Below are 57671 nucleotides of genomic sequence, written 5' to 3' on the forward strand. Positions count from 1 at the left end.
CAGATATCAATTGGCTCATCGCCCGGCAACGTATCGGTGGCCACGCTGCCCGCCGCCTGGATGATTTCATCGATATCGCCGTCAGCTTCAATCCCAATCAACAGTACCGGCTGTTCATCCGCTTGCTCTTTAATCGAACAGAGGAACGCGCGCCGTACCGGCTTCAGGGTTTTGAACAACGTGGTCAGGGAATCGATCATCTGCGCTGGTGGTTCGGCCACTTCAGAGAGCAGCAGCGTTTCGCCCCCTTCCAGCACTTCCTGGGTACTGAGCGGGTTACCCTCTTCACCAATCAGATGGCTGATTTCACGCGGCGTGAACTCTTTCCCGGTCGGCAGTTTCGCATTAAGGAACAGCGTCTGGCCCAGCGTCATTTCGAACAGCGTGCGTACCGGCATCACCACGAACGCCTGTTCGTCTTCAACGGCGGTCTGTAGCGCTTCCAGCGAGGTAAAGAACGGGATCACCGAGGTGCCGTCGTCTTTCTCCCAGTGCAGCAGATCCAGCGCGCTGTCTTCAACAACCTGCTCACCTTCCGCCGCGGTTCCTGGCACCCAGACGGTGGATTCCAGCAGCGTGCGGAAAAATGCCGGACGGTGGGCGGGCTCGGTCGCCGCCTGTTCCAGCAGGGTTTCTAATTCGTTTTTGGTTTCGGACATAACAATTCCAGATGTCGAATTTTCCCCTCACCCCGGCCCTCTCCCTCAAGGGAGAGGGAGCAAACCATCCCCTCTCCCCGTGGGAGAGGGTTAGGGTGAGGGCAAAAAGCATTACTCAGCCGTCAGCAGGTTCGCCACGGTACGCACGCCCAGGCCGGTCGCGCCCGCAGACCACTGCTCAACTGCCGCTTTACGGTAGGTTGCGGAGCAGTCGATATGCAGCCAGCCTTCGTGATAGTTCTCAACGAAGTGGGACAGGAAGCCTGCTGCGGTGCTTGCACCCGCCGGGTATGCCGCGCTCGCGGTGTTGTTCAGTTCGGCAAAATTTGACGGCAGCTGGCTGCGGTGGAACTCCGCCAGCGGCAGACGCCAGAACGGTTCGTTTTCTGCCGCAGCACTTGCCAGCAGGCGGGCCGCCAGCTTGTCGTCAAAGCTGAACAGCGCATGGTAGTCGTTACCCAGCGCCGTTTTTGCCGCGCCGGTCAGGGTGGCCATATCGATAATCAACTCTGGCTTCTGGGCAGAAGCGTCGATCAGGCCATCAGCCAGCACCAGACGGCCTTCTGCATCGGTGTTCATCACTTCAACATTTTTGCCGTTGCGGTAGCGAATGATGTCGCCGAGCTTGAAGGCATTACCGCTTACCATGTTGTCAGCGCAGCACAGGTACAGCTTCACGCGTTTTTTCAGGCCACGGGTAATCGCAAACGCCAGCGCACCAGTGATGGTTGCCGCCCCGCCCATGTCGGATTTCATGGAGTCCATGAACGCGCTCTGCTTCAGGCTGTAGCCACCGGTATCGAAGGTGATACCTTTCCCGACCAGGCAGGCAAATACTGGCGCGTCTTTATCGCCGGTTGGGTTGTAGTCCAGCGCCAGCAGCACCGGTGGACGCTCAGAGCCACGACCCACGGTGTGAATGCCCATGTAGTTCTGCTCGCGCAGGTCTTCACCTTTGGTGATGCGATAAGACATGTTGTCGCCGGCCACGCCGCACAACAGGTCAACGGCGCGCTGTGCCAGCTGTTCCGGCCCCAGCTCTTCTGCCGGTGCGTTAATGGTGTCACGTACCCAGTCGATAATGGTCAGGCGGCTTTCCAGCTCTTTTTGACCGGCTTCGTCAAGGTTGGCCCACTCAATTTTACGGGTGCCTTTTGGCCCTTTATAACCGGCCCAGAACGCCCAGCTGCGGTCGGTGTCCCAGCCCTCGCCTGCCAGAGAGACATGCTTAATGCCGAGCCCATCAATTTTACGCGCGGCGCGCTGGATCAGGCCCAGATCGTCGTTGCCCGTCAGGTGCAGGGTAATACCGTCGTTGTTGATACTGTAAGTGGCTTTTTCGCCCCAACGCGCATCGGCGGGTTGCGTAGAGAGCGTAATCTTCATCGCTTCGGTCATTTTATTTATCCTTATTAGCAAACGGGCCGCCTGAAGGCAGCCCGTTACGTGATTTACTCTGCTTCATCTAACCAGACTAACAGAATCGCCTCCAGAATTTTTTCATTGGATGCGTTGGGATCGTCGTCAAAATCCTCTAAATCGCAGATCCACTGATGCATATCGGTGAAGCGTACGGTTTTTGGATCGAGATCCGGGTTAGCGTCGTAGAGCGCTTCGCCGATTTCACGGCTGTCTGTCCACTTCAGTCCCATATTAATGCTCGCGTGCGTGGTTGATGGTGTAGCGTGGGAACTCCACGACCAGATCTTCGTCGGTCACCGCTGCCTGGCAGCTTAAGCGGCTGTCGGGCTCCAGACCCCATGCTTTATCCAGCATGTCATCTTCGTCTTCGGTGCTCTCGGCAAGCGAGTCGAAACCTTCACGCACGATGCAGTGGCATGTTGTGCAGGCACAGGATTTTTCACAGGCGTGTTCCACTTCGATACCTGCACGCAGGGCAACATCGAGAATGGTTTCACCGGTCTTCGCTTCCAGAACAGCGCCATCCGGACAGAGGTCCGCATGAGGCAAAATAACAATCTTTGGCATATTAAACCTCGTCCACGGACTGGCCTTTCAGCGCGACGCGGACAGATTTGTCCATGCGGCGAGCAGCAAAGTCCTGGGTTTGTTTATCAACGTTTTTAATGGCTTCTTCTATTGCATCAGCGTCATTGCCCTGGGCGACCACGCTTAAGTGCGCAGCAGCCTCGTCAATCACCTGACGCTCAGCGGCGCTTAACAGCGCGGCATCGGCAGCGAGCGCGCCGTTCAGGCTTTCCAGCACGCGTGCGGCTTCCACTTTTTGTTCGGCCAGCATACGCGCCTTCACATCCTGCTCGGCGTAGCTCATTGAGTCCTGAATCATGGAGGCGATTTCGCCATCGGTCAGGCCGTAGGACGGCTTCACCTGAATGGACGATTCGACACCAGTCGATTTTTCCATCGCCGTGACGCTCAGCAGGCCGTCTGCATCCACCTGGAAGGTGACGCGAATATGCGCCCCGCCCGCAGGCAGCGCCGGAATGCCCCGCAGCGCAAAGCGCGCCAGCGAGCGGCAGTCCTGCACCAGTTCGCGTTCGCCCTGCATCACGTGAATGGACATGGCCGTCTGACCGTCTTTAAAGGTAGTGAACTCCTGCGCACGTGCCACCGGAATGGTGGTGTTGCGCGGAATGACTTTCTCCACCAGTCCGCCCATGGTCTCTAACCCCAGCGACAGCGGGATAACGTCCAGCAGCAGCATTTCACTGTCCGGCTTGTTGCCGACCAGAATATCCGCCTGAATCGCCGCGCCCACGGCAACCACTTTGTCCGGGTCAATGGAGGTCAGCGGCGTGCGGCCAAAAAATTCGCCTACACGCTCACGCACCAACGGTACGCGGGTGGAACCACCCACCATGACCACTTCCAGCACTTCATCCGCCTCAACGCCGGCATCTTTCAGCGCACGACGGCAGGCTAACAGCGTGCGTTTCACCAGGGGGGCGATCAGATCGTTAAACTGTTCACGGGCAATCTCACCCTGCCAGCCCGCCACGTTCACACTGACTGACTCAGCATCGCTTAGCGCAATTTTGGCCTCGATGGCCGCATCCAGCAGTTCACGCTGTACGCGCGCATCGCTGCGATCGCTGATACCCGCCTGCTCGCGAATGTAATCCGCCAGCAGATGGTCAAAGTCATCGCCGCCCAGCGCGGAGTCCCCGCCGGTCGCCAGCACTTCAAACACCCCACGGCTTAAGCGCAGGATCGAGATATCAAAGGTACCGCCGCCGAGATCGTAAACCGCAATCACCCCTTCCTGACCGGAGTCGAGGCCGTAGGCAATCGCTGCCGCTGTCGGTTCGTTCAGCAGGCGCAGCACGTGCAGGCCCGCCAGACGCGCGGCGTCTTTGGTGCCCTGACGCTGTGCGTCATCAAAGTAAGCCGGAACGGTAATCACCACACCGTCTAAATCGCCGCCGAGCGTTGCCGTCGCACGCTCCGCCAACGCTTTTAGGATGTCAGCGGATACGCGAATTGGGTTCAGCAGCCCGGCCGCAGTCGCAATCATCGGCAGGCCGTTTTCACTGGCCTGCAGCTGATACGGCAGATGGGGGTAACGGGTCTGAATATCGGCCAGCGAGCGGCCCATCATCCGCTTAACGGAGCTGATGGTATTCGCCGGATCGCGCGCGGCGTTAGCGCGGGCATCAAAGCCCACCGCGTGGCCCTGCTGCTGGTAGTGGACCACGGAAGGCAGCAGATGGCGGCCCTGCTCGTCAGCCAGCGTCTCCGCCTGGCCGCTACGCACGGTTGCCACGAGGGAATTGGTGGTGCCGAGATCAATACCCACCGCCAGACGACGCTGGTGCGGTGCGGCACTTAAGCCAGGCTCACTAATTTGTAATAAGGCCATAATTGCTTCCGAAATTAAAAATCGAGCAGCTTTTCTTCGAGTTGTTCAGCACTGCTTCGCAGTTTATCGAGAAAACGGAGTTTGCGCACAGTGTCTGCCGCCACGTCCCAGGTCTCGTTGTTCAGTTGTGCCACCATCTGCTGATGGCGGGTATCAAACATGCCCTTCACGCGCGTGATGAACCCTTCCAGACGCGCTTCGTCTTTGGCCTGTTCAATCTCATCCAGCTCTTCGCGAAGCGTAAGCTGTTCCATCAGAAACGCCGTGTCGCGTACGGTGTGTTGTTCGCTCGCCAGATCAAAGCCGTGGAGCGAAAGCAGATATTCTGCACGCGCCAGCGGATGGCGCAGCGTCTGCCAGGCCTGGTTGATGGTCGCGGATTGCGACACCGCAGCCAGTTGTTCAGCCTGAGTACCGCTGGCGAATTTGTCCGGATGATACTGACGCTGCAGGTCCTGAAAACGGATCGTCAGCGCCTGGAGATCAATCGGGTATTGAGTGGGTAAACCGAAGAGAGTGAAGTAATCCATAACAATCTCAGGGGTAGCCTGTTAGAACAAACCCCACGCGTAGCGAATAAAGCCACGGTGGGGTTTCGGATGACGCGCGATTAAACGTGGAAGCTTTCGCCGCAACCACACTCGTCTTTGACGTTCGGGTTCGTGAATTTGAACCCTTCGTTCAGGCCTTCTTTTACAAAGTCCAGCTGAGTGCCGTTGAGGAATTGCAGGCTTTTGCCATCGACCACCACCTTCACGCCCTTGTCTTCAAACACAGTGTCATCGGACGCTGGTTCGTCAACAAACTCCAGTACGTAAGCCATACCAGAACAGCCGGAGGTACGTACGCCCAGTCGCAGGCCAAAGCCTTTACCACGGTTCGCCAGAAAAGAGCTTACTCGCGCGGCAGCGCTGTCGCTAAGGGTAATCGACATACTCAAACCTCAATTATTTTGCTTCACGTTTGCTTTTGTAATCCGCAATGGCGGCTTTGATCGCGTCTTCTGCCAGGATAGAACAGTGAATTTTCACCGGTGGCAGTTCGAGTTCTTCAGCAATATCCGTGTTCTTGATTGCCTGTGCTTCGTCCAGAGACTTGCCCTTCACCCACTCGGTGACCAGGGAGCTGGAGGCGATAGCGGAACCGCAGCCGTAGGTCTTGAAGCGCGCGTCTTCAATGATACCTTCATTGTTGACTTTAATCTGCAACTTCATCACGTCGCCACAAGCTGGCGCGCCAACCATACCGCTACCTACGCTCTCGTCGCTGTTGTCAAAAGAGCCAACGTTGCGCGGGTTCTCGTAATGATCGATTACTTTTTCGCTGTATGCCATGATTGAATTCTCCTTATGTACCGATTAGTGATGTGACCATTCAATGCTGTTCAGATCCACGCCCTGCTTGAACATTTCCCACAGTGGAGAAAGGTCACGCAGACGGCCGATGGAGTTGCGAACCAGCTTGATGGTGTAGTCAATCTCTTCTTCGGTAGTGAAACGACCTAAAGAGAAACGGATAGAGCTGTGTGCCAGCTCGTCAGTCATACCCAGCGCGCGCAGCACGTAGGATGGCTCAAGGCTTGCAGATGTACAGGCAGAACCGGAAGAGACCGCCAGGTCTTTCAGCGCCATGATCAGCGATTCGCCTTCAACATAGTTGAAGCTCACGTTGAGGATGTTGGGTGCGCCCTGCTCGAGATCGCCGTTCAGATACACTTCTTCCATATCTTTCACGCCGTCCCACAGACGGTTACGGAGCGTGCGCAGGCGCGCCATCTCGGTTTCCATCTCTTCTTTCGCAATGCGGTAAGCTTCGCCCATGCCCACAATCTGGTGAACAGGCAGCGTACCGGAACGCATGCCGCGCTCGTGTCCGCCACCGTGCATCTGCGCTTCAATGCGGATACGTGGTTTACGACGAACATACAGCGCGCCAATGCCTTTCGGGCCATAGATTTTGTGGCCGGAGAAGGACATCAGGTCGACTTTCAGCTGGCTCAGGTCGATAGGCAGTTTGCCCACGCTCTGGGTCGCATCAACGTGATAGATGATGCCGCGCGCACGGCACATTTCGCCGATGGTCGCAATATCCTGCACCACGCCGATTTCGTTGTTTACATGCATGATGGAAACCAGGATGGTGTCATCACGCATCGCCGCTTCGAGCTCTTTCAGGTCAATAATACCGTTGCTCTGTGGCGCCAGGTAAGTGACTTCAAAGCCTTCACGCTCGAGCTGACGGCAGGTGTCCAGCACAGCTTTATGTTCGGTTTTGCTGGTGATGATGTGCTTGCCTTTTTTCTGATAAAAGTTGGCTGCACCTTTGATCGCCAGGTTGTCGGATTCGGTCGCACCGGAGGTGAACACAATCTCACGCGGGTCGGCACCCACAAGGTCAGCAATCTGATTACGGGCGATATCCACCGCCTCTTCAGCATGCCAGCCAAAACGGTGTGAACGGGAAGCTGGGTTACCAAAGTTTCCGTCCAGGGTCAGACACTGCATCATTTTCTCGGCAACACGCGGGTCCACCGGCGTGGTTGCGGAGTAGTCGAGATAAATCGGTAATTTCATTGCTCTATAAACTCCGTACATCGCTTCAATGCAAGGAATCAGGCAACCGGCTGGATGTACGACCGAGTACACGGGGCAGCTTCGCCCCGGCCTGATTCTGAAATACTTATCTTTTTATTACGCGCGTAATTTAACGTCGATAGCGTCCTGCGCGCGGGTGCTGCGTTGAGATTCCTGGCTGTGCTGACGGCCCGATACATCCAGAACTTCCTGGTTATTCACCAGTTCACCAAGGGTGATGTTGTTCAGGAAGCCGGTCAGGCGATCGCTCAGATCGCGCCACAGCGCGTGGGTCAGGCACTTATCGCCGCCCTGGCAGCCACCTTTCCCCTGGCAACGGGTCGCGTCAACGGATTCGTCAACCGCACTAATGACTTCGCCAACCGCAATACTGCCCGCGTCTTTACCCAGCAGATAACCGCCGCCTGGGCCACGAACGCTGGAAACCAGTCCATTTTTACGCAGTCTGGAGAACAGCTGTTCCAGATAAGAGAGGGAGATCCCTTGTCGTTCAGAAATATCAGCCAACGGAACCGGGCCCGCTTCGGAGTTGAGCGCAACGTCCAGCATCGCGGTTACGGCATAACGCCCTTTAGATGTCAGTCTCATGTCTTACTTAACCTCAAACTCGCCCCTGCCCGGGGTTTTTTATAGTAAAATGGGGTATTGCATAGCAGGGCCAAGTCTGACATTCCTGACTAAATTGGTCAACTATTTACTTGACTGTTTTAGTCAGGTATTTAACCTTCCGTGCCGTATTCTTTTGCCCGGCGGCGCTGCGCTTGCACGGGCCTACGGGTTTTGTAGGCCGGGTAAGCGCAGCGCCACCCGGCGAACAGACGACACTACTCTTTATTCTTCTGCTCAATCGACGCCAGAATCCCACGCAGGATGTTCAGCTCCTGGCTTTCCGGGCGCGCACGGGTGAACAGGCGACGCAGCTTATTCATCACCTGCCCCGGATGGCCTTCGCGGATAAAACCGGTAGAGAGCAGCGTCTGCTCCAGGTGACCATAGAAGCGCTCCAGATCGTCCACCAGCGGATAGGCGGTCTCTTCTTTCGGTTCTGCCACTTTCTCCTGGGTCGCCAGCCAGGCCATCCGCACTTCGTAGGCAATGACCTGTACCGCCATCGCCAGGTTCAGCGAGCTGTATTCCGGGTTCGCCGCAATCGCGACGTGGTAATGGCACTTCTGCAGTTCGTCATTGGTCAGGCCGACGCGCTCACGCCCAAACACCAGCGCCACAGGCGCCTGTTCCGCTTCTGAGACACTTTTCAGGCCGCATTCGCGCGGGTCCAGCATTGGCCACGGCAGCGTACGGGAACGCGCGCTGGTACCGACGACCAGACTGCAACCCGCCAGCGCTTCGTCCAGGGTATCAACAATTTGCGCGTTGCCAATCACGTCGCTGGCACCGGCGGCCAGTGCGATGGCCTGAGAGTCCGGTTTCACCAGCGGATTAACCAGCCACAGATTCGTTAAGCCCATGGTTTTCATAGCGCGGGCAACGGAGCCCATATTGCCGGTATGCGATGTTTCGACCAGCACGATTCGAATGTTTTGCAGCATAGTTTTGGATGTCTGAATTCAGTGTCTAAAGAATATTCGGGCATATTATCATAAACGAGAGACATATTCCGATCCCGCTGCTATACTCTGCGCCGATTTTCCTGTTCTTTAACATCCAGTGAGAGAGACCGATGCATCCGATGCTGACCATCGCCGTGCGCGCAGCGCGCAAGGCGGGTAATGTAATTGCCAAACACTACGAAACGCCAGACTCCGTAGAAACCAGCCAGAAAGGCAGCAATGATTTCGTGACTAACGTCGATAAAGCCGCAGAAGCGATTATTATCGAAACGATCCGCAAATCTTACCCACAGCACACCATCATCACCGAAGAAAGCGGTGAACATGAAGGTACCGATCAGGATGTTCAATGGGTTATCGATCCACTGGATGGCACCACCAACTTCGTTAAACGCCTGCCACACTTCTCTGTGTCTATCGCAGTACGCATTAAAGGCCGTACTGAAGTTGCCGTTGTTTATGATCCAATGCGTAACGAACTGTTCACCGCTACCCGCGGTCAGGGCGCGCAGCTGAACGGTTACCGTCTGCGCTGCAGCAATGCACGCGATCTGGACGGCACCATTCTGGCGACCGGTTTCCCGTTCAAGGCGAAACAGCACGCAACCACCTACATGAATATCCTCGGCAAACTGTTCACCGAATGCGCGGACTTCCGTCGCACCGGCTCTGCCGCGTTGGATCTGGCCTACGTGGCGACCGGCCGCGTTGACGGTTACTTCGAACTGGCGCTGAAGCCGTGGGACTTTGCTGCGGGCGAGCTGATCGCGCGTGAAGCAGGCGCACTGGTATGCGATTTCACCGGCGGCCATAACTATATGTCTACCGGCAACATCGTTGCAGGTAACCCACGCGTTGTTAAAGCCATGCTGGCAAACATGCGTGATGAACTGAGCGATGCGCTGAAGCGTTAATCCCGGTAATTCCCTCTCCCTGTGGGAGAGGGTCAGGGTGAGGACATCAGACCGCACCCTACTAAAACGGTCGCAATCCCCTTCCCACCGGCACCGCACTCATCCACATCGTCACCGCCGCTACCAGCAGAATCATCCCGCCCGCCAGCGCGAGCGTCGTCCAGCCTACCTGTCGCCACAGCACCGGCGTTTTATTGCCGCTGAGTTTTACCGCCAGTTGACGGAAGCTGTGAACCAGTAATGCCAGTGACGAAATGGTCAGGGACGTTCCTGCCGCCATAGCCAGCGCAGAGAGCACGCCCCAGCCGAATACGCCAATCACTTTGCTGAACAGCAGCACCATGATCGCGCCTGAACATGGTCGCATCCCCATTGAAAGAACAATCATCACCCGCGCACGCCAGTCGTCGCCGCTCTGCAACTGCGCCTGCGTAGGCAGATGCTGATGTCCGCAGCCGCAGTGGGCATCATGAACATGATGTGGCGTAAAGGATTTGAAGGTTGGCTTTTGCAGCAGGACGCGCAATTTTTTCAGCGCCCGCCAGCAGAGGATCACCCCCAGCACGCCCACCAGCGCATAACTTCCCTTCTCCAGCCAGAAACTGCTCAGGTGCAGCTGACGAGCGGGAAGCTGTAACAGCGAGAGGACGACCACTACCAGCCCGATAGCGACGCAGCCCTGCAGAAGCGAAGAGGCCAGCGTCAGACCGATGCTCGATTTCAGCTTCGAGGGATGCGTGGCAAGCCAGGTAGTGATCACAATCTTGCCGTGCCCCGGCCCCAGCGCATGCAGCACCCCGTAGACAAAACTGAATGCCAGCAGGGAACCACCTGCTTTTGTTGGGTTATCCGCCACCGCCTTGAGTAGCCCGCTCATCTGCTGGTTAACGTCACGCTGCCAGAGAATGCTTTTCATCATAACCTGCGGCCAGGCCTGCCATAACCACAGCGCGCCGCACACGGCCAGCAATAAAAAGAGCGCCAGCGGCCAGAGATGGAGCCAGCGACGTGGTTTGCGGGCGGAAGAGGCGATCACTGACATTGTAACGTCACCTGCTGTGCAAACTGTTTACCCAGTTCCATATCTTCAGGAGGGGCATCCTCTTTATCCAGAGAGACGGCGAAGTTGAGCGTCTCTTCGCTGGGTTTTGGCGTATGAACAGCGAGTTTGCAGGATTTTTGCAGGGTAGTCGGTAGCGTCACGTCACTCTCCTTCGCATAGCTCATATCGACGTAATAGGTGGGGTCGAAGGTGGAAAAGGTATACGTCTGTCCTGACAGCGGCTGAGGATGCGCCAGCGGGAGAACAAACGTCAGCACCGCCTGATGACCGTCGCGCGACATGCCGTACTCCGTCGGGCGATTCATAAACTTCACCTTTTGTCCGTTATGCCAGAACTCGGTGAAGTAGTGCTGTCCCAGCACGTTGGCCATGACCTCCGCCGCCAGCTTTTTCCAAATCTCATCGCCTGGCTTTGCATTTCCCGCGTCATACAAGAGATCGGCCGAGGTGATTTCATCCATCGTCCAGCGCATTTTCAGGCCGCTCAACTGGGTTCCGTCAGTCACCAGCTCGGTTTTGAGACTGATAAAACTGTGAGGATGCGCGCCGGCGGTGAAAGTGATAACCGCCAAAAATAACGCCATCGCGCTGTGTTTAACTGTTTGCATCAATTCCTCACGTCAAAAATTCTGTGATGTTCGCCAGCAATCCTGAGTGAAAGGGCTGCCGGTACGCTTTTCAGCGTCGATCCTTTAGCTATTCTTACCAGACATTCACACTGGATACCCAACAGATGATGACAACGCTTGAAATTCCATCTGTGCTTTCCAGTTCGCAGCGCCGCTGCCAGGTGCTTTTGATGCTTTACCTGCCCGATGCTGCCGTCACCGCACAGAGCATAATCGCAACCAACGGCGTGGACGACGCCATGGCACGGCAAGATATAGCCGAGACGCGCGATGAAATCCAGCGCTATCACCGGCTGGACATTGTCACGCACCATGACGGCAGCTACCGGATTGAAGGCTCGGTCCTGAATCAGCGTTTATGTCTGCTGCACTGGCTGCGCAGGGCGCTCCGCCTGTGCCCACATTTTGTTTCGCAACAGTTTACCCCGGCGCTTAAAACCGCGCTTAAACAGCAGGGCATCGCGCGTCCGCTTTATGACGATACGAATCTGCGGGCGTTGATCAGCTTCTGTTCCCGAAAGCTACAGCGCCCCTTTGACTGCCGTGACGTGCAGTTTTTACAGCTCTTCTTGCAGTATTGTTTGATCCAGCATCACCTGGGCAATACGCCGCAGTTTTCCCCCGTTCAGCGCAACTGGACACAGTCGCGAGGGGAATACTTTACGGCGCAGGAAATTGTGCGTCACTGGAAACGCCGCGTGCCGCAGGGCACCCACAGCGACGAACAACTGTTCCTCGCGCTGCTGTTTATGATGCTGCGCACGCCCGATCCGGTGCTCGATAAACATCAGCAGGATCAGCGTCTGCGCCGGGCCATCGTGCGGATGATTGCCCGTTTTCGCGCCCAGACAGGAATGAACTTCAGCGATGAACAAGGGCTGACCGATCAGCTCTACGTTCATCTGGCACAGGCGCTGGACCGGTCGCTGTTTGAGATCGGCATCGACAACAGCCTGCCAGAAGAGATCCACCGCCTTTACCCCCGTCTGTTACGCACCACCAAGGAGGCGTTGTTTGAGCTGGAGGCGGAGTTTGGCCTGCGTTTTTCTGATGAAGAGATGAGTCTGGTGGCGGTGATTTTTGGCGCCTGGCTGATGCAGGAGACCGATCTGCACGAAAAACAGGTGGTGTTATTAACCGGAGAGGACAAATCCTGTGAAGAGGTGATTGAACAGCAGCTGCGCGAACTAACGTTGCTGCCGCTCAATATTCGTTATCTGACGCTGCAGGCTTTTCAGAAAGAGGGGGCTCCGCGCGAAGCGGCGCTGGTTATTACTCCTTACCCCACCGCCCTGCCCCTGTTCTCGCCGCCGCTGATCCACGCCGTGGAATCGCTAAACGCACAGCAGCAAGAACATATTCGCGCTATGCTGGAATCGTAGTCAGGCGCGCGCGGCCACTTTCGGGCGAATAAACATCGCCGGTAGCGCGACCAGTGCCATTACCCAGAATACGCCGTGTCCCAGATGTTGATACAGGAAGCCCGCAAAGACCGTCATCACGGCAATGCTGCCGCCCATCGCCACCGCAGAATAGACCGCCTGCAAGCGAATCACATCCCCGCCTTCACGCGCGGCGATATAGCGCATGGCCGCCAGATGGCAGACGGTAAAGGTGCCGCAGTGCAGAATTTGCGCCACGATCAGCCAGGGCAGTTCGGTCGTCCAGCCCATAATGCCCCACCGCGCCACGCCACACACGGCGGAGAGCAGCAGCAGGTCGCGCGCGCCGAAGCGGCGAAACAGTTTCTTGCTGAGCGCAAAGATAATCACTTCGGCCACCACGCCAAGCGACCACAGGTAGCCCACGGCAGAGGCAGAGTAACCGGCGCCCTGCCAGTAAATGGCGCTGAAGCCGTAATACGCCGCGTGCGCCCCCTGAAGCAGGCAGACGCAGGCCAGAAAACGCCAGCTTTGCGCCACCAGGCTTCGCCAGGCGGGCCAGCCTGCGCTTTCCTGATGGCGGCTTTCGCCTTGCGGCATGACTGACGGTCGCAGCAGCATGCCCAGCAACATCGAGGCGATACCGATGCTTAGCAGGGCAAGAATGGCGCGGTAATCGTAAAGACTGACCAGTTTCCCCACCAGCGCAGAGCCAATCACAAACGCAATGGAGCCCCACAGGCGCACGCGGCCGTAGTCCATGGTGATCTGCTTTTGCCAGGTGTTTGCCAGGGCGTCCGTCAGGGGAACCAGCGGGGAGAAGAACAGGTTAAAGCCGACCATCACCACCATCAGCCAGGCAAACTGATGGCTGACCCAGAAGCAGGCCACAAAGACCAGCGTTAACAAGGCAAGAATACGCACCGCTTTGATGAGTAAGGAGGGATCGCTGACGCGCGGTGCAATCAGCAGGCTGCCAAGGAAACGCGCCACCAGCCCCGCCCCCAGCAGGACACCGATGGTTTCCGGAGTAAGGCCAATTCCCTTGAGCCAGACGCTCCAGAAAGGCAGAAAAATACCGTAACTAAAGAAATAGGTGAAATAGCTGAGCGCCAGCCAGCGCGTGGAATGCAAGACCATGAATCCCTCCCGAAATGGAGGCCATAGTCTGGCGAGAATATAAAAATTAAGCAAGTAGATAGCCTGCTACAAATTAACGAAAAATTAACATTCAGTGCAGTCGTCTGGCTTATGGCAGGGAACGAAAATGTGTATTACGTTTAAATTACTCCACTTGCAGAGGTTTTCTGCCATGAACTCACTTCGCTATTTCGATTTCGGTCAGTCACGCCACCTGTTGTTGTTGATTGCCCGTATCGCGCTTGTCGTACTCTTTATTATCTTCGGCTATCCAAAACTGACGGGGTTTAACGGCACCGTACAATATATGACGTCGCTTGGCGCGCCAATGCCCATGCTGGCGGCCATTATCGCCGTGGTGATGGAAGTCCCTGCCGCCATCCTGATCGTGCTGGGCTTTTTCACCCGACCTCTCGCCGTATTGTTTGTGTTCTACACGCTGGGCACGGCAGTTATTGGTCACCATTACTGGGACATGACCGGGGATGCGGTTGTGCCGAATATGATTAATTTCTACAAGAACGTCAGTATTGCTGGCGCATTTATCCTGCTGGCGATTGTGGGACCGGGAGCAATATCCCTCGACCGACGTTAAGACATAAAAAAAGGCCGCAAACGCGGCCTTTTTATTTCTGCTAAGCAGAAGAATTATGCGTATACCGGGAAGCGCGCGCAGATATCCAGAACTTTCGCTTTTACGCGCTCAATAACCGCTTCGTCATTGATGTTGTCCAGAACGTCACACATCCAGCCAGCCAGCTCTTTCACTTCCGCTTCTTTGAAACCGCGGCGAGTAACAGCCGGAGAACCGATACGGATACCGGAGGTCACGAACGGACTCTTCGGATCGTTTGGTACGCTGTTTTTGTTCACGGTGATGTTGGCGCGGCCCAGGGCGGCGTCAGCTTCTTTACCGGTCAGGTTCTTATCAACCAGATCCAGCAGGAACAGGTGGTTTTCAGTACCGCCGGACACCACTTTGTAACCACGGTTCAGGAACACTTCCACCATCGCTTTGGCGTTTTTGGCAACCTGCTGCTGATAGACTTTGAACTCTGGCTCCATCGCTTCTTTCAGCGCGACGGCTTTTGCCGCGATCACGTGCATCAGCGGGCCGCCCTGTGCGCTTGGGAACACAGCGGAGTTCAGTTTTTTGTACAGCTCTTCATCGCCGCCTTTCGCCAGGATCAGGCCACCGCGTGGACCCGCCAGGGTTTTGTGCGTGGTGGTGGTCACAACGTGAGCATGAGGAACCGGGTTCGGGTAAACGCCCGCGGCGATAAGACCGGCAACGTGCGCCATATCCACGAACAGGTAAGCACCGATGCTGTCTGCGATTTCACGCATTTTTGCCCAGTCAACAATACCGGAGTAAGCAGAGAAACCACCGATGATCATCTTCGGCTTGTGCTCTTTAGCCTGCTTCGCCATGTCTTCGTAGTCAATTTTGCCTGACTCATCAATACCGTAAGGGATGATGTTGTACAGTTTGCCAGAGAAGTTTACCGGGGAGCCGTGAGTCAGGTGACCGCCCTGCGCCAGGTTCATACCCAGAACGGTATCGCCCGGCTGCAGCAGCGCGGTGTAGACCGCGAAGTTTGCCTGAGAGCCGGAGTGCGGCTGGACGTTAGCGTAGTCAGCGCCAAAGAGTTCTTTCGCACGGTCAATCGCCAGTTGCTCAACGATATCAACGTACTCGCAACCGCCATAGTAGCGCTTGCCCGGATAACCTTCAGCATATTTGTTGGTCAGCTGAGAACCCTGCGCCTGCATGACGCGCGGGCTGGTGTAGTTCTCGGAGGCGATCAGTTCGATGTGCTCTTCCTGACGTACTTTTTCCTGCTCCATAGCCTGCCACAGTTCGGCATCATAATCGGCAATGTTCATTTCACGCTTTAACATCCGCATCTCCTGACTCAGCTAACAAGTAAAATTTGGCCTGAAAAGGCAGTCCTGTTGGACGACGGGCAACAGTATAACTGAATAGTTCTGTGATAACAGGTCTTGACAAACGATTTTACGCAAACGTTTTCCTTCACGCCACGCAAGGGTTTGAGGAATAAAGCCCTCGTCATTTTCAACGGATTTCTTTTCAGGTTTGTGATGCATATATTTCATCTCGCAAAGAACCATTTACATCACAGGGTTATTTTTATAAGATGCATTTAAAATACATCATTAAGTTCACATCAGAAGGACGCGCTCATGCTCGACGCTCAAACCATCGCTACCGTTAAAGCCACCATTCCCCTGCTGGTGGAGACAGGCCCTAAGCTCACCGCTCATTTCTACGACCGCATGTTCGCGCACAACCCGGAGTTGAAAGAGATTTTCAACATGAGTAACCAGCGTAACGGCGATCAGCGGGAAGCGCTTTTCAATGCCATCGCGGCCTACGCCAGCAACATTGAAAATCTGCCAGCCCTGCTGCCTGCGGTGGAGAAAATCGCGCAGAAGCATACCAGTTTCCAAATCAAACCCGAGCAGTACAACATTGTGGGCGGTCACCTGCTGGCGACGCTGGACGAGATGTTCAGCCCGGGCCAGGAGGTACTGGACGCCTGGGGCAAAGCTTACGGCGTGCTGGCAAATGTCTTTATCAACCGTGAAGCGCAGATCTACAGCGAAAACGCCAGCAAGAACGGTGGCTGGGAAGGGACCCGTGCCTTCCGCATTGTTGAGAAAACGCCGCGTAGCGCGCTGATTACCAGTTTTGAGTTCGAGCCAGTGGATGGTCAACCCGTTGCCGATTATCAGCCGGGGCAGTATCTCGGCGTCTGGCTGAAGCCTGAAGGTTTCCCGCATCAGGAGATCCGCCAGTACTCCCTCACCCGTAAGCCAAACGGCAAAGGCTACCGTATTGCGGTGAAACGCGAGGACGGCGGTCAGGTTTCCAGCTGGCTGCATAACGAAGCCAGCGTGGGCGACGTGGTTCATCTGGCTGCGCCGGCGGGCGATTTCTTTATGGCCGTTGAGGCAAATACCCCGGTGACGCTGATCTCTGCGGGTGTGGGTCAAACGCCAATGCTGGCGATGCTGGACACGCTGGCGAAATCCAGCCACAGCGCGCAGGTTAACTGGTTCCACGCCGCTGAAAACGGGGATGTGCACGCCTTTGCTGATGAGGTGAAAACGCTGGGTGCTATCCTGCCGCGTTTCACCGCGCACACCTGGTATCGTCTGCCAACGGATGCCGATCGTACAGCGGCCCGCTTTGACAGCGAAGGGTTGATGGATTTACGCCAGCATGAAGGTGCGTTCAGCGCGCCGGAGATGCAGTTCTACGTCTGCGGTCCGGTGGCGTTTATGCAGTATGCCGCGAAACAGCTGGTTGAACTGGGCGTCAATAAAGACAACATCCATTACGAATGTTTTGGTCCACATAAAGTGCTGTAATACAAAAAGCCCCTCATTCGAGGGGCTTTTTTTGCCGGGTGGCGGCTGCGCCTGACCCGGTCTGCAAAACCGCTGGCAATGTTAAATCGCGGCGTCGTCTTCTTCGCCGGTACGGATACGGATGACGCGCGCCACGTCAAAGACGAAGATTTTACCGTCGCCAATTTTACCCGTTTGCGCCGTACGGATAATGGTATCCACACAGGTATCGACAATATCGTCGCTTACCACGATTTCAATTTTCACTTTCGGCAGAAAGTCCACCATGTACTCTGCACCACGGTAAAGCTCGGTGTGGCCCTTCTGACGACCAAAACCTTTCACTTCGGTCACGGTCATACCGGTGATGCCCACTTCCGCCAGCGCTTCACGTACATCATCCAGTTTGAAAGGTTTAATAATCGCATCAATCTTTTTCATGGTGGGTCCTTAAACTCTTGCCTGTAAGCTGCGTCGTAATCGATTGCTCACAGTATCATATTCATTCGAAGTTTGCGGTACTACTCTTTAAAATCGTTGGCTTCCAGCTCATGGCGTGACAGCAGCTTATAGAACTCGGTGCGGTTGCGTCCGGCCATGCGTGCCGCGTGGGTCACGTTACCTTTGGTGATCTGCAACAGCTTACGCAGATAGTTTAGCTCGAACTGGTTACGCGCTTCGGCAAACGTCGGCAGTGCCGTGTTCTCGCCTTCCAGCGCCTGCTCCACCAGCGCGTCACTGATGACAGGTGACGACGTCAGCGCCACGCACTGCTCTATCACGTTGACCAGTTGGCGCACGTTTCCCGGCCAGCTTGCGGCCATCAGCCGCTTCATCGCATCGGTGGAAAACGCCCGCACAAACGGTTTGTGGCGATCCGCAGACTGGCGCAGCAGGTGATTCGCCAGCAAAGGGATATCTTCCGCACGCTCGGCCAGCGCCGGAATTTTCAGGTTCACGACGTTCAGGCGGTAGTAAAGATCTTCACGAAACTCATTGCGCGCCATTACCTTTGGTAAATCACGGTGCGTGGCGGAGATGATGCGCACGTTAATGTCGATATCGCGGTTGCTGCCCAACGGGCGCACTTTTCGCTCCTGCAGCACGCGCAGTAATTTGACCTGCAGCGGCGCAGGCATGTCGCCAATCTCGTCCAGGAAAAGCGTACCGCCTTCCGCCGCCTGGAATAGGCCTTCCCGGCTGCTGACTGCACCGGTGAACGCACCGCGGGCGTGGCCGAAGAGTTCAGATTCGAGCAGTTGTTCCGGCAGTGCGCCGCAGTTAATGGCAATAAAGGCGTTTTTGCTGCGCGGGCTGGCATTATGGATGGCCTGCGCCAGGATCTCTTTCCCGGTGCCGCTCTGCCCGTTAATCAGGACGCTGACGTCAGACTGCGCCACCATCCGGGCCTGTTCCAGCAGACGCAGCATGATGGGGCTACGCGTGACAATCGGCTCCCTCCACGCCTCATCGCTCGACGGGGCAGCATGTTCCAGCGCACTGTCGATGGCCTTATACAGCGCGTCTTTGTCCACCGGCTTGGTCAGGAAGCTGAAAACCCCCTGCTGTGTCGCCGCGACGGCATCCGGGATCGAGCCGTGCGCCGTCAGGATAATCACCGGCATGCCCGGCTGCTGCTTCTGGATCTCTGCGAACAGCTGCAGGCCATCCATTTCATCCATCCGCAGGTCGCTTATCACCAGGTCAATTTTCTCCCGGGCGAGAATTTTCAGCCCCTCCAGCCCGCTTTCAGCCGTCACGACGCTGTAGCCTTCACTGACCAGACGCATTCCCAACAGCTTGAGCAAACCGGGATCGTCATCCACCAGCAGGAGATGGGCAGGTTTACGGCTCGTCATGCTTCACATCCTCTTGTTTCGGTGTATCGCTGTCCGGTGCAGCAGATGAACTCCCAGGCTGATATTTACGCGACGAGAGCTGTCTTTCGATATCGGTCAGGTTCTCCAGCTTACGGGTCGTGGTATCCAGTTGCGTACGCAAATGTTGTTGCTGTTGACGCAGGGTATCCAGCTCGCTGTCGGTTGACTGTTGCAGCTTGCTGTAACGGGAGCGCTCTTCAGACAGCTGAAGTTGTAATGTCTGCCCATCGCGCCAGAGCTGGTAAATCGGGCGTACCTGAGCGGGAAGCGTTGCGACAAAGGTGTCGAGCCGCGTGACGTTCGTGCGTCGTTCGACAGGGGTAATTTTGGCATCTCCAAGCAATATTCCGCGCTTGAAGGCGTCCTGCCAGGTATCGTCGTCCAGCATCGCCGCTTTTGAGCGGGCTTCAACCGGAGCCAGACGCTGCGCGCAGTCTATTCCGCGTAGCCAGAACAGAGGATTGGTTTCGACGTCATGCCCCGACAGGTTCCAGATGTCGTCGCAGCGGGTTGAGAGAAAATCTGCCAGCTGATTCTCTGGCCATTTATCTTCCTGTTTATCGCTAATGGCACTTTTTGGCACATGGGAAACACACCCCGCCAGCAATAAACAAGGCAGACTCAGGCGCAACGTTTTACGGGAAAACACCGCGCGTATGGCGCGGAAAAAGACGTGTGACATACTCACCAGACATAGCTTCATTTTATTGGTTTTTCCGGCTCAGGGGCAGTTCGATACGGAAGCAAACATCGGAACGTTCATCCGTGACAATGTTTAGCTCCCCCTGCATGCGTCGTATACAGTCCCGGGCGATACTTAACCCCAGACCGCTTCCTTTAACCGCACCTTTTCGCTGATGACTTCCCTGGAAGAAGGGTTCAAATATCATCTCTCTTTCGTCATCGGGGATCGGGGTGCCGGTGTTGGCGACATCAATAAAGACCCGTGAACCATTCGTATAGCTTCGGATATAAATGTTACCGGATTCAGTACCATAGTGCACCGCATTGGAATAAAGATTATCCAGAACGCTCATCAATAACATCGGTTCAGCCAGGCAGGTTGGCTCATTAAGCGTCACCCCGGTATGCATCATTTTAGCTCTTGCAGGCAAGCTGTGGGCAGAGATCACCATATCCACCAGCGGCTCAATCTCGACATTTTCAAGGACGACCGCTCCATCCGCCAGCTTGCGGTTGTAATCGAGCAGTTGCTCAATTAATTTCTGCAGATTGCGGCTGCTGGCGTCGAGGATCTCAACAATCTCTTTCTGCTCCACCGTCAGCGGCCCCGCCACTTCGTCTGCCAGCAATTCCGTGCCTTCGCGCATGCTGGCCAGCGGCGTTTTAAGCTCATGGGAAATATGACGTAAAAACTGATGACGCTGGGATTCCAGCCACGACAGGCGCTCCGAAAGCCAGATGATCCGCTGCCCCACGGAACGCAACTCGCGCGGGCCTTTAAAGGCCACCGTATCGCCCAGTGATTTCCCCTCCCCCAGACGATTGATCATCCGCTGGATGCCCTTCACCGGGCCGATGATCATTCGGGTAAAAAGTAACACCAGCGCGAGGCTGACCAGGAACAGCACCAGCGCCTGCCAGCCAAAGAACTGACCGCGTTCGGCAATCTCCTGCTGTAGCTGCTGGCCGCGAGAGAAAATCACCGCACGGGTAGACTGCACCATCTCAGCATTGGCATTGGCAAAGGCTTCAAGGCGCGCGGCTGCGGCGGCATCAGGGCCACTGTTCTTACACTGCAGCTGGGCCAGGTCGTTCAAATCCTGACGTAATGCCTGGTAGAGCTTATCGTCCGGCAACACGCCGGCATGCGCATCCAGCATCTCGCTATAGCGTTTACGCTGATTCTGGTAGACCTTTTCCAGCGTGCGATCGTCAAGCACGCAATACTGACGATAGCTACGCTCCATCTCCAGCGCGGCGTTGGTCATCGCCTCACTGCGTCTGGCGTCAATGAGCGTCGTGCGGTTAGTCAGTGCCGCCTGGGCACTGAGCGCGTTCAGGCTTTGCCACGCCTGCCAGGCCAGAATCAGTAAAGGCAGCAGGATCAGCAAAAAGGCCATCATTACGAGTTGACGCAGGGAACGGGGGAAAACGGGCCAGCGTTTCAACGCATTACTCTCTTTGAATGGGTTTGAGGAGAGCGTAACTGAGTCTGCCCTTCAGATACAACAAAGCCGGGTAAAAACCCGGCTTTGTCATGGAATGAGGCGGTGCCTAACTCGACGTTTCGCCCTGTCCTGATAAAGCAGCGCTATGATCAGTAGTTGGACGGCAGGCACCTTTTTGTGCGTCATTCGAAGTTTATGTAGCACGTCCCGAAGGGGCTGACATAAGAAGGTGAATGAGCCACTGATTAATATTCTGCAATAGATGTGCCAGAATGCAAATAAATATATTATCGCATTGATATTTATGAAATTTATGGGTTTCCACCGTTAATTGCTCGCTGAATGATTTCCAGGCTAAGTGTCGCTAATCAGCAACACCTTAACGGGAACCGCCCCAGCCATATATAAATCAATGAGTTAAATGTCTCCTTTTGGAGACAGTGGCATGACGGGTCTGTCGCGAAATTGCGACACACATAAAAAAGCCCGGTAGCGCTTTCGCGTACCGGGCTTTAAAGGGCAATATCGATTAACCCAACTGTTTACGTGCGTTGCGGAAGATACGCATCCACGGGCTGTCCTCACCCCAGTTTTCCGGGTGCCAGGAGTTGCTCACGGTGCGGAACACACGCTCAGGGTGTGGCATCATGATGGTCGCACGGCCGCTTTCGCTGGTGACCGCCGTGATCCCGTTCACTGAGCCGTTCGGGTTAGCCGGATAGGTTTCCGTCACCTTGCCGAAGTTATCAACAAAGCGCAGCGCCACCAGGCCTTTGCTCTCAAGCTGAGCCAGATGGGCGGCATCACGCACTTCTACCTGACCTTCACCGTGAGAAACGGCGATTGGCATCTGCGACCCTACCATTCCCTGCAGCAGCAGAGACGGGCTCTGAGTCACTTCGACCAGGCTGAAACGTGCTTCAAAGCGGTCGGACTGGTTACGCACAAAGCGTGGCCACGCTTCACTGCCCGGGATCAGCTCGCGCAGGTTAGACATCATCTGGCAGCCGTTACACACACCAAGCGCCAGGGTTTGCGGACGATGGAAGAAGTTTTCGAACTCATCACGTACGCGGCTGTTGAAGAGAATGGACTTCGCCCAGCCTTCACCGGCACCCAGCACGTCACCGTAGGAGAAACCGCCGCACGCCACCAGCGCATGGAAATCTTCCAGACCGGTGCGACCTGCCAGCAGGTCACTCATATGGACGTCGATGGCATCAAAGCCCGCACGGTGGAAGGCCGCAGCCATCTCAACGTGGGAATTGACGCCCTGCTCACGCAGCACGGCGACTTTCGGACGCGCGCCGGTCGCAATGTACGGTGCAGCGATGTCTTCGTTGATGTCGAAGGAGAGCTTCACGTTCAGGCCAGGATCGTTGTCGTTGGCCTTGGCGTTGTGTTCCTGATCGGCACAGTCCGGGTTATCACGCAGGCGCTGCATCTGCCAGGTGGTTTCCGCCCACCACATACGCAGCGTGGTGCGGCTTTCGCTGAACACCGCATGGCCATCCGCTTCAATGACGAAACGGTCACCCTGAACGGCTTTACCCAGGTAGTGTACGCAGTCTGCCAGGCCGTGCTGAGCCAGCAGGGCTTCAACCGCCTCACGATCGGCCGCGCGCACCTGAATCACCGCGCCGAGTTCTTCGTTAAACAGTACCGCCAGACGATCTTCGCCAAGCGTTCCGATGTTCGCTTCAACACCGCAATGTCCGGTGAAGGCCATCTCCGCCAGGGTCACCAGCAGGCCGCCGTCGGAACGGTCGTGGTAGGCCAGCAGTTTACGCTGCGCCACCAGCGCCTGAATGGCATCGTAGAAGCCTTTTAACTGTGCCACATCACGCACGTCCGCCGGTTTATCACCCAGCTGACGGTAAACCTGTGCCAGCGCGGTGGCACCCAGCGCGTTGTGACCTTTACCCAGGTCAATCAGCAGCAGGGCGTTGTCTTCGGTCGAGAGCTGTGGGGTCACGGTATGGCGCACGTCTTCCACACGGGCAAACGCGGAGATGATCAGCGACAGCGGCGAAGTCATTTCGCGCTGCTCGTTGCCTTCCTGCCAGCGGGTTTTCATCGACATGGAGTCTTTACCCACTGGAATGGTCAGGCCGAGCGCAGGACAGAGCTCTTCACCCACCGCTTTCACAGCTTCATACAGGCCCGCGTCTTCGCCCGGGTGACCGGCAGCGGCCATCCAGTTCGCGGACAATTTGATACGTTTGATATCGCCAATCTGGGTCGCGGCGATGTTAGTCAGTGCTTCACCGACGGCCAGACGAGCAGAGGCCGCGAAGTCCAGCAGCGCTACCGGGGTACGTTCGCCCAGCGCCATCGCTTCACCGTAGTAGCTGTCGAGGCTCGCGGTGGTCACGGCGCAGTTCGCCACCGGGATCTGCCATGGCCCCACCATCTGATCGCGCGAGACCATACCGGTCACGGTACGGTCGCCGATGGTGACCAGGAAGGTTTTCTCCGCCACCGCAGGCAGGTGCAATACGCGATTCACCGCGTCTGCTACGGTAATGCCCTGACGATCCAGCGCGTTGCCCGCCGCTTTGCGAGTCTGCACGTCGCGGGTCATCTTCGGCGTTTTGCCGAGCAGCACGTCCAGCGGCAGATCGATTGGCTGGTTGTCGAAATGGGTATCGCTCAGGGTCAGGTGTTTCTCTTCGGTCGCTTCACCGATTACCGCGTACGGCGCGCGCTCGCGGCGGCACAGCTCGTCAAACAGCGGCAGCTGATCGGCTGCGACGGCCAACACATAACGCTCCTGAGATTCGTTACACCAGATCTCCAGCGGGCTCATGCCCGGCTCATCGCTCAGAATGTCGCGCAGGTTGAAACGGCCACCGCGACCACCGTCACTCACCAGCTCCGGCATGGCGTTGGACAGGCCGCCCGCGCCAACGTCGTGGATAAAGAGGATTGGGTTTGCATCACCCAGCTGCCAGCAGCGGTCGATCACTTCCTGGCAACGACGCTCCATTTCCGGGTTGTCACGCTGAACGGAGGCAAAGTCGAGATCGGCGTCAGACTGACCGGATGTCATTGAAGAGGCCGCACCGCCGCCCAGGCCGATGTTCATCGCCGGTCCACCGAGGACGATCAGCTTCGCACCGACGACGATCTCACCTTTCTGCACGTGATCGGCGCGAATGTTGCCGATCCCACCCGCCAGCATGATCGGTTTGTGGTAGCCGCGCAGCTCTTCGCCGTTGTGGCTGTCCACTTTCTCTTCATAGGTACGGAAGTAACCGTTCAGCGCCGGACGACCAAATTCGTTGTTGAATGCCGCGCCGCCCAGTGGACCTTCGGTCATGATGTCCAGCGCGGTCACGATGCGCTCTGGCTTGCCGAAATCTTCTTCCCACGGCTGTTCAAAGCCCGGGATACGCAGGTTGGAAACAGAGAAACCGACCAGGCCCGCTTTTGGTTTCGCACCACGGCCCGTCGCCCCTTCGTCACGGATTTCACCGCCGGAACCGGTCGCCGCACCCGGCCACGGAGAGATCGCCGTCGGGTGGTTGTGAGTTTCCACTTTCATCAGGATATGCGCCGGCTCCTGATGGAAGTCATAGCGCCCCGCTTCGCGATCGGCGAAGAAGCGGCCCACCTCGGAACCTTCCATCACTGCGGCGTTGTCTTTATAAGCAGACAGCACGTGGTCAGGGGTTTTCTCCATGGTGTTTTTGATCATTTTGAACAGCGACTTCGGCTGCTGTTCACCGTCAATAATCCAGTCGGCATTGAAAATCTTGTGGCGGCAGTGCTCAGAGTTAGCCTGCGCGAACATATAGAGTTCGATGTCGTTCGGGTTGCGGTTCAGCTTAACGAACGCATCCTGCAGGTAGTCAATCTCATCTTCTGCCAGTGCCAGGCCGAGACGCAGGTTAGCGTCAATCAGCGCCTGACGGCCCTGCCCCAGCAAATCCACGCTCTGTACTGGCGCAGGCTGATGATGGGAGAAAAGTTTCTGCGCATCATCCAGAGAAGCAAATACGCTCTCCATCATGCGGTCATGCAGCTCTGCGGCCACCGCCTGCCACTGGGCGTCGCTCAGGGTGGAGGCTTCAACGTAATACGCCACGCCGCGTTCCAGACGGTTAATCTGGTTCAGACCACAGTTGTGAGCGATGTCAGTCGCTTTGGAAGACCAGGGGGAGATGGTGCCTGGACGAGGCGTCGCAAGGATCAGTTTACCGGTTGGGGTATGGCTGCTCAGACTTGGGCCATACTTGAGCAGGCGTTCCAGCTGTACGCGCTCCTCTGCATTCAGGGGGGCATTCAGGTCAGCAAAATGGACATACTCAGCGTAAATATTGCTTACCGGAAGGTCGGCTGCCTGAAAACGTGCCAGCAGTTTGTTAATACGGAAGGCAGACAGTGCAGGCGAACCACGCAGAATTTCCATCATAAGTCTCTCGTCTTCGAAGCGCCGGGGCGCTTACAGTGTGCGCAAGGGGGGAAAACGGGCGTCATTATAGAGAATCCTGAGCGTCGACGAAACCGTTTGCGTCGAAATAAAATCGACAGCGTCGTTTAACAATAGATGTGACCTCTCTCTCTAATTTGTTGCCAAGTGGCGTAACTTTACGCAAAATGCCGCTCAATCAATGGCAAACCTTATTTTTAACATGGCTACAGCATACTAAGGCAACCGGCGTCGCAGAGAATTAACTAATTGAAAAAATTAAAGATTAATTATCTGCTCATCGGCATTGTAACGTTGCTGTTGGCAGTGGCCCTCTGGCCTTCCATCCCCTGGTTCGGCAAAGCCGAAAACCGTATCGCCGCCATTCAGGAGCGGGGGGAGTTGCGTGTCAGCACGCTTAACTCTCCGCTGATTTACAGCGACATCAACGGCAAAACCATCGGTCTGGACTATGAGCTGGCTCAGCAGTTTGCCGATTACCTCGGCGTGAAGCTCAAAATCACCGTGCGCCAGAACATCAGCCAGTTGTTTGATGACCTGGATAACAACGATGCCGATATCCTCGCCGCCGGGCTGGTGTACAACAGCGAGCGCAGCAAGAATTACCAGCCGGGCCCGACCTATTACTCCGTTTCACAGCAGCTGGTCTATCGCGTCGGTAGCCTGCGCCCGCGTACGCTGGCCTCGATCAACGCTCAACAGCTGACGATTGCCCCCGGCCATGTGGTGATTGACGATCTGCGTGAGCTCAAGGAGAAGAAATACCCTGACCTGAGCTGGACCGTCGACCCTAAACTCGGCACGACCGAGCTGCTGGACCAGGTCAAAGATCAGAAACTGCCTTACACCATCGCCGACTCCGTGGCGATCAGCCTGTTCCAGCGGGTGCATCCTGAAATCGCCGTGGCGCTGGACGTGACGGACGAACAGCCCGTGACCTGGTTTACTCATCTTGATGACGATCAGACCCTCTCTGCGGCCATGCTCGATTTTTATAACACCATTAATGAAGACGGTACCCTGGCACGCCTGGAAGAGAAGTACCTCGGCCATGGTGATGACTTTGACTACGTTGACACCCGCAGCTTCCTGCGCGCGGTAGACAGCGTCCTGCCTGACCTGCAGCCTCTGTTCGAAAAATATGCGCAGGAGATTGACTGGAAACTGCTGGCGGCTATCTCGTATCAGGAGTCCCACTGGGACACCCAGGCCACCTCCCCCACCGGCGTGCGCGGCCTGATGATGCTGACTAAAAATACCGCGCAGAGCCTCGGGCTAACCGACCGTACCGATGCGGAACAGAGCATCAGCGGCGGCGCGCGCTACCTGCAGGATATGATGGCCAAAGTCCCCGAGACGGTGCCGGAAGAGGAGCGTATCTGGTTCGCGCTGGCCGCCTACAACATGGGCTATGCCCACATGCTCGACGCCCGGGCTCTGACGGCAAAAACAAAAGGCAACCCCGACAGCTGGTCTGACGTAAAACAGCGTCTGCCGCTCCTGAGCCAGAAGCCGTGGTACAACAAGCTCACCTACGGCTATGCGCGCGGGCATGAGGCTTATGCCTACGTGGAAAATATTCGTAAATATCAGATTAGCCTGGTGGGGTATCTGCTGGAGAAGGAAAAAGAGGCGACAGAGGCGAAACAGCTGGCGCAAAGCTATCCGGTTGTGGCACCGGACGAAATTAATCGCCCGACGACTTCAATTCTGCCTTTTGTTGCTTTTTCTGCTGACGGCGCATTCGAAAGAAATCACTTAATAGCCCCGAACACTCTGGTGCAAGCACCCCACCGATAGTCTTCACCTGATGGTTCATTCCCGGGTGTCCAAGCACGTCCATCAGCGAGCCCGCAGCACCGGTTTTTTCATCCCGCGCGCCAAAGACCAGCGTACCGATACGGCTGTGCACCATCGCGCCGGAACACATGACACATGGCTCAAGCGTGACGTACAGCGTGGTGTCGAGCAGACGGTAGTTTTGCAGTACCAGCCCACCCTGACGAAGCGCCATGATTTCTGCGTGAGCGGTAGGATCGTGGCGACCAATCGGGCGGTTCCACCCTTCTCCAATCACCTGGTTGTTATGGACAAGCACCGCACCCACGGGCACTTCTCCCTCGTCCCAGGCGCGCCGGGCAAGGGTGAGCGCATGGCGCATCCAGTATTCGTGTGAGAATTCAGGGTTGGACAACGGTTGATACTCCAGTCGAAAAGCGGGCGGCATTATACACACCCGCTATGGATAAAACTATTCGAGTTGCTGAAGTTCACCCGCAGGCGTGACGCGCCAGCGGTGCTGGCAAAAATAGAGCAGCGGGTTGTCCTGCTTACTGTCACTGTAACCGCTGTACAGGCGCAGCGGCGTGCCAATGCGCATCTCCAGCTGGGCCACCTTTTCATGCCCCAGACAGCGCATGCTCAATACCCACCCGCCGTAACCACGAGAGATCTGCGTGGCGATCAGATTCACTCTCGGCAACCACGGCGTATCAAAATAGACCTGCTCTACCAGCGACTGCGGCGAGCCGGTAATCAACCAGATATCGGCGTCGTTCGCATCGAGGTAGCTGGTCAGCCGTGCCTGCACAACCGGAAACGCCGTCACATGATCGCGAAACCAGTGCGCAAAGTCTTGCTCAAGCTGTTTGAGCCGGGCTTCACTGTGGCCAAAGGTACAGCCCCAGAGCAGCAGGCTCATTGGCCAGCGCGCTGCCCGGCCTTTCACCAGCAGCGCAAGGCCAATCACGGGTAACAAAGGTAAGACGAGCAGTGCGTTCAGGGGCTGACGCCGCAGCAGGTAGCGCATAAACGTACCGAACATATCCTGCTGATGCAGCGTTCCATCCAGGTCGAAAAAGACAACACGACGCTCGTGATTAGCCAAACCTTACTCCTCTGGGTCGTTGAATCCTGCCAGCCAGGTAAACAGGAACCCGGCGATCACCGCTACCAGATAGCCTAACAGATAGAGCATGACTTTTCCGGTCACGATGGTGAGCGCCAGCGGTAAACCGGAGAGACCAAAGGTGATAACAGTGGCAACTTTCCAGTAGCTGATAAGCGCCCCGCCCACCGCCCCGCCCAGACAGGCCGCGAGGAAAGGCTTACCGAGCGGCAGCGTGACACCAAAAATCAGCGGCTCGCCAATGCCCAGCAATCCGACCGGTAGCGCCCCTTTAATCACTTTTTTCAGGCGCGCGTTACGGGTTTTCATCAGCACGGCAATCGCCGCACCAACCTGACCTACCCCCGCCATCGACAGAATGGGCAGTAGCGCGTTATAACCATGAGCCTGCACCAGCTCGACGTGGATCGGCACCAGCCCCTGATGCAGCCCGGTCAGCACCAGCGGCAGGAAGGTCCCTGACAGCACAGCGCCCACTAATAACCCGCCGCGATCGATAGCCAGAGAAGCGCCGTGGGCAATCACCTCAGAGATCCAGCCGCCCAGCGGCTGCAGGGCCACAATCGCCACACAGCCGGTGATAAGCGTGGTCAGCAGCGGATTGAGGATCAGCTCAATGGAACCGGGCAGAGCGGCGCGCAGCTTTTTCTNAATCCAGCACATCAGGATGACCACCAGCAGCACCGCAATCACCCCGCCGCGCCCGGGCTGGAGAGCCTCGCCAAACAGGGTTATCTGCGCAAGCTGCGGGCTGGAGAGAATACCGGCCATCACCCCGCCCATCGCCATTGAGCCGCCATACACTTTGGCGGTGTTAACCCCAACCAGAATGTTCATGATGGCGAAGACAGCGCTACCAAAGATCCCCAGAATGCCGAGCAGGTTCGGATAGTGCGTGGCAAAATCGCCGACAATATCCGGACGCTTGAGGATATTGATGATCCCGGTGATCAATCCGGAGGCAATAAACGCCGGAATAAGTGGAATAAAGACGTTTGCCAGCTGTCGCAGCGCATCGCTCATGGGGGCTTTGTATTTGGCCTTTGCCTGCGCTTTGGTGCGCTCGGCATCGTCAACCGGCACGGCCGCCCCTCCGCCCATCAATGCGCGCATGGCATCAACGACCTGCGCCGCTTTTCCCGGCCCGACGATCAGCTGATGCTGCTGCCCCTGCTTTACGTATCCGCTGACGCCAGGAAGCTGCTTAAGGTGCGCGATATCAAGCTGGTCGTCGTCATGCACCTCGACGCGCACACGCGTCATGCAGTTTTCCAGACGCTGAATGTTCTTCTCTCCGCCGATCCCCTGCAAAATATGGCTGGCGAGCGCTGCTGTTTTTTCCATACACGCCTCTGTGTTAGTTTTCTAATGCCGCCCGTAAGAATCCATTATGCTCGGCAAGTCTGGCTCGCGCGGCGGCGGCATCCAGCCCGCTCAGGATCATCAGAATGGCCGGTTTCACATCGTGATCGGTTTGTTTGAGTACGGCTTCCGCCTCTTCGCGGCTCGCACCGGTCGCTTCCATCACCATGCGACAGGCCCGGTCCACCAGCTTGACGTTGGTGGCCTGCATATCCACCATCAGGTTCTGATACACCTTGCCGAACTTCACCATCGCGCCGGTGGAGATCATATTGAGCACCAGTTTTTGCGCGGTCCCGGATTTGAGACGCGTGGAGCCAGTGAGCGCTTCGGGCCCGACGACCGGCGAAATAGCGATGTGGGCCACCTGCGCAATGGGAGAGCCTGGATTACAGGAGATAGCCACGGTAGTGCAGCCCGTCTGATTGGCATATTCCAGGCCACCAATGACGTAAGGTGTGCGCCCGGAAGCGGCCAGTCCGACCACCAGGTCGTTTGCGTTGAGGTTAAGCCCTTTCAGATCATCTTCACCGAGCTGTTTGTTGTCTTCCGCTCCTTCTACCGCCTTCAGCAGCGCGCCAGGCCCACCGGCAATGAGACCGACCACCAGCCCGTGCGGAACGCCGAACGTAGGCGGACATTCAGAGGCATCCAGCACGCCGAGTCGTCCGCTGGTTCCGGCGCCCATATAAATAATGCGGCCCCCCGCCTTGAGCGCCTGTGCCGCAGCATCGACGGCCTTCGCCACCTCTGGTAATGTCTCTTTCACTGCCAGTGCGACCAGCGTATCCTGTTGATTAAAACGGTTAACCAGCTCCAGGGTGGAGAGAGCATCCAGATCCATGGTTTGCGGGTTACGCGTTTCTGATACAAGTGAGCCAAGATTCATCTTTTTTACCTCTGGAATTTTTAATTCATAATAAGCGCACTATAATGGAATATAAAATTCATTCAGGCGAGCAAAATTCGTATTTGCGCAGACAATCACATTTTCGCCAGGAGAACGTATGAACTGTTTAATTCGCATTCGCCAGCGTTATGCAGGCTTTGCTCAAAGCGACAAAAAGCTGGCGGATTTTTTGCTTTCTCAGCCCGACCATGCCCGCCATCTCAGCTCTCAGCAGCTGGCAAGCGAAGCGGGTGTGAGCCAGTCCAGCGTGGTGAAGTTTGCCCAGAAGATTGGCTTTAAGGGCTTCCCGGCACTGAAACTGGCAATCAGCGAAGCCCTGGTGAGTAACCCCAATCCGCAATCCATGCCGGTGCATAATCAGATCCGTGGCGATGATCCCATGCGTCTGGTGGGCGAGAAGTTGATCAAAGAGAACGTCGCGGCCATGCACGCCACTCTTGATGTAAACACTGAAGAAAAATTACTGGAAAGCGTGGCAATGCTGCGTGCGGCACGACGGATCATTTTGACCGGCATCGGCGCGTCCGGGCTGGTGGCGCGTAATTTTGGCTGGAAGCTGACGAAAATCGGGTATAACGCCATCGTCGAACAGGATATGCATGCCCTGCTGGCGACAGTGCAGGCCATGGATCCGGACGATCTGCTGCTGGCGATCTCCTATACCGGGGAACGCCGTGAAATCAACATGGCCACCGACGAGGCCCTGCGTGTGGGTGGTAAAATTCTGGCTATTACCGGTTTTACGCCCAATGCACTGCAACAGCGGGCAACGCGCTGTTTGTATACCATTGCCGAGGAGCAGGCCACGCGCAGCGCGGCTATTTCGTCCACCAGCGCGCAAATGATGCTGACGGATCTGCTGTTTATGGCGCTGGTGCAGCAGGATCTGGAGCATGCGCCTGAGCGGATTCGTCACAGCGAAGAGCTGGTAAAAAAACTGGTTTGAACAACGAATGAGCGTATAATGCCCGCCCTGTTTGTGTTGTTTCTGAGAATTTCCTGATGGCGCTGTTAATCACCAAAAAATGCATCAACTGCGATATGTGCGAACCGGAATGCCCTAACCAGGCCATTTCGATGGGCGACAGCATTTATGAGATTAACACTGACCGTTGCACCGAGTGCATTGGCCACTATGAAACGCCGACCTGCCAGAAGGTGTGCCCGATCCCCAATACCATCCTGAAGGATCCGGCACACGTCGAAAGCGAAGAGCAGCTGTGGGATAAGTTTGTCCTGATGCATCACGCGGACAAACTTTAACTCTCGATAATCACCGTTGCGCTGGCATAGTGCCGTTCATCCGCGATTGTCACGTGCATGTGCGCCACGCCGAGTTTCTCTGCCAGCTTCAAGGCCTCGCCCCATAAACGCAGGCGCGGCTTACCCAGCTCATCGTTAAACACTTCAAACTGGTTAAACGCCAGACCGTTACGAATACCGGTGCCAAAGGCTTTGGCCGCTGCCTCTTTAACGGCAAAGCGCTTGGCCAGGAAACGTACCGGCTGCTGATGCGCTTCCCAGATGGCCCATTCGTTATCGCTCAGCACGCGCCTTGCCAGACGATCGCCACTACGGGCGATCACCGCTTCAATGCGGGCTATCTCGACGATGTCGGTACCTAAGCCCAGAATAGCCATTACTGACGCGCTTCCAGCATCAGGCGTTTCATTTCTGAAACCGCCTCTTTCAGGCCACTCATCACCGCACGGCCAATAATGGCGTGGCCGATGTTCAGCTCATGCATTTCCGGCAGGGCGGCGATGGCTTTAACGTTGTGGTAGGTCAGCCCATGCCCTGCGTTGACCTTCAGACCCAGGCTCGCGGCGTAAGTAGCCGCTTTCGCGATACGCTCCAGCTCTTTAGCCTGCTCGGCATCGTTTTTGGCATCGGCGTAGCAGCCGGTGTGAATTTCAATATACGGCGCGCCCACGTCAGCCGCCGCTTTGATCTGCTCCGCATCAGCGTCAATGAACAGAGAAACCAGGATACCCGCGTCCGCCAGGCGTTTGCAGGCATCGCGCATTTTGTCACGCTGCCCCGCCACGTCCAGACCGCCTTCGGTGGTCACTTCCTGACGCTTTTCCGGTACCAGGCAGCAGAAATGCGGTTTGGTGTCACAGGCAATCGTCAGCATCTCTTCCGTGACCGCCATCTCCAGGTTCATCCGGGTATCCAGCGTCTGTCGCAGAATACGCACGTCACGGTCAGTGATGTGGCGGCGGTCTTCGCGCAGATGAACGGTAATGCCATCGGCGCCAGCCTGCTCAGCGATAAACGCCGCCTGAACCGGATCGGGATAAGCCGTGCCGCGAGCATTACGCAGCGTGGCGATGTGATCGATGTTGACGCCTAACAGTAATTCAGCCATGACAATCCTCGGTATTTTGATTCATTTTCCTTCCCTCTCTCCCTCCGTAAGAGGGCTGGAGTGAGGGATAAAACGTTAACGTTTCGGCATAAACTGCCTGAACAATTCGCGGCTCTTCAGGGGTTTGCCCCCAAGATACGGCTTGAGCGCAATCCGGGTAAAGCGTTTTGCAGCACGAAGGGTATCTTGGTCCGGAAATTCGCGCTCATACAGCGCCCGGAGCTGGCGTCCGGTAAAGGTGTTGTTATCAATCACGACGCTGGCGATAAACCCTTTTTCTTCCCGATACCGGTAGGTCATCCCGTCTTCGACCTCGTCTCCACTCCCCGCACAATGCAGAAAATCGACGCCATATCCCAGGTGACCCAGCAGCGCCAGCTCGAAACGGCGCAGGGCGGGTTCAGGCGAACCGGTTGCGCCAGCAAGGGCCTGGATACAGTGCAGATAATCGAAGAAAAGTTCAGAGAAGCGAGTCTCATGTTCAAGAACGCGTGAGATGAGTTCATTGACGTACAGACCGCTGTAAAGCGTGATGCCAGAAAGGGGAAGCGCCAGAGAGACGGCTTCAGCGCTGCGCAGGGTTTTGACTTCCCCTCGCCCGCCAAAACGGACCAGCAGCGGCGTAAAGGGCTGTAAGGCGCCTTTGAGGTTGGAACGTTTAGAACGTGCGCCTTTTGCAACAAGGCGCACGCGACCCGACTCTTCCGTGAAGACGTCCAGCATCAGGCTGGTTTCGCTCCAGGGACGACTATGCAGAACAAAAGCGCGCTGCCAGCCTTCCATTTGCGCGTCGTCTTGGTTTACTGATCTTCGCCGTAACCGAGGCTGCGCAGAGCACGCTCATCATCGGCCCAGCCAGATTTCACTTTCACCCACAGCTCCAGATGAACCGGTGCTTCAAACATCTCCTGCATGTCTTTACGGGCTTCAATACCGATGGTTTTGATCTTGGCGCCTTTGTTGCCAATGACCATCTTCTTCTGCCCTTCACGCTCAACGAGGATCAGGCCATTGATGTCGTAACCGCCACGCTCGTTACTCTGGAAACGCTCGATCTCTACCGTCACGGAGTACGGCAATTCTGCGCCAAGGAAACGCATCAGCTTTTCGCGGATGATTTCAGAAGCCATAAAGCGCTGAGAACGATCGGTGATGTAATCTTCCGGGAAGTGGTGAGTCGCTTCCGGCAGATGCTTACGCACGATACCGGCGATGGTATCCACGTTCAGACCGGTCTCTGCAGACAGCGGAACGATGTCGAGGAAGTTCATCTGGCTACCCAGCCACTGCAGGTGCGGCAGCAGATCGGCTTTTTCCTGTACGTTATCCACTTTGTTGACCGCGAGGATCACCGGCGTTTTACCGTCACGCAGCTTGTTCAGGACCATTTCGTCGTCCGGCGTCCAGCGGGTGCCTTCCACAACGAAAATAACCAGCTCCACGTCACCAATCGAGCTGCTCGCCGCTTTGTTCATCAGGCGGTTAATGGCACGCTTCTCTTCCATGTGCAGACCAGGGGTATCGACGTAGATCGCCTGATACGCGCCTTCAGTATGGATACCGACAATGCGATGACGCGTGGTCTGTGCCTTACGCGAGGTGATCGAAATCTTCTGCCCAAGCAGATTATTCAGCAGGGTGGATTTACCCACGTTCGGACGTCCGACGATGGCAATAAATCCGCAATAGGTTTTTTCTTCGCTCATTCCAGCTCCAGCATTTTTAACGCCTGTTCGGCGGCAGCCTGTTCAGCCTTACGACGGCTTGAACCTGTGCCCACCACCGGTTCACTCAGGCCACTGACCTGGCAATGGATGGTAAATTCCTGATCGTGCGCTTCACCACGCACCTGCACCACCAGATAAGATGGCAGCGGGAGGTGACGACCCTGCAAATATTCCTGCAAACGCGTTTTCGGATCTTTTTGTTTATCGCCCGGACTGATTTCATCCAGACGGGTCTGATACCAGTTCAGGATCAGTTTTTCTACGGTCTGGATATCGCTGTCCAGGAACACGCCACCGATTAATGCTTCAACCGTATCGGCAAGAATAGATTCACGACGGAAGCCGCCGCTTTTCAGTTCACCCGGCCCAAGACGCAGACATTCGCCCAGTTCAAATTCGCGTGCGATTTCCGCAAGGGTGTTCCCCCTTACCAGCGTGGCGCGCATGCGGCTCATATCACCTTCATCCACACGCGGGAAACGATGATAAAGCGCATTAGCAATCACGAAACTCAAAATAGAGTCACCTAAAAATTCGAGGCGCTCATTGTGTTTGCTGCTGGCACTGCGATGGGTTAATGCCTGTTGCAACAGCTCCTGATGATGAAAAGTGTAGCCCAGCTTCCGTTGAAGCCGATTAATTACGATGGGGTTCATGCGATACCAATAAATGAATGCGTCAAAAATGCAGCACACGAAACCGACCTGAGAAAACCAACGCGGTTTCGTGTGCCGTGGCACCCTTGCAGGGCCAACCTTAAACTTCGGGGGAATATTCTATACACAACGACAGGGGATGTCGTTAGTTCGAAGAGATTTATCGCTGAAATAATTCACGTAGCCGCTAATTAAAGCGACTACGTGTTCAATTATTGAGAATTAATGGATCCCGCCAATACGATTCAGGCGTACCCCGGTCGGCCATTCGCCTTCCTGTTTCTCAAAACTCATCCAGATTGCGGTTGCTTTACCCACCAGATTCGCTTCCGGCACAAAGCCCCAGTAACGGCTGTCCGCGGAGTTATCGCGGTTATCGCCCATCATGAAGTACTGTCCCGGCGGTACGATCCAGGTGGCCAGCTGCTGACCTGGCTGTTTGTAATACATCCCGACCTGATCCTGCGCAATTGGCACGGTCAGGATCCGGTGCGTCACATCACCCAGCGTCTCTTTACGTTCGACCAGACGAATACCGTTCTCTTTGGTTTCATCTTTCGGCACCTGGAAGAAACCGTTGGTCGCTTCGCCGCCGTTACGACGGGCAAAGGTCTGCACAAAATCACTTGGCTCAACGTTTGAGTAGGTGATTGGCAGCGCGTTTTCACACGCGGTACCGGAGCTGCAGCCAGGCTGAACGGTCACTTCTTTGGCAACCGGATCGTAGGTGACTTTATCACCCGGCAGACCCACCGCGCGCTTGATGTAGTCAAGGCGTGGATCGTCCGGGTATTTAAACACCACAATGTCGCCACGTTTCGGATGGCCCGTTTCGATCAGCGTTTTCTGGTAGATCGGATCTTTAATGCCATAGGCAAACTTCTCGACCAGAATAAAATCACCAATCAGCAGCGTTGGCATCATGGAGCCTGACGGGATCTGGAACGGCTCGTAAATAAACGAACGCACCACCAGCACAATCGCCAGCACCGGGAATACCGATGCCCCGGTCTCCAGCCAGCCCGGTTTCGGGCCAACTTTCTTCAGGGTTTTCGCATCAAGCCCATCACCTGTGGCTGCCTGCGCGGCAGCCTGACGTTCACGGCGTTTTGGGGCGAAAATAAACTTATCCAGACACCACAACAGACCTGTCACCAGGGTAGCGATGACCAGGATCAGGGCAAACATGTTCGCCATGCCAACTCCTTAGGGTTATTTGCCGTCTTTACCAACATGCAGAATGGCAAGGAATGCTTCCTGCGGCAGTTCGACGTTACCGACCTGCTTCATACGCTTCTTACCTTCTTTCTGCTTCTGGAGCAGCTTTTTCTTACGGCTGACGTCACCGCCATAGCATTTCGCCAGAACGTTTTTACGCAGCTGTTTCACGGTAGAGCGGGCGATAATGTGGTTGCCAATGGCCGCCTGAATCGCGATATCAAACTGCTGACGCGGGATCAGATCTTTCATCTTCTCAACCAGCTCACGGCCACGGTACGGGGCATTGTCGTTGTGGGTGATCAGGGCCAGCGCATCAACACGTTCGCCGTTGATCAGCACATCCACACGTACCATGTTCGAAGCCTGGAAGCGTTTGAAGTTGTAATCCAGTGACGCATAGCCACGAGACGTAGACTTCAGACGGTCGAAGAAGTCGAGAACCACTTCCGCCATTGGGATTTCGTAGGTCAGCGCGACCTGGTTACCGTGGTAAACCATGTTGGTCTGAACGCCACGCTTCTCCACGCACAGCGTGATAACGTTACCCAGATATTCCTGCGGCAGCAGCATATGACACTCTGCGATAGGCTCACGCAACTCATCGATGTTGTTCAGCGGCGGCAGCTTGGACGGGCTGTCGACGTAGACGATCTCTTTGTTGGTGGTCTGCACTTCGTACACTACGGTCGGCGCGGTGGTGATCAGATCCAGATCGTATTCACGCTCCAGACGTTCCTGAATAATCTCCATGTGCAGCAGACCAAGGAAGCCGCATCGGAAGCCGAAGCCGAGCGCCGTGGAGCTTTCTGGCTCGTAGAACAGCGAGGCGTCGTTAAGGCTCAGCTTGCCGAGCGCATCACGGAAGTTCTCGTAGTCGTCGGAGCTGACCGGGAACAGGCCGGCATAAACCTGTGGTTTCACCTTTTTAAAGCCTGGCAGCGCTTTTTCTGCCGGGTTACGCGCGCCGGTCAGGGTATCGCCCACTGGCGCACCGAGAATGTCTTTTATGGCACAAACCAGCCAGCCCACCTCGCCGCATTTCAGCTCGGTACGGTCAACCTGTTTTGGTGTGAAGATCCCGAGACGGTCTGCGTTATAAACCTGGCCGGTACTCATCACCTTAATTTTGTCGCCTTTACGCATGGTGCCGTTTTTAATACGCACCAGCGAGACAACGCCCAGATAGTTATCGAACCAGGAGTCGATAATCAGCGCCTGCAGTGGGGCATCCGGGTCACCTTCTGGTGGCGGAATATCACGCACCAGACGTTCCAGCACATCGGTAACGCCCACGCCGGTTTTTGCCGAGCAACGCACGGCATCGGTCGCGTCAATTCCGACGATATCTTCAATCTCTTCCGCCACGCGCTCAGGGTCAGCGGCTGGCAGGTCGATCTTGTTCAGAACCGGCACCACCTCGAGATCCATTTCCATCGCCGTGTAGCAGTTTGCCAGGGTCTGAGCTTCTACGCCCTGCCCCGCATCCACCACCAGCAGCGCGCCTTCACAGGCTGCCAGCGAGCGAGAAACTTCATAGGAGAAGTCAACGTGGCCTGGGGTGTCGATAAAGTTCAGTTGGTAGGTTTCACCATCAGCCGCCTTGTAATCGAGCGTGACGCTCTGCGCTTTAATGGTGATACCACGTTCGCGTTCCAGGTCCATGGAGTCCAGAACCTGGGCTTCCATTTCACGATCAGACAGGCCACCGCAAATCTGGATAATACGGTCAGACAGCGTCGACTTACCGTGGTCAATGTGAGCAATGATCGAAAAGTTACGTATGTTCTTCATATAGTTAAATAATTATGCCTTACGAATTCCTGGAGGCCGCTGTTCTTAGCCTGACGTTTTTCAGTGCGAAAACGCAGCATTCTACACTACATCTCCGTTACCTGGAAATGCACTTAGCGCCAGGTATAGCGTGAAGAAATGGCGTTTTCTTTTTTAAGATGTAAATGATGATAAAGCCCGATGGATCACCGGGCCTCAGAGGAGAGCGTCTCAACACGAAGTTGGTCTGGTGCCAGCCCTACGCTGAGAATAACAGGCTGCCACGCTTCGCGGGCTGCGAGCCTTGGGGAGAAACCTTTGGCAAGCCAGAAACCACCCACACCTCCCAATGCAGCGCCGCACATAGCCGCCGCATCGGTACCAAACAGCATCTGAAACACGCCGCCCATCACAAAGAGCCCCACCAACGGGGAGAGATAAACCAGCATTGCGGAACCCAACAGGCTGCCTTCGGCAATGCCCAGTTCCACCTTCTGTCCTGCCACCAGTGGTTGCTCACTTGGCACGGAAAGCGTGTGCGAGGTTTGCGGCCCGAGCTTATTTAGCACGCGGCTGCCGCAACCCGCCCGGGATGCACAACTGTTACAGGAGGCCTTTACATCACAGCTTACCAGCGCAACACCGTCCCGCCATGATACAACCGTAGCCCACTCTTTAATCATTGTGCAGCCCTGAATTTGATGCTGTCAGAAATACGCTTCGCCGTTTGCGGGGGTAATTCGCCGACGATGGTGATCTCCGCGTTATCGCGTACCGTGGTACTGACTGTTCGACGTCCGGTACGCAGCATTTGTTCGGCACTGTTTGCCGTCGCGCGATTGATGTTCACCGAGAAGCTGAACAAGCCATCGGAGTAGAGGCGCGATTCAACCGGCGTTTCAATGGTAGGCAGTTGTCGGCGGCTGCTTGATACTTCCGTAAAGCCTTGCGGGATCCAGGAAGGAACCCAGTTGAAATTCACGGAATCTCCCGCCGGAACGGAGAGCAGCGGCGGCAAGCTGGCTTTCGCCAGATTCTGCATGCTATTACCCACCTGATTATTAACGCTAAAGGAGATAACGCGGAACTGTTCCAGCGTTTCGCCATCGCGATCAAGCAGGTCTACACGCATTGGAAGCTTGGTTTCGGCATCAATCCAGACAATGTAGCTGTAACGCGTCCCGTCGCGGGCGACAACGCGGATCACTTCACACAATCTGTCAGCGATGCGCGTACGCCCTACCGAAATAAAATCGTAGTAAGGGGCAAGGCGCTTGAAGTCGGTGTAGATGAGCGATGGCAGAGAATCAACGATATAGTCGCCATTGAGGGTAAAAGGCTCCAGGCCTGGCTCGAAATAGCTGATTTCGTTACCACGCTGAACCACTTCGCGACGCGGGCCATCCATCTGTAAAAGTTGCGCGAGCGGCTGATTATCAAGACGGGCATGGCGATAGCGTAACGACTCGACGCCCTGCTTATTGATGCTGATAAATGCCAACTCGTAATTGAGTGACTGGCTGGCCAGATTCATTTGCTGCAACAACGCCCCGGATGAAACATCAGCCGAGGCGTTGGCAGAGAAGAACAGGCTACCCGCCATCAGAGACATGGCGAACCAAAGTTGCTTCATTACTGCGATTGCGTTCCTAAAGTTTGGTTTCCTGGCACCTGCACAGCAGCCTGCTGGGTTTGTGCCTGCTCAAACTGAAGCTGTTCTGAGTGCAGACGACGCTGCAACTCATAATCCTGCAACATCGCATTAATGCGACGGCGCTGCTCCTGAACCTGCTGTTGCTGACCGCCACTGGCGGAGGCATCAGCCGGTACACCCAAACTTACCGGGCTGGCTTTGCCCATCATCGGCAGTGTATTGAACACTGGCGCTTCTGGCTGCTGATTAGTTTCAGACTGAGTATTATAGTGCTGGACGCCAACGATAACTGCAAGCGATACGCATGCCGCCACACCCATTTGGGTAAGTTGACTGGCCCACGGACGCACCTTCTGCCAGAACGGCATTTTCTGCCACTGGTGTGGTGCAGGTTGAGCTTCAGGAATCAGCGGAGTGGTCTGATGAACAGGCTCATTCTCAATAGCCGCCATCACGCGGGCTGAGATATCGAAATGGATAACCTCGCTGGTGTCACCACGAAGGGTGTCACGGATGAGATGGTAACACTCCCAGGTCTCTTGCATTTCGGGAGAATGAGACAACTCGTTGAGCAGCTCACTATCCAGCGTTTCACCATCCATTAAAGCGGAAAGTTTTTCTTTCTGCATGCCTAATACCTTTTCCAGTATCCCGCTATCGTCAACGCCTGATAAGCGGTTGAACTTTATTATCAATAGCTTCTCGCGCACGGAAAATTCGTGAACGTACCGTGCCGACCGGACAATCCATGATAGCGGCTATCTCTTCATAGCTCAGACCATCAAGCTCCCGTAACGTAATTGCCATGCGTAAATCTTCCGGAAGCGACTCGATCGTGCGAAAAACAATTTGTCTCAGTTCTTCTGACAACATTAAGTTCTCAGGGTTCGAAATTTCTTTCAGCGCACCGCCACTTTCGAAGTTTTCGGCGTCGATTGCGTCCACATCACTTGAAGGCGGACGACGGCCCTGAGCGACCAGATAATTCTTTGCCGTATTGACCGCAATACGGTACAGCCAGGTATAAAAAGCACTATCTCCCCGGAACGAGTCCAGCGCGCGATAGGCCTTAATAAAAGACTCTTGTACAACATCAGGCACATCACCTGACGGTACATAGCGGGAAACCAGACTCGCCACCTTATGCTGGTAGCGCACCACCAGTAGGTTAAAGGCTTTCTGATCTCCCTTCTGGACCCGTTCAACCAGGACCTGGTCCGTTAACTGCTCGCTCATCCGAGGTAATGTCTCCCCAAACCAAAATTCCACGCGTTATCGAAACGCCACTCTACAAATCCCGCACTTTTGAGCAAGCACCGAGTTGGAGTGTCTATTCTTCAATAAGTTCCGTAACGCCTTTGTTTTTGTTCATCGCGTCACAGACTGTTTATTTTCTCTCATTATAAGTCTGTTCACGATACATACCCACTTTCTGACTTCAAACATCTCTTATCCGGTCAGAAGAGTAACGCAACCCAGGCTTTATTTCACCACAAAATCTGAAGCTAACGACCTGCTTCGCAAAATATTTTCCTTCTTTTACATGCCGGAAATCCGCGCATGCGCGTTTAGTCATTGCAACTGAGAATAAAAAAAACGTGCGATATCTCGCACTGAGATGCTATTCTGCCCAAACACTGTTTAGTAAATTAAACAAAAAATCATGAACACAACACCTGAACTACATTGTGATGTACTGATCATCGGTAGCGGCGCGGCAGGACTCTCGCTGGCGCTGCGTCTGGCTGAGCATCAGAGCGTAATTGTTCTGAGTAAAGGACCGATGAGCGAAGGCTCCACATTTTATGCCCAGGGCGGAATTGCCGCCGTGTTTGATGAAACAGACAGCATTGCGTCACACGTCGAAGATACGTTGATTGCCGGAGCCGGGATCGTCGATGAACATGCTGCGGAATTTGTCGCCAGCAATGCGCGTCACTGCGTCCAGTGGCTTATTGACCAAGGTGTACTGTTTGATACTCAGGTTCAGCCAAACGGCGAAGAGAGTTACCACCTTACCCGCGAAGGCGGACACAGCCACCGCCGGATCCTGCACGCTGCAGATGCCACCGGTAAAGCGGTGGAAACCACCCTGGTCAGCAAGGCGCTCAGCCATCCTAATATTCGGGTGCTTGAGCGCAGTAATGCCGTTGACCTGATTATTTCTGACAAAATTGGCCTGCCGGGCACGCGCCGGGTGGTGGGGGCCTGGGTCTGGAATCGTAATAAAGAAAAGGTCGAAACCTGTCAGGCGAAAGCCGTGGTGCTGGCAACAGGTGGCGCCTCCAAAGTATATCAATACACCACCAACCCGGACATTGCCTCTGGTGATGGTATCGCCATGGCCTGGCGCGCCGGGTGTCGTGTTGCCAATCTTGAGTTCAACCAGTTTCATCCAACCGCACTGTTCCATCCGCAGGCGCGCAATTTCCTGCTGACGGAAGCCCTGCGCGGTGAAGGCGCGTATCTGAAGCGCCCGGACGGCTCACGTTTTATGCCGGACTTTGACCCGCGAGGCGAGCTCGCACCGCGTGATATCGTCGCCCGCGCTATCGATCACGAGATGAAACGTCTTGGCGTGGATTGCATGTATCTGGATATCAGCCACAAACCGGCTGAGTTTGTCCGTCAGCATTTCCCGATGATTTATGAAAAGCTGCTCAGCCTTGGGATTGATCTGACGCGCGACCCGGTACCGATTGTGCCAGCCGCTCACTATACCTGTGGTGGCGTCATGGTTGACGATCATGGCCGTACGGACGTGGATGGTCTGTATGCCATCGGCGAGGTGAGCTATACCGGGCTGCATGGCGCGAACCGCATGGCATCCAATTCGTTGCTGGAGTGTCTGGTTTACGGCTGGTCCGCAGCGGTGGATATAACCAAACGCATGCCGTATGCCCGCCACGCTGAGCACTTACCGGCCTGGGATGAGAGCCGCGTGGAAAACCCGGATGAGCTGGTTGTGATCCAGCATAACTGGCATGAGCTTCGGCTATTTATGTGGGACTACGTTGGCATTGTACGCACGACGAAGCGTCTTGAGCGAGCCTTACGCCGTATCACCATGCTGCAGCAGGAAATTGATGAGTATTATGCCAACTTCCGCGTTTCCAACAATCTGCTGGAGCTGCGTAACCTGGTGCAGGTTGCCGAGTTGATTGTTCGCTGCGCGATGATGCGTAAAGAGAGTCGGGGTTTACATTACACCCTGGACTATCCCGACACGCTGCCTGAATCCGGCCCGTCGGTTCTCTCCCCGCAGCGTCACATAAACAGATAAAATGCCTGGGTCAGCGCAGTGTAATCTTCGGAGTAACGCTGGTCTGGCCCACGGATAACCATCCTGTCGTTAAAACATTCACCCTCTTTTGGCGAAAGCGCCAGCAAGACCCGGTGTGGTAAACGCCCTTCCGTATCCGAGATATCGGTACGCAGCCGCAAGTTCCAGCCCATCTCCCGTGCGATCTCAATAAAGGTATTGCCGGTGCTTTCGGGAAGTACCACGCAGAAGAACCCTTCTTCGGAAATTAAATTCGCCGCGCTGGTTAACAGGGCTTTATGATCGAGCGAACCGGTATAGCGAGCCTGTTCGCGCTCAGGCGTACCGCACTCCACGCCGGGCGCGTAGTAGGGAGGGTTACTGACGATCAAATCATAACGCGCCGTTTGCTCTGGTGCCCAGGCCAGTACGTCCGCGCATTCAACTTTTATTCGGGTTGCCCAGGGGGATTCGAGCGCATTTTCACTCGCCTGCCCTGCTGCCTGTGCATCCAGTTCAACCGCATCAATGGTGACATGCTCATCCGTGCGCTGAGCCAGCATTAATGCCAGCAGACCACTGCCGGTGCCAATATCCAGAATGCGCTTAACCCCTGCGACAGGCGCCCACGCTCCCAGTAGAATACCGTCTGTACCGACTTTCATGGCACAGCGATCGTGAGCAACAAAAAATTGTTTAAACGTAAAACCATCGCGGCGCAATTGCGCTTTGAGTTGAGACATGTCAGAGCAACCTTCTAAGTGAAACTGGAGTAGCATAGGGGAAAGCGAAGTGGCCGAAAAGCGATATCCATACAAACAGATGAAGATTACAGCCGTAACGTCTATAATCAGCGCCCCACACAGAGGTAGAACATGACTGTAACGACTTTTTCCGAACTTGAACTCGATGAAAGCCTGCTCAATGCACTTGAGAGCAAAGGCTTTACACGCCCGACCGCCATTCAGGCAGCGGCCATTCCGCCTGCGCTTGAGGGCCGCGATGTGCTCGGTTCTGCGCCAACCGGCACGGGGAAAACAGCAGCCTACTTGCTGCCTGTGTTGCAGCACCTGCTCGATTTTCCTCGTAAAAAATCAGGCCCGCCGCGTATTTTGATCCTGACGCCTACCCGTGAACTGGCTATGCAGGTTGCCGATCACGCACGCGAACTGGCAGCGAATACCCATCTGGATATCGCCACAATCACCGGCGGCGTTGCGTATATGAACCACGCCGAAGTGTTCAGCGAAAACCAGGATATCGTCGTTGCGACGACAGGCCGTCTGCTGCAATACATTAAAGAAGAGAACTTTGACTGCCGCGCGGTAGAAACCCTGATTCTGGACGAAGCCGACCGTATGCTGGACATGGGCTTCGCGCAGGATATCGAACACATCGCCGGTGAAACGCGCTGGCGCAACCAGACAATGCTCTTCTCTGCCACCCTCGAAGGGGACGCGATCAAAGACTTCGCAGAGCGCCTGCTGGAAGATCCGGTGGAAGTGTCGGCAACGCCTTCTACCCGTGAACGCAAGAAGATCCATCAGTGGTACTATCGCGCGGACAACCTTGAGCACAAGGTTGAATTGCTCAAGCACCTGCTGAAGCAGGAAGAGGCCACCCGCACTATCGTCTTTGTGCGTAAGCGCGAGCGTGTGCACGAGCTGGCTGAAATGCTGCGTAATGCCGGGATTAACAACTGCTACCTCGAAGGCGAGATGGCACAGATCAAACGTACCGAAGGCATTAAGCGTCTGACCGATGGCCGCGTTAACGTGCTGGTGGCAACAGATGTTGCTGCTCGCGGGATTGACATTCCGGACGTCAGCCACGTGATCAACTTCGATATGCCGCGCAGCGGTGATACCTATCTGCACCGCATCGGCCGTACCGGCCGCGCCGGGCGTAAAGGTACAGCGATCTCCCTGGTTGAAGCGCACGACCATCTGCTGCTGCAGAAAATTGGTCGCTATATCGACGAGCCACTGAAATCCCGCGTTGTCGATGGCCTGCGCCCAACCACGCGTGCACCGAGTGAAAAAATGACGGGCAAACCGTCTAAAAAAGCACTGGCGAAACGTGCGGAGAGAAAAGAGAAAGAAAAAGAGAAGCCGCGCGTGAAGCAGCGTCATCGCGATACCAAGAATATTGGTAAACGCCGTAAGCCAAGCGGTACTGCGTCAGAAGCGAAAACTGAAGAGTAAAAAAAAGCCGGGAAATATCCCGGCTTTTTGTTCCACCCCCGTGGCTAAAAACCTTACAGGCTTTCAGTAAAGGTACGCGCGATAACGTCGCGCTGCTGTTCCGGGGTCAAGGAGTTGAAACGCACCGCGTAGCCAGACACACGAATAGTCAGCTGTGGGTATTTTTCAGGATGCTTAACCGCATCTTCCAGCGTTTCGCGACGCAGTACGTTCACGTTCAGATGCTGACCACCTTCAACACGCACTTCTGGTTTCACTTCCATTGGGATTTCGCGGTATTCAATTTCGCCCAGCTTATTAACTGGAACGATTTCATCTTCCGCAAAACCCGCTTTTGCTACCACACAGCGTGCTTCGTTTTTCTCGCTGTCCAGCAGCCAGAAAGAGTTGAGCAGATCGTCGTTTGCAGCTTTAGTAATCTGGATACCTGTAATCATGTGTTGCCTCCCTTAGGCTACATTAACTGGTGTCGGCCTTTCGCGGCCAATTGGTAAAACCATTGTTTCTTGTGTGTATATATATCATTCACACCACGGCGATTTATTGATTTAAATCAACAAAATCACCAACCACACAAAGAGTGCGGTCTGATTTTATTGTTTCAGATCAATTTTTCAGCCTTACCAATTCAAATCAATTTGTAATTTTTCAACCATAATTTAAGGAGTTAGGGCTAATTTCCGCATGGAATTTTGCACCGCAGGATTTAGCGGTTAAGCTAGGCGCAGAATGAGATTCGCAGGAGAGCGAGATGACGACACCGCTGACATGGCACGATGTGCTGGCAGAAGAGAAACAGCAGCCCTATTTTATCAACACTCTCAGTACCGTTGCGGCAGAGCGGCAGTCTGGCCAGACGATTTATCCGCCCCAGAAAGACGTATTTAACGCGTTTCGCTATACCGAACTGAGCGATGTCAAAGTGGTGATCCTGGGTCAGGATCCTTACCACGGCCCTGGTCAGGCTCATGGGCTGGCCTTCTCCGTGCGCCCGGGCGTGGCTATCCCCCCTTCTCTGCTGAACATGTATAAAGAGCTTGAAGGAACGATCCCCGGTTTTACCCGGCCCAATCATGGTTATCTGGAAAGCTGGGCGCGCCAGGGCGTGCTGTTACTGAATACTGTCTTAACCGTACGAGCAGGTCAGGCGCACTCTCACGCCAGCCTTGGGTGGGAAACCTTTACGGATAAAGTCATCAGCCTTATCAATGAACATCGTGAGGGGGTAGTGTTTTTACTCTGGGGATCGCATGCGCAGAAGAAAGGGGCGATTATTGACCGTCAGCGTCATCACGTATTGAAAGCGCCACACCCGTCTCCGCTGTCAGCCCATCGTGGTTTCTTTGGCTGTAATCATTTTGTTCTGGCGAATGAGTGGCTGGAAAAACGTGGCGAAACGCCGATTATCTGGATGCCCGTGTTACCGGCAGAAAGCGAGTAAGAAATGAATGTGCCGGGCTGGCCCGGCACATAAAAAGCTTATGCTTTGTTCTGACGCCACCACTCCGCCAGCAGTACGCCGGTCGCGACGGAAACGTTCAGACTTTCCACATTGCCCGTCCCGTCAATAGAGACGCTCAGATCCGCACTCGAGAGTGCCGCGTCTGACAGACCATCACGTTCCTGACCTAACACCAGCACCATCTTGCGCGGCAGCGTCGCTTTAAACAGCGGCGTACCGGCATGGCTGGAGGTCGTCACAATGGAATAGCCCGCTTTACGGAACTGCTCGATGGCATCCAGAACGCTGTCGCCGGTGATCGGCTGAACGTGCTCGGCACCGCCTTCCGCAGTACGGATCGCAGCACCGGATTCCAGCAGCGCAGCATCCTGCAGCAGTACCCCTTTAACGCCGAAGTGCGCGCAGCTGCGCATCATCGCCCCCAGGTTATGCGGGTTACCCACATCTTCCAGCGCCAGCACGCAGTCATCGGTACCGGCCTGGCTGACCCACTGTTGCACCGTTGTGCCGTTGCGTTTTTTGATCAGGAAGCAGACACCACCGTGGTGTTCGGTGCCTGACGCTTTCGTCAACTCGGCATCATCAACCACATGATAGGCTTTACGGTTTGCCGCCATCCAGCGCAGGGCTTCTTTGAAGCGAGGGGTGACGCTCTGGATAAACCATGCACGAACGATACACTCAGGGCGGCTCTGGAACAGAGCCTGACAGGCGTTTTCGCCATACACGCGTGTCTCTTCCGCACGCTGACGGCGCAGCACTTCCGGATCGATAAAGCTTTTACCGCTGATGCCACCGTGATCGGCTTTTTCAGGCGTCTCATCGCCAGGCGCGCGGGACACGGTACGCCATGGTGACGAACCCTCACGTGCAAAATCATCGCGTTTGCGATCGTCACGCTTGCGGTCATCACGTTTGCGGTCATCGCCGCGGTTGTTTCTGTCATCGCGGGCGGGGCGACGGCCACCGTCTGCACGAGAGGACGCCGGACGCCCGCCACCTTTTCCGGTACGCGGATTTTGGGTGCGTTTATCAGAGTCATCATCACTGCGGACATACATCACTTTGACCTTGCCGCTTTTATTTTTCATTTCGTCGTTCATGCTTTTCTCCACCAGCGCTGCGCGAAGCGCGCAGATTACCCGATGTGCAAGCGCATAGCCATAATTTCGTACAAAAGCCTGTGACTATTGTTCTCATTGAATAAAACGCATTGTCGTTTCAAACAGGCTCATTGATAATATGTAACATATTAGAAACATTATCGGCATACTGCCGCTGTCCCATGGTTCTATCAGAGGTTAGTTATGAATACCGTATGTGCCAACTGTCAGGCTCTTAACCGCATTCCGGACGATCGGATCGAGGATGGTGCGAAATGCGGGCGTTGTGGCCATGAGTTGTTTGATGGCGATGTGATTAACGCTACAGGTGCTACGCTGGACAAACTCCTCAAGGACGATCTCCCGGTGGTTGTCGATTTCTGGGCACCATGGTGTGGCCCGTGCCGTAACTTCGCGCCAATCTTTGAAGATGTCGCCGAAGAGCGCAGCGGGAAGATGCGTTTTGTGAAGGTGAATACGGAGGCAGAACGCGAGCTCAGCGCCCGTTTTCGTATTCGTAGCATTCCGACCATCATGATTTTCAAAAATGGTGAAGTCATCGACATGCTCAACGGCGCGGTACCCAAAGCGCCTTTCGAGAGCTGGTTGAACGAGTCGCTGTAACATTCACGGGGCACATCTTGTGCCCCGTTCCCGCCTCTGCGAAAATGGGGTTTTTCCTGCCCTTTCGCCCATGACTGATAACGCTGTACTTCAATTACGCGCCGAACGCCTTGCCCGCGCGACTCGCCCTTTTCTCGCTCGTGGCAACCGCATCCGTCGCTGCCAGCGCTGCCTGCTGCCGTTAAAAGTGTGCCTGTGCGACACGCTGGTACCGGCCACGGCGGAAAGCCGTTTTTGCCTGGTCATGTTTGATACCGAACCGATGAAACCCAGCAATACGGGCCGTCTGATCGCCGATATTCTGCCTGATACGGCCGCGTTTCAGTGGTCGCGAACGGAGCCTCCTCAGGCCCTGCTCGACTTAGTGGCAAGCCCGGACTATCAGCCGATGGTCGTTTTCCCCGCCTCCTATGCAGGCGCCGACCGTCAGGTATTGTCAGCCCCGCCATCCGGAAAACCACCGCTGTTTATTATGCTGGATGGCACCTGGACGGAAGCGCGGAAAATGTTCCGTAAAAGCCCTTACCTTGACGCGCTGCCGATCATTTCTGTCGACCTCTCTCGCGTATCGGCCTACCGCTTACGTGAAGCCCATGCTGACGGACAATACTGCACCGCCGAAGTGGCGATCGCACTGCTGGATTTAGCGGGTGATACCGAGGCGGCTGCCGCGCTGGGCAGCCATTTCTCCCGTTTTCGCGAACGCTATCTGGCGGGAAAAACCGTTCATAAGGGCAGTGTCACAGCAACCGGGACAGAAAACGTTTAAAATCATCAGGTCGCTTGCATTCACAGGAGGCCTGCATGAGCCAGCGAGGGTTAGAAGCGCTACTACGTCCTAAATCCATAGCCGTCATCGGCGCATCAATGAAACCGGATCGCGCTGGCTATCTGATGATGCGCAACCTGCTGGCCGGCGGATTTAATGGCCCCGTTATGCCCGTTACACCGGCCTATAAGGCCGTTCAGGGGGTACTTGCATGGCCTGATGTTCAGAGCCTGCCTTTCGTACCCGATTTGGCCGTACTCTGTACAAATGCGAAACGTAACCCGGAATTACTGGAATCGCTCGGCAAGAAAGGGTGTAAGACCTGCATTATCCTCTCATCTCCTCCTGAACAGCAGCCCGAGCTTCTGGCGTGCGCCAGCCGCTATCAAATGCGTATTCTTGGGCCGAACAGTCTGGGATTACTCGCCCCCTGGCAAGGACTGAATGCCAGCTTTTCTCCAGTGCCGATCCGTAAAGGCAAACTTGCTTTTATTTCGCAGTCGGCTGCGGTATCCAACACGATCCTTGACTGGGCGCAGCAGCGTGAGATGGGGTTCTCCTACTTCATCGCCCTGGGTGACAGCCTGGATATCGACGTGGATGAACTGCTGGATTTTCTGGCGCGTGACAGCAAAACCAGTGCGATCCTGCTTTATCTTGAACACCTCAGCGACGCCCGTCGTTTTGTGTCGGCATCGCGCAGCGCGTCACGTAATAAACCCATCCTGGTCATCAAGAGCGGACGCAGCCCTGCAGCACAGAGCCTGCTGCATTCCCACTCCGGGATGGATCCCGCCTGGGATGCGGCTATCCAGCGCGCGGGTTTACTGCGGGTACAGGACACGCATGAACTTTTTTCCGCCGTCGAGACGTTGAGTCATATGCGTCCGTTGCGTGGAGAGAAATTAATGATCGTCAGTAACGGCGCAGCTCCGGCGGCGCTGGCGCTGGACGAACTGTGGTTACGTAATGGCAAGCTGGCCACGCTCGGTGAAGAGACGCTTCAGCGCCTGAGAGAGGCTTTACCCATCAGCGTTGCCCCCGGGAACCCCCTTGATTTACGCGATGATGCCAGTAGCGATCGCTATATCAAAGCCATCTCTATTTTGCTGGATAGTCAGGATTTCGATGCGCTGATGATTATCCACTCCCCCAGCGCGGTCGCTCCTGGCAGTGAGAGCGCGCGAGCCCTCATTGAAGCAGTGCGTAACCATCCGCGTGGTAAATACGTCACTCTGCTCACCAACTGGTGCGGTGAGTTCTCCTCTCAGGAGGCACGGCGACTGTTCAGCGAAGCGGGGTTGCCAACGTACCGTACCCCGGAAGGGACTATTACCGCCTTTATGCATATGGTGGAGTACCGTCGTAACCAGAAACAGTTACGTGAAACTCCAGCATTGCCCGGCAATCTGACGGCAAATTCCGTCGACGTTCACCGGCTGTTGCAACAGGCTATCGATGAAGGTGCGACATCGCTGGACACTCACGAAGTGCAACCCATTCTTGGTAGCTATGGGATGCAGACGCTGCCAACCTGGATCGCCAGCGACAGCGCGGAAGCAGTACATATTGCCGAACAGATTGGTTATCCGGTCGCCCTTAAGCTTCGCTCACCGGATATTCCCCACAAGTCCGATGTGCAGGGGGTAATGCTGTATCTTCGAACCGCGGCTGAAGTTCAGCAAGCGGCAGATGCTATTTTCGACCGCGTAAAAATGGCCTGGCCTCAGGCCAGAATCCACGGACTGCTGGTGCAAAGCATGGCGAACCGCGCGGGCGCACAGGAACTGCGGGTGGTTGTTGAGCACGATCCGGTTTTTGGCCCGCTCATCATGCTGGGAGAAGGTGGCGTGGAATGGCGCCCTGAAGAACAAGCCGTGGTGGCTTTACCGCCGTTGAACATGAACCTTGCTCGCTATCTGATTATTCAGGCCATCAAAAGCAAAAAAATCCGTGGCCGGAGCGCCCTGCGTCCGCTCGATATTGCGGGGTTAAGCCAGTTCCTGGTGCAGGTCTCAAACCTGATAGTCGATTGCGCGGAGATCCAGCGTCTGGACATTCATCCTCTGCTCGCCTCCGGCAATGAGTTCACGGCGCTGGACGTCACCCTGGATATCGCGCCATTCGAAGGCGACAGAGAGAGCCGCCTGGCGATCCGTCCTTATCCTCTGCAACTGGAAGAGTGGGTGGAGATGAAGAACGGTGAGCGTTCGCTGTTTCGCCCCATTTTGCCGGAAGACGAACCGCAACTGCGAACGTTTATCTCTCAGGTCACGAAAGAGGATCTTTACTATCGCTACTTCAGCGAAATCAACGAATTTACCCACGATGATTTAGCCAATATGACCCAGATCGACTACGATCGAGAAATGGCCTTTGTCGCCGTTCGTCGTTCCGAAAACGGTGATGAGATCCTTGGCGTGACGCGTGCTATTTCAGATCCGGATAACGTCGATGCGGAGTTTGCCGTACTGGTGCGCTCCGATCTTAAAGGCCTGGGCCTTGGGCGGCGGCTACTGGAAAAACTCATCAGTTATACGCGCGATCACGGATTGTTACGCCTGAATGGCATTACTATGCCAAACAATCGCGGTATGGTGACCCTGGCGCGAAAACTCGGTTTTGATGTTGATATTCAGCTGGACGAGGGGATTGTTGCCCTCTCCCTCACTCTGAAATCGCCGGATAAACCCGAGTAAGCTACTGGAAATGTTACCCACTTTGGACGGGACTGGTGGTATCATTGTCCGCTTATGTTGTTTGCATGGTACAGACAACCCTTCAATGAACAGAGAAGAAACGCACTGTGATGTTGTCAAAATTTAAGCGTAATAAACATCAACAACACCTTGCTCAACTACCGAAGATTTCTCAGTCAGTTGATGATGTAGAGTTCTTTTACGCTCCCGCTCATTTTCGGGAGACGCTTCTGGAAAAGATTGCCAGCGCCACGCGACGCATTTGCATTGTGGCACTCTATCTTGAACAAGATGAAGGTGGCCGCGCGATCCTGAATGCGCTCTACGAAGCCAAGCGTCAGCGTCCTGAACTGGATGTTCGCGTGCTGGTTGACTGGCACCGCGCTCAGCGTGGCCGTATTGGCGCTGCTGCTTCAAATACAAATGCAGACTGGTATTGCCGCACGGCGCAGGAAAATCCTGGCGTTGATGTCCCTGTTTACGGGGTGCCAGTGAATACCCGTGAAGCGCTTGGCGTACTCCATTTCAAAGGGTTCATCATCGATGACAGCGTGCTTTATAGTGGCGCGAGTCTGAATGATGTTTACCTTCATCAGCTCGATAAGTATCGCTACGACCGCTACCATCTGATCCGTAATTCGCAGATGGCCGACATCATGTTTAACTGGGTGGATAAGCATCTGGTACATGGCCGTGGTGTGAATCGCCTTGACGATCCTCATCGACCGAAAAGCCCGGAAATCAAAAACGACGTTCGCGCGTTCCGCCAGGAGCTGCGCGATGCGGTTTATCATTTCCAGGGCGATGCAAACAACGAGGAGTTGTCCGTTACACCTCTGGTGGGCTTAGGCAAATCCAGCCTGCTGAACAAAACGATTTTCCATCTGATGCCGTGCGCGGAGCAGAAGCTCACTATCTGTACGCCGTACTTTAACCTTCCCGCCGTGCTGGTGCGCAATATCATTCAGCTGCTGCGCGACGGTAAAAAAGTGGAAATCATTGTCGGTGATAAAACGGCAAATGACTTTTTCATTCCTGAAGATCAACCCTTCAAAATCATCGGCGCCCTGCCCTACCTTTATGAGATTAACCTGCGTCGTTTCCTCAGTCGCTTACAGTATTACGTAAACACCGACCAGCTGGTGGTGCGTCTCTGGAAAGATGAAGATAACAGCTATCATCTCAAAGGAATGTGGGTTGATGATGAATGGATGCTGCTGACCGGCAACAACCTGAACCCTCGTGCCTGGCGTCTGGATCTGGAAAACGCGATTCTGATCCACGATCCACAACATGAGCTGGCCGCACAGCGTGAACGTGAACTGGAACTTATTCGTACACATACGACGGTTGTTCGTCATTACCGCGAGCTACAGAGCATTGCCGATTATCCGGTGAAGGTTCGTAAGCTTATTCGCCGTTTGCGTCGCATCCGTATCGATCGTCTTATCAGCCGTATTCTGTAATATCCAGGCCCTGCCACCCGCAGGGCTTTTTTATGGAGCTGTTGATGCGTCTTCTTCTGTTAGTCATGACCCTCTGTTTAACCGGCTGTAGCCATATGGCGAACGATAGTTGGTCCGGCCAGGATAAAGCGCAACACTTCCTCGCATCCGCGATGTTGTCCGCTGCCGGTAATGAGTACGCCCAGCACCAGGGGTATAGCCGGGATCGTAGTGCGGCAATCGGCCTGATGTTCTCAGTCAGCCTTGGGGCATCGAAAGAATTATGGGATAGCCGCCCCTCAGGGAGCGGCTGGAGCTGGAAAGATTTTGCCTGGGATGTTGCCGGTGCCACGACCGGCTATGCCGTGTGGCAGATGGCGCATTATTAAAGACGAATACCTTTCCCTTTGCGATGCAGCATCAGGGATACGATAAAGGCCAGCGCCCCCATGATCGTCACATACCAGAAGAATGTCGTTTCGCTTCCCCATGATTTCAGGGACAGCGCAACGTACTCCGCCGAACCACCAAACAGGGCATTGGCGACCGCATAAGAAAGCCCTACTCCCAAAGCACGTACCTGTGCCGGGAACATCTCGGCCTTGAGTATTCCGCTGATCGAGGTGTAGAAACTCACAATCACCATCGCCAGCATCACCAGAGCAAATGCGGCATAAGGTGATGAGACGTGCTGAAGCGCGGTTAAAATGGGGACGGTACATAAGGCGGACATACCACCAAAAATCAACATCGATGTGCGACGGCCGATCTTATCTGAGAGCGCACCAATTAGCGGCTGTATCAGCATAAAGACGAAGAGCGCGGCGGTCATGATGACGCTGGCGACGTTGGCGTGCATTCCCGTGGTATTCACCAGATACTTTTGCATGTAGGTGGTAAAAGTATAAAAACTGAGTGAACCACCGGCGGTGAAACCGAGAACCATCAGGAAAGCTTTGCGGTTTCGCCACAGTCCTTTAAACGATCCCGCTTCCTTCAGCGCCCTGACCTCTTTTTGCGAGGTTTCGTCTAACTGACGGCGCAGCCAAAGCGCGACGATCGCCAGTGCAGCTCCCATCGCGAAAGGAATTCGCCATCCCCATTCATGAAGCTGGCTGTCTGTGAGGATCTGCTGCAGGATCACGACAACCAGAATGGCCAGCAGTTGACCGCCGATGAGCGTGACATACTGGAAAGAGGCGTAAAAACCCTTCCGACCTTCAAGTGCAATTTCACTCATGTACGTGGCGCTGGTGCCGTACTCTCCCCCAACGGAGAGTCCCTGGAATAAACGAGCCAGCAATAAAAGGGCGGGAGCCCAGGTTCCGATAGCGTCATACCCCGGCAGACAGGCGATGATAAGGGAACCAAAACACATCATGCAGACCGAGATCAGCATGGAGGTTTTACGCCCGCGACGGTCTGCGATACGGCCAAATAACCAGCCACCAATCGGCCGCATTAAGAATCCTGCTGCAAATACACCTGCCGTTTGCAGTAGCTGCGTTGTGGTGTTTCCTGACGGGAAGAAAATATGTGCGAAGTAAAGTGAACAGAATGAGTAGACGTAAAAGTCGAACCATTCAACCAGGTTACCGGATGAGGCACTAACAATTGCCCATACCCTTCTTCGGGTATCACTGGCAACCAGCGTCCCGTTCGATGTAATGCTTTCGGTCATTATGATTATACTCCTGCCATAAACAACGGCATGTTGAGCTCTGAAGGAACTCAATACCTTGTAAATTAAATGTTATTATTTTGTTATCAATAACATTGCGAGAGAGATCACAAATTTCGTTAGCAAGGTAAGTTCCGGAGAAAGCCCAGGAGGGGAATGGTGCGGTCTGATGCCCTCTCCCGCTGGGTGAGGGAGAAAACAAAAGCAAAAAACCCCGCACCTTACGGTACGGGGTTCTTCTTATTTGATGCCTGGCAGTTCCCTACTCTCACATGGGGAGACCCCACACTACCATCGGCGCTACGGCGTTTCACTTCTGAGTTCGGCATGGGGTCAGGTGGGACCACCGCGCTACAGCCGCCAGGCAAATTCTTGTGCTCTGTCCTGTGTCTTTTGGGCTGATACTGCGTTGGCTGCTCTCGTAAAGTCAGTCACATACCTCAGTATGCTCCTTCCTTTCCTTCGCTTGCCGCCTTGTCTCAGCGCAAAATCCTTCGGACTCTGAATCAAAGCTGAAATTCTGTCTCTTCGCCAAAACATCTTCGGCGTTGTAAGGTTAAGCCTCACGGTTCATTAGTATCGGTTAGCTCAACGCATCGCTGCGCTTACACACCCGACCTATCAACGTCATCGTCTTTAACGTTCCTTCAGGAGACTTTAAGTCTCAGGGAGAACTCATCTCGGGGCAAGTTTCGTGCTTAGATGCTTTCAGCACTTATCTCTTCCGCATTTAGCTACCGGGCAGTGCCATTGGCATGACAACCCGAACACCAGTGATGCGTCCACTCCGGTCCTCTCGTACTAGGAGCAGCCCCCCTCAATTCTCCAGCGCCCACGGCAGATAGGGACCGAACTGTCTCACGACGTTCTAAACCCAGCTCGCGTACCACTTTAAATGGCGAACAGCCATACCCTTGGGACCTACTTCAGCCCCAGGATGTGATGAGCCGACATCGAGGTGCCAAACACCGCCGTCGATATGAACTCTTGGGCGGTATCAGCCTGTTATCCCCGGAGTACCTTTTATCCGTTGAGCGATGGCCCTTCCATTCAGAACCACCGGATCACTATGACCTGCTTTCGCACCTGCTCGAGCCGTCACTCTCGCAGTCAAGCTAGCTTATGCCATTGCACTAACCTCCTGATGTCCGACCAGGATTAGCTAACCTTCGTGCTCCTCCGTTACTCTTTGGGAGGAGACCGCCCCAGTCAAACTACCCACCATACACTGTCCGCAACCCGGGTAAAGGGTCTACGTTAGAACACCAGCCATTAAAGGGTGGTATTTCAAGGATGGCTCCACGCAGACTGGCGTCCACGCTTCAAAGCCTCCCACCTATCCTACACATCAAGGACCAGTGTTCAGTGTCAAGCTATAGTAAAGGTTCACGGGGTCTTTCCGTCTTGCCGCGGGTACACTGCATCTTCACAGCGAGTTCAATTTCACTGAGTCTCGGGTGGAGACAGCCTGGCCATCATTACGCCATTCGTGCAGGTCGGAACTTACCCGACAAGGAATTTCGCTACCTTAGGACCGTTATAGTTACGGCCGCCGTTTACCGGGGCTTCGATCAAGAGCTTCGCGTTACCGCTAACCCCATCAATTAACCTTCCGGCACCGGGCAGGCGTCACACCGTATACGTCCACTTTCGTGTTTGCACAGTGCTGTGTTTTTAATAAACAGTTGCAGCCAGCTGGTATCTTCGACTGATTTCAGCTCCACCCGCAGGGGCTTCACCTACATATCAGCGTGCCTTCTCCCGAAGTTACGGCACCATTTTGCCTAGTTCCTTCACCCGAGTTCTCTCAAGCGCCTTGGTATTCTCTACCTGACCACCTGTGTCGGTTTGGGGTACGATTTCGTGTTACCTGATGCTTAGAGGCTTTTCCTGGAAGCAGGGCATTTGTTACTTCAGCACCGTAGTGCCTCGTCATCACACCTCAGCGTTAAAAGGTACCGGATTTACCTGGAACCTCCGCCTACATGCTTAAACCGGGACAACCGTCGCCCGGCTAACATAGCCTTCTCCGTCCCCCCTTCGCAGTAACACCAAGTACAGGAATATTAACCTGTTTCCCATCGACTACGCCTTTCGGCCTCGCCTTAGGGGTCGACTCACCCTGCCCCGATTAACGTTGGACAGGAACCCTTGGTCTTCCGGCGAGCGGGCCTTTCACCCGCTTTATCGTTACTTATGTCAGCATTCGCACTTCTGATACCTCCAGC

55 protein-coding genes and 2 rRNA genes (2 of these 57 cut by a window edge) are annotated in these 57671 nt (G+C 55.2%); 15 read left to right on the forward strand and 42 right to left on the reverse strand.

What is annotated here, in order from left to right; translation table 11 throughout:
* The 11 genes from sseB to trmJ all read right to left on the reverse strand — a co-directional run.
* Positions 1-659 carry the 5' portion of an enhanced serine sensitivity protein SseB gene (gene sseB / locus ECL_RS19270; protein ID WP_013098290.1) on the reverse strand. It extends 118 nt beyond the left edge of the window, so only the first 659 of its 777 coding nucleotides appear in the window; it begins with the start codon at positions 657-659; its stop codon lies beyond the left edge, outside the window.
* A 111-nt stretch (positions 660-770) separates the two neighbouring features.
* The gene (gene pepB, locus ECL_RS19275) at positions 771-2057 is read right to left on the reverse strand and encodes an aminopeptidase PepB (RefSeq protein ID WP_013098291.1); all 1287 of its coding nucleotides are present in this window, start codon (positions 2055-2057) and stop codon (positions 771-773) included.
* Between the two features lie 53 nt (positions 2058-2110).
* On the reverse strand, positions 2111-2311 hold the full coding sequence (gene iscX, locus ECL_RS19280; RefSeq protein ID WP_003860650.1) for a Fe-S cluster assembly protein IscX: 201 nt from the start codon (positions 2309-2311) through the stop codon (positions 2111-2113).
* 1 nt (position 2312) lies between these two features.
* Positions 2313-2648 (reverse strand): ISC system 2Fe-2S type ferredoxin, encoded by a 336-nt coding sequence (gene fdx, locus ECL_RS19285; protein WP_003860652.1) that lies wholly within the window; start codon positions 2646-2648, stop codon positions 2313-2315.
* Between the two features lies 1 nt (position 2649).
* Positions 2650-4500 carry a Fe-S protein assembly chaperone HscA gene (gene hscA, locus ECL_RS19290; RefSeq protein WP_013098292.1) on the reverse strand — a complete coding sequence of 617 codons (1851 nt, stop codon included), beginning with the start codon at positions 4498-4500 and terminating at the stop codon, positions 2650-2652.
* Between the two features lie 14 nt (positions 4501-4514).
* The gene (hscB, locus tag ECL_RS19295; RefSeq protein ID WP_013098293.1) at positions 4515-5030 is read right to left on the reverse strand and encodes a co-chaperone HscB; all 516 of its coding nucleotides are present in this window, start codon (positions 5028-5030) and stop codon (positions 4515-4517) included.
* A gap of 80 nt (positions 5031-5110) precedes the next feature.
* A complete protein-coding gene (iscA, locus tag ECL_RS19300) occupies positions 5111-5434 on the reverse strand; it encodes an iron-sulfur cluster assembly protein IscA (RefSeq protein ID WP_003860659.1) in 324 nt (107 codons plus the stop codon).
* Positions 5435-5447: 13 nt separating this feature from the next.
* Positions 5448-5834 carry a Fe-S cluster assembly scaffold IscU gene (iscU, locus tag ECL_RS19305; RefSeq protein ID WP_003860661.1) on the reverse strand — a complete coding sequence of 129 codons (387 nt, stop codon included), beginning with the start codon at positions 5832-5834 and terminating at the stop codon, positions 5448-5450.
* Positions 5835-5858: 24 nt separating this feature from the next.
* Positions 5859-7073, reverse strand: coding sequence for a cysteine desulfurase (gene iscS, locus ECL_RS19310; protein ID WP_003860663.1), 1215 nt, complete (start codon positions 7071-7073; stop codon positions 5859-5861).
* Between the two features lie 117 nt (positions 7074-7190).
* Positions 7191-7682 carry a Fe-S cluster assembly transcriptional regulator IscR gene (gene iscR, locus ECL_RS19315; protein ID WP_013098294.1) on the reverse strand — a complete coding sequence of 164 codons (492 nt, stop codon included), beginning with the start codon at positions 7680-7682 and terminating at the stop codon, positions 7191-7193.
* Between the two features lie 236 nt (positions 7683-7918).
* Positions 7919-8644, reverse strand: coding sequence for a tRNA (cytosine(32)/uridine(32)-2'-O)-methyltransferase TrmJ (gene trmJ, locus ECL_RS19320; protein WP_013098295.1), 726 nt, complete (start codon positions 8642-8644; stop codon positions 7919-7921).
* Between the two features lie 131 nt (positions 8645-8775).
* Between trmJ and suhB the strand changes: the two genes are divergently transcribed.
* Positions 8776-9579, forward strand: a complete 804-nt coding sequence (suhB, locus tag ECL_RS19325; protein WP_013098296.1) for an inositol-1-monophosphatase — start codon at positions 8776-8778, stop codon at positions 9577-9579.
* Positions 9580-9640: 61 nt separating this feature from the next.
* On the opposite strand, the gene ECL_RS19330 is transcribed toward suhB, so the two are convergent.
* A complete protein-coding gene (locus ECL_RS19330; protein ID WP_013098297.1) occupies positions 9641-10621 on the reverse strand; it encodes a nickel/cobalt transporter in 981 nt (326 codons plus the stop codon).
* On the reverse strand, positions 10612-11250 hold the full coding sequence (locus ECL_RS19335) for a DUF1007 family protein (protein ID WP_013098298.1): 639 nt from the start codon (positions 11248-11250) through the stop codon (positions 10612-10614). The genes ECL_RS19330 and ECL_RS19335 overlap by 10 nt, the downstream gene beginning before the upstream one ends.
* A gap of 125 nt (positions 11251-11375) precedes the next feature.
* Between ECL_RS19335 and csiE the strand changes: the two genes are divergently transcribed.
* Complete coding sequence (gene csiE / locus ECL_RS19340) at positions 11376-12653, forward strand: stationary phase inducible protein CsiE (RefSeq protein ID WP_013098299.1); 1278 nt, start codon at positions 11376-11378, stop codon at positions 12651-12653.
* Here the strand turns inward: csiE and ECL_RS19345 are convergent, their stop codons facing one another.
* The gene (locus ECL_RS19345; RefSeq protein ID WP_013098300.1) at positions 12654-13793 is read right to left on the reverse strand and encodes a 3-phenylpropionate MFS transporter; all 1140 of its coding nucleotides are present in this window, start codon (positions 13791-13793) and stop codon (positions 12654-12656) included.
* A 172-nt stretch (positions 13794-13965) separates the two neighbouring features.
* On the opposite strand from ECL_RS19345, the gene ECL_RS19350 reads away from it, so the two are divergent.
* The gene (locus ECL_RS19350) at positions 13966-14388 is read left to right on the forward strand and encodes a DoxX family protein (protein ID WP_013098301.1); all 423 of its coding nucleotides are present in this window, start codon (positions 13966-13968) and stop codon (positions 14386-14388) included.
* A 53-nt stretch (positions 14389-14441) separates the two neighbouring features.
* On the opposite strand, the gene glyA is transcribed toward ECL_RS19350, so the two are convergent.
* A complete protein-coding gene (gene glyA / locus ECL_RS19355) occupies positions 14442-15695 on the reverse strand; it encodes a serine hydroxymethyltransferase (RefSeq protein ID WP_013098302.1) in 1254 nt (417 codons plus the stop codon).
* A 303-nt stretch (positions 15696-15998) separates the two neighbouring features.
* Here glyA and hmpA point away from each other — a divergent pair, with 303 nt between their 5' ends.
* Positions 15999-17189 (forward strand): NO-inducible flavohemoprotein, encoded by a 1191-nt coding sequence (gene hmpA, locus ECL_RS19360; RefSeq protein WP_013098303.1) that lies wholly within the window; start codon positions 15999-16001, stop codon positions 17187-17189.
* A gap of 81 nt (positions 17190-17270) precedes the next feature.
* Here hmpA and glnB read toward each other — a convergent pair whose 3' ends face one another.
* The 5 genes from glnB to purL all read right to left on the reverse strand — a co-directional run bounded on the left by glnB (position 17271) and on the right by purL (position 25597).
* Positions 17271-17609, reverse strand: a complete 339-nt coding sequence (glnB, locus tag ECL_RS19365; protein WP_003860685.1) for a nitrogen regulatory protein P-II — start codon at positions 17607-17609, stop codon at positions 17271-17273.
* Positions 17610-17689: 80 nt separating this feature from the next.
* The gene (gene glrR / locus ECL_RS19370; protein ID WP_013098304.1) at positions 17690-19027 is read right to left on the reverse strand and encodes a two-component system response regulator GlrR; all 1338 of its coding nucleotides are present in this window, start codon (positions 19025-19027) and stop codon (positions 17690-17692) included.
* A complete protein-coding gene (gene qseG / locus ECL_RS19375) occupies positions 19014-19751 on the reverse strand; it encodes a two-component system QseEF-associated lipoprotein QseG (RefSeq protein ID WP_013098305.1) in 738 nt (245 codons plus the stop codon). The genes glrR and qseG overlap by 14 nt, the downstream gene beginning before the upstream one ends.
* Position 19752: 1 nt before the next feature.
* Positions 19753-21180: a two component system sensor histidine kinase QseE/GlrK gene (qseE, locus tag ECL_RS19380; RefSeq protein ID WP_029882227.1), complete on the reverse strand. Its 1428-nt coding sequence runs from the start codon at positions 21178-21180 to the stop codon at positions 19753-19755.
* Positions 21181-21709: 529 nt separating this feature from the next.
* Entirely contained in the window at positions 21710-25597 is a 3888-nt protein-coding gene (gene purL / locus ECL_RS19385; RefSeq protein ID WP_013098307.1) for a phosphoribosylformylglycinamidine synthase, read from the reverse strand.
* Between the two features lie 267 nt (positions 25598-25864).
* Between purL and mltF the strand changes: the two genes are divergently transcribed.
* Entirely contained in the window at positions 25865-27415 is a 1551-nt protein-coding gene (mltF, locus tag ECL_RS19390) for a membrane-bound lytic murein transglycosylase MltF (RefSeq protein ID WP_013098308.1), read from the forward strand.
* On the opposite strand, the gene tadA is transcribed toward mltF, so the two are convergent.
* From tadA to murQ, 4 genes are all read right to left on the reverse strand, one after another.
* Positions 27303-27842: a tRNA adenosine(34) deaminase TadA gene (tadA, locus tag ECL_RS19395; RefSeq protein WP_038420406.1), complete on the reverse strand. Its 540-nt coding sequence runs from the start codon at positions 27840-27842 to the stop codon at positions 27303-27305. The two genes, mltF and tadA, sit on opposite strands and share 113 nt — an antisense overlap.
* 24 nt (positions 27843-27866) lie before the next feature.
* On the reverse strand, positions 27867-28502 hold the full coding sequence (gene yfhb / locus ECL_RS19400; RefSeq protein ID WP_013098310.1) for a phosphatidylglycerophosphatase C: 636 nt from the start codon (positions 28500-28502) through the stop codon (positions 27867-27869).
* Positions 28503-28505: 3 nt separating this feature from the next.
* Positions 28506-29867, reverse strand: coding sequence for a PTS transporter subunit EIIC (locus ECL_RS19405; protein ID WP_013098311.1), 1362 nt, complete (start codon positions 29865-29867; stop codon positions 28506-28508).
* Between the two features lie 13 nt (positions 29868-29880).
* Positions 29881-30774 (reverse strand): N-acetylmuramic acid 6-phosphate etherase, encoded by an 894-nt coding sequence (murQ, locus tag ECL_RS19410; protein WP_013098312.1) that lies wholly within the window; start codon positions 30772-30774, stop codon positions 29881-29883.
* A gap of 118 nt (positions 30775-30892) precedes the next feature.
* On the opposite strand from murQ, the gene ECL_RS19415 reads away from it, so the two are divergent.
* Complete coding sequence (locus ECL_RS19415; RefSeq protein WP_013098313.1) at positions 30893-31741, forward strand: MurR/RpiR family transcriptional regulator; 849 nt, start codon at positions 30893-30895, stop codon at positions 31739-31741.
* Between the two features lie 56 nt (positions 31742-31797).
* Positions 31798-32058, forward strand: coding sequence for a YfhL family 4Fe-4S dicluster ferredoxin (locus ECL_RS19420; protein ID WP_020690052.1), 261 nt, complete (start codon positions 31798-31800; stop codon positions 32056-32058).
* On the opposite strand, the gene acpS is transcribed toward ECL_RS19420, so the two are convergent.
* From acpS to rseD, 12 genes are all read right to left on the reverse strand, one after another.
* A complete protein-coding gene (gene acpS, locus ECL_RS19425) occupies positions 32055-32435 on the reverse strand; it encodes a holo-ACP synthase (protein WP_013098314.1) in 381 nt (126 codons plus the stop codon). The genes ECL_RS19420 and acpS overlap by 4 nt on opposite strands.
* Positions 32435-33166 (reverse strand): pyridoxine 5'-phosphate synthase, encoded by a 732-nt coding sequence (gene pdxJ / locus ECL_RS19430; RefSeq protein ID WP_013098315.1) that lies wholly within the window; start codon positions 33164-33166, stop codon positions 32435-32437. Before pdxJ ends, acpS begins: the two co-directional genes overlap by 1 nt.
* 75 nt (positions 33167-33241) lie before the next feature.
* Positions 33242-33949, reverse strand: coding sequence for a DNA repair protein RecO (recO, locus tag ECL_RS19435; protein ID WP_013098316.1), 708 nt, complete (start codon positions 33947-33949; stop codon positions 33242-33244).
* 17 nt (positions 33950-33966) lie between these two features.
* Complete coding sequence (gene era, locus ECL_RS19440) at positions 33967-34872, reverse strand: GTPase Era (protein ID WP_013098317.1); 906 nt, start codon at positions 34870-34872, stop codon at positions 33967-33969.
* Positions 34869-35549, reverse strand: a complete 681-nt coding sequence (gene rnc / locus ECL_RS19445; RefSeq protein WP_003860711.1) for a ribonuclease III — start codon at positions 35547-35549, stop codon at positions 34869-34871. The genes era and rnc overlap by 4 nt, the downstream gene beginning before the upstream one ends.
* Before the next feature lie 222 nt (positions 35550-35771).
* Positions 35772-36746 carry a signal peptidase I gene (lepB, locus tag ECL_RS19450; protein WP_013098319.1) on the reverse strand — a complete coding sequence of 325 codons (975 nt, stop codon included), beginning with the start codon at positions 36744-36746 and terminating at the stop codon, positions 35772-35774.
* A gap of 15 nt (positions 36747-36761) precedes the next feature.
* A complete protein-coding gene (gene lepA / locus ECL_RS19455; protein ID WP_013098320.1) occupies positions 36762-38561 on the reverse strand; it encodes a translation elongation factor 4 in 1800 nt (599 codons plus the stop codon).
* Between the two features lie 185 nt (positions 38562-38746).
* On the reverse strand, positions 38747-39223 hold the full coding sequence (rseC, locus tag ECL_RS19460; protein WP_044157446.1) for a SoxR-reducing system protein RseC: 477 nt from the start codon (positions 39221-39223) through the stop codon (positions 38747-38749).
* Positions 39220-40173, reverse strand: coding sequence for a sigma-E factor regulatory protein RseB (rseB, locus tag ECL_RS19465; protein WP_013098322.1), 954 nt, complete (start codon positions 40171-40173; stop codon positions 39220-39222). The genes rseC and rseB overlap by 4 nt, the downstream gene beginning before the upstream one ends.
* The gene (gene rseA / locus ECL_RS19470) at positions 40173-40823 is read right to left on the reverse strand and encodes an anti-sigma-E factor RseA (protein ID WP_013098323.1); all 651 of its coding nucleotides are present in this window, start codon (positions 40821-40823) and stop codon (positions 40173-40175) included. Before rseA ends, rseB begins: the two co-directional genes overlap by 1 nt.
* A gap of 31 nt (positions 40824-40854) precedes the next feature.
* On the reverse strand, positions 40855-41430 hold the full coding sequence (gene rpoE / locus ECL_RS19475) for an RNA polymerase sigma factor RpoE (RefSeq protein ID WP_006176728.1): 576 nt from the start codon (positions 41428-41430) through the stop codon (positions 40855-40857).
* Complete coding sequence (rseD, locus tag ECL_RS19480; RefSeq protein WP_225368419.1) at positions 41427-41507, reverse strand: rpoE leader peptide RseD; 81 nt, start codon at positions 41505-41507, stop codon at positions 41427-41429. Before rseD ends, rpoE begins: the two co-directional genes overlap by 4 nt.
* A 350-nt stretch (positions 41508-41857) precedes the next feature.
* Between rseD and nadB the strand changes: the two genes are divergently transcribed.
* Complete coding sequence (nadB, locus tag ECL_RS19485) at positions 41858-43477, forward strand: L-aspartate oxidase (RefSeq protein WP_013098324.1); 1620 nt, start codon at positions 41858-41860, stop codon at positions 43475-43477.
* On the opposite strand, the gene trmN is transcribed toward nadB, so the two are convergent.
* Complete coding sequence (trmN, locus tag ECL_RS19490; RefSeq protein ID WP_013098325.1) at positions 43462-44199, reverse strand: tRNA(1)(Val) (adenine(37)-N(6))-methyltransferase TrmN; 738 nt, start codon at positions 44197-44199, stop codon at positions 43462-43464. The genes nadB and trmN overlap by 16 nt on opposite strands.
* A 132-nt stretch (positions 44200-44331) precedes the next feature.
* Between trmN and srmB the strand changes: the two genes are divergently transcribed.
* Positions 44332-45660: an ATP-dependent RNA helicase SrmB gene (gene srmB, locus ECL_RS19495; protein WP_013098326.1), complete on the forward strand. Its 1329-nt coding sequence runs from the start codon at positions 44332-44334 to the stop codon at positions 45658-45660.
* Between the two features lie 53 nt (positions 45661-45713).
* On the opposite strand, the gene grcA is transcribed toward srmB, so the two are convergent.
* Positions 45714-46097 (reverse strand): autonomous glycyl radical cofactor GrcA, encoded by a 384-nt coding sequence (gene grcA, locus ECL_RS19500; RefSeq protein ID WP_013098327.1) that lies wholly within the window; start codon positions 46095-46097, stop codon positions 45714-45716.
* 314 nt (positions 46098-46411) lie between these two features.
* On the opposite strand from grcA, the gene ung reads away from it, so the two are divergent.
* Positions 46412-47101: a uracil-DNA glycosylase gene (gene ung, locus ECL_RS19505; protein ID WP_013098328.1), complete on the forward strand. Its 690-nt coding sequence runs from the start codon at positions 46412-46414 to the stop codon at positions 47099-47101.
* A gap of 38 nt (positions 47102-47139) precedes the next feature.
* Here the strand turns inward: ung and ECL_RS19510 are convergent, their stop codons facing one another.
* Entirely contained in the window at positions 47140-48225 is a 1086-nt protein-coding gene (locus ECL_RS19510) for a tRNA/rRNA methyltransferase (RefSeq protein ID WP_013098329.1), read from the reverse strand.
* A 204-nt stretch (positions 48226-48429) separates the two neighbouring features.
* Here ECL_RS19510 and trxC point away from each other — a divergent pair, with 204 nt between their 5' ends.
* The 5 genes from trxC to ECL_RS19535 all read left to right on the forward strand — a co-directional run bounded on the left by trxC (position 48430) and on the right by ECL_RS19535 (position 54151).
* A complete protein-coding gene (trxC, locus tag ECL_RS19515; RefSeq protein ID WP_013098330.1) occupies positions 48430-48849 on the forward strand; it encodes a thioredoxin TrxC in 420 nt (139 codons plus the stop codon).
* Positions 48850-48919: 70 nt separating this feature from the next.
* Positions 48920-49618, forward strand: a complete 699-nt coding sequence (gene tapT / locus ECL_RS19520; RefSeq protein WP_013098331.1) for a tRNA-uridine aminocarboxypropyltransferase — start codon at positions 48920-48922, stop codon at positions 49616-49618.
* Positions 49619-49653: 35 nt separating this feature from the next.
* On the forward strand, positions 49654-52317 hold the full coding sequence (locus tag ECL_RS19525) for a bifunctional acetate--CoA ligase family protein/GNAT family N-acetyltransferase (RefSeq protein WP_013098332.1): 2664 nt from the start codon (positions 49654-49656) through the stop codon (positions 52315-52317).
* A 110-nt stretch (positions 52318-52427) separates the two neighbouring features.
* A complete protein-coding gene (gene pssA / locus ECL_RS19530) occupies positions 52428-53783 on the forward strand; it encodes a CDP-diacylglycerol--serine O-phosphatidyltransferase (RefSeq protein ID WP_029882218.1) in 1356 nt (451 codons plus the stop codon).
* A 44-nt stretch (positions 53784-53827) separates the two neighbouring features.
* Entirely contained in the window at positions 53828-54151 is a 324-nt protein-coding gene (locus ECL_RS19535; RefSeq protein WP_020685902.1) for a YfiM family lipoprotein, read from the forward strand.
* Here the strand turns inward: ECL_RS19535 and ECL_RS19540 are convergent.
* The 3 genes from ECL_RS19540 to ECL_RS19550 all read right to left on the reverse strand — a co-directional run.
* Positions 54148-55443: an MFS transporter gene (locus ECL_RS19540; protein ID WP_013098335.1), complete on the reverse strand. Its 1296-nt coding sequence runs from the start codon at positions 55441-55443 to the stop codon at positions 54148-54150. The two genes, ECL_RS19535 and ECL_RS19540, sit on opposite strands and share 4 nt — an antisense overlap.
* 249 nt (positions 55444-55692) lie before the next feature.
* Positions 55693-55808 (reverse strand): 5S ribosomal RNA (rrf, locus tag ECL_RS19545).
* Between the two features lie 187 nt (positions 55809-55995).
* Positions 55996-57671, reverse strand: a 23S ribosomal RNA gene (locus tag ECL_RS19550); it runs 1229 nt beyond the window's last position.

The organism is Enterobacter cloacae subsp. cloacae ATCC 13047, from assembly GCF_000025565.1.
Taxonomy (GTDB): Bacteria; Pseudomonadota; Gammaproteobacteria; order Enterobacterales; family Enterobacteriaceae; genus Enterobacter; species Enterobacter cloacae.

Bases quoted from the DNA above. Each gene is read 5' to 3' on its own strand.
- trmN (WP_013098325.1), bottom strand. From the start codon at position 44,199: ATGTCTCAACTCAAAGCGCAATTGCGCCGCGATGGTTTTACGTTTAAA.
- lepB (WP_013098319.1), bottom strand. From the start codon at position 36,746: ATGGCGAACATGTTTGCCCTGATCCTGGTCATCGCTACCCTGGTGACA.
- iscU (WP_003860661.1), bottom strand. From the start codon at position 5,834: ATGGCATACAGCGAAAAAGTAATCGATCATTACGAGAACCCGCGCAAC.
- glyA (WP_013098302.1), bottom strand. From the start codon at position 15,695: ATGTTAAAGCGTGAAATGAACATTGCCGATTATGATGCCGAACTGTGG.
- hmpA (WP_013098303.1), top strand. From the start codon at position 15,999: ATGCTCGACGCTCAAACCATCGCTACCGTTAAAGCCACCATTCCCCTG.
- lepA (WP_013098320.1), bottom strand. From the start codon at position 38,561: ATGAAGAACATACGTAACTTTTCGATCATTGCTCACATTGACCACGGT.
- iscA (WP_003860659.1), bottom strand. From the start codon at position 5,434: ATGTCGATTACCCTTAGCGACAGCGCTGCCGCGCGAGTAAGCTCTTTT.
- ECL_RS19330 (WP_013098297.1), bottom strand. From the start codon at position 10,621: ATGTCAGTGATCGCCTCTTCCGCCCGCAAACCACGTCGCTGGCTCCAT.
- grcA (WP_013098327.1), bottom strand. From the start codon at position 46,097: ATGATTACAGGTATCCAGATTACTAAAGCTGCAAACGACGATCTGCTC.
- pssA (WP_029882218.1), top strand. From the start codon at position 52,428: ATGTTGTCAAAATTTAAGCGTAATAAACATCAACAACACCTTGCTCAA.
- nadB (WP_013098324.1), top strand. From the start codon at position 41,858: ATGAACACAACACCTGAACTACATTGTGATGTACTGATCATCGGTAGC.
- hscB (WP_013098293.1), bottom strand. From the start codon at position 5,030: ATGGATTACTTCACTCTCTTCGGTTTACCCACTCAATACCCGATTGAT.
- hscA (WP_013098292.1), bottom strand. From the start codon at position 4,500: ATGGCCTTATTACAAATTAGTGAGCCTGGCTTAAGTGCCGCACCGCAC.
- glnB (WP_003860685.1), bottom strand. From the start codon at position 17,609: ATGAAAAAGATTGATGCGATTATTAAACCTTTCAAACTGGATGATGTA.
- qseG (WP_013098305.1), bottom strand. From the start codon at position 19,751: ATGAAGCTATGTCTGGTGAGTATGTCACACGTCTTTTTCCGCGCCATA.
- rseA (WP_013098323.1), bottom strand. From the start codon at position 40,823: ATGCAGAAAGAAAAACTTTCCGCTTTAATGGATGGTGAAACGCTGGAT.
- ECL_RS19350 (WP_013098301.1), top strand. From the start codon at position 13,966: ATGAACTCACTTCGCTATTTCGATTTCGGTCAGTCACGCCACCTGTTG.
- ECL_RS19535 (WP_020685902.1), top strand. From the start codon at position 53,828: ATGCGTCTTCTTCTGTTAGTCATGACCCTCTGTTTAACCGGCTGTAGC.
- glrR (WP_013098304.1), bottom strand. From the start codon at position 19,027: ATGACGAGCCGTAAACCTGCCCATCTCCTGCTGGTGGATGACGATCCC.
- srmB (WP_013098326.1), top strand. From the start codon at position 44,332: ATGACTGTAACGACTTTTTCCGAACTTGAACTCGATGAAAGCCTGCTC.
- rpoE (WP_006176728.1), bottom strand. From the start codon at position 41,430: ATGAGCGAGCAGTTAACGGACCAGGTCCTGGTTGAACGGGTCCAGAAG.
- pepB (WP_013098291.1), bottom strand. From the start codon at position 2,057: ATGACCGAAGCGATGAAGATTACGCTCTCTACGCAACCCGCCGATGCG.
- ECL_RS19345 (WP_013098300.1), bottom strand. From the start codon at position 13,793: ATGGTCTTGCATTCCACGCGCTGGCTGGCGCTCAGCTATTTCACCTAT.
- rseB (WP_013098322.1), bottom strand. From the start codon at position 40,173: ATGAAGCAACTTTGGTTCGCCATGTCTCTGATGGCGGGTAGCCTGTTC.
- csiE (WP_013098299.1), top strand. From the start codon at position 11,376: ATGATGACAACGCTTGAAATTCCATCTGTGCTTTCCAGTTCGCAGCGC.
- trxC (WP_013098330.1), top strand. From the start codon at position 48,430: ATGAATACCGTATGTGCCAACTGTCAGGCTCTTAACCGCATTCCGGAC.
- purL (WP_013098307.1), bottom strand. From the start codon at position 25,597: ATGATGGAAATTCTGCGTGGTTCGCCTGCACTGTCTGCCTTCCGTATT.
- murQ (WP_013098312.1), bottom strand. From the start codon at position 30,774: ATGAATCTTGGCTCACTTGTATCAGAAACGCGTAACCCGCAAACCATG.
- ung (WP_013098328.1), top strand. From the start codon at position 46,412: ATGACGACACCGCTGACATGGCACGATGTGCTGGCAGAAGAGAAACAG.
- iscX (WP_003860650.1), bottom strand. From the start codon at position 2,311: ATGGGACTGAAGTGGACAGACAGCCGTGAAATCGGCGAAGCGCTCTAC.
- tapT (WP_013098331.1), top strand. From the start codon at position 48,920: ATGACTGATAACGCTGTACTTCAATTACGCGCCGAACGCCTTGCCCGC.
- pdxJ (WP_013098315.1), bottom strand. From the start codon at position 33,166: ATGGCTGAATTACTGTTAGGCGTCAACATCGATCACATCGCCACGCTG.
- tadA (WP_038420406.1), bottom strand. From the start codon at position 27,842: ATGCCGCCCGCTTTTCGACTGGAGTATCAACCGTTGTCCAACCCTGAA.
- ECL_RS19510 (WP_013098329.1), bottom strand. From the start codon at position 48,225: ATGAACGACGAAATGAAAAATAAAAGCGGCAAGGTCAAAGTGATGTAT.
- suhB (WP_013098296.1), top strand. From the start codon at position 8,776: ATGCATCCGATGCTGACCATCGCCGTGCGCGCAGCGCGCAAGGCGGGT.
- ECL_RS19525 (WP_013098332.1), top strand. From the start codon at position 49,654: ATGAGCCAGCGAGGGTTAGAAGCGCTACTACGTCCTAAATCCATAGCC.
- ECL_RS19415 (WP_013098313.1), top strand. From the start codon at position 30,893: ATGAACTGTTTAATTCGCATTCGCCAGCGTTATGCAGGCTTTGCTCAA.
- iscR (WP_013098294.1), bottom strand. From the start codon at position 7,682: ATGAGACTGACATCTAAAGGGCGTTATGCCGTAACCGCGATGCTGGAC.
- fdx (WP_003860652.1), bottom strand. From the start codon at position 2,648: ATGCCAAAGATTGTTATTTTGCCTCATGCGGACCTCTGTCCGGATGGC.
- rseC (WP_044157446.1), bottom strand. From the start codon at position 39,223: ATGATTAAAGAGTGGGCTACGGTTGTATCATGGCGGGACGGTGTTGCG.
- acpS (WP_013098314.1), bottom strand. From the start codon at position 32,435: ATGGCTATTCTGGGCTTAGGTACCGACATCGTCGAGATAGCCCGCATT.
- ECL_RS19335 (WP_013098298.1), bottom strand. From the start codon at position 11,250: ATGCAAACAGTTAAACACAGCGCGATGGCGTTATTTTTGGCGGTTATC.
- ECL_RS19540 (WP_013098335.1), bottom strand. From the start codon at position 55,443: ATGACCGAAAGCATTACATCGAACGGGACGCTGGTTGCCAGTGATACC.
- ECL_RS19420 (WP_020690052.1), top strand. From the start codon at position 31,798: ATGGCGCTGTTAATCACCAAAAAATGCATCAACTGCGATATGTGCGAA.
- trmJ (WP_013098295.1), bottom strand. From the start codon at position 8,644: ATGCTGCAAAACATTCGAATCGTGCTGGTCGAAACATCGCATACCGGC.
- iscS (WP_003860663.1), bottom strand. From the start codon at position 7,073: ATGAAATTACCGATTTATCTCGACTACTCCGCAACCACGCCGGTGGAC.
- era (WP_013098317.1), bottom strand. From the start codon at position 34,872: ATGAGCGAAGAAAAAACCTATTGCGGATTTATTGCCATCGTCGGACGT.
- rnc (WP_003860711.1), bottom strand. From the start codon at position 35,549: ATGAACCCCATCGTAATTAATCGGCTTCAACGGAAGCTGGGCTACACT.
- recO (WP_013098316.1), bottom strand. From the start codon at position 33,949: ATGGAAGGCTGGCAGCGCGCTTTTGTTCTGCATAGTCGTCCCTGGAGC.